General features: G+C 72.3%; 46 protein-coding genes and 2 pseudogenes (2 of these 48 cut by a window edge). 19 read left to right on the top strand and 29 right to left on the bottom strand.

Annotated elements, in window-relative coordinates; translation table 11 throughout:
• The 3 genes from ACIO3O_RS01165 to ACIO3O_RS01155 all read right to left on the bottom strand — a co-directional run.
• A protein-coding gene (locus ACIO3O_RS01165) for an amino acid adenylation domain-containing protein (RefSeq protein WP_401740370.1) crosses the window boundary here: on the bottom strand, window positions 1-4822 show its 5' portion. The gene continues 4910 nt to the left of window position 1, outside the view; only the first 4822 of its 9732 coding nucleotides appear in the window; it begins with the start codon at window positions 4820-4822; its stop codon lies beyond the left edge, outside the window.
• Window positions 4819-9018: an amino acid adenylation domain-containing protein gene (locus ACIO3O_RS01160; RefSeq protein ID WP_401740368.1), complete on the bottom strand. Its 4200-nt coding sequence runs from the start codon at window positions 9016-9018 to the stop codon at window positions 4819-4821. Before ACIO3O_RS01160 ends, ACIO3O_RS01165 begins: the two co-directional genes overlap by 4 nt.
• A gap of 263 nt (window positions 9019-9281) precedes the next feature.
• Entirely contained in the window at window positions 9282-9614 is a 333-nt protein-coding gene (locus ACIO3O_RS01155; RefSeq protein WP_401740366.1) for an FAD-dependent monooxygenase, read from the bottom strand.
• Between the two features lie 214 nt (window positions 9615-9828).
• Here ACIO3O_RS01155 and ACIO3O_RS01150 point away from each other — a divergent pair, with 214 nt between their 5' ends.
• The 3 genes from ACIO3O_RS01150 (at window position 9829) to ACIO3O_RS01140 (ending at window position 11355) form a co-directional block, all read left to right on the top strand.
• Window positions 9829-9966 (top strand): hypothetical protein, encoded by a 138-nt coding sequence (locus tag ACIO3O_RS01150; protein WP_401740363.1) that lies wholly within the window; start codon window positions 9829-9831, stop codon window positions 9964-9966.
• Between the two features lie 45 nt (window positions 9967-10011).
• Window positions 10012-10557: an 8-oxo-dGTP diphosphatase gene (locus tag ACIO3O_RS01145; protein WP_401740361.1), complete on the top strand. Its 546-nt coding sequence runs from the start codon at window positions 10012-10014 to the stop codon at window positions 10555-10557.
• A 102-nt stretch (window positions 10558-10659) separates the two neighbouring features.
• On the top strand, window positions 10660-11355 hold the full coding sequence (locus ACIO3O_RS01140; RefSeq protein WP_401740358.1) for a restriction endonuclease: 696 nt from the start codon (window positions 10660-10662) through the stop codon (window positions 11353-11355).
• A gap of 180 nt (window positions 11356-11535) precedes the next feature.
• Here ACIO3O_RS01140 and ACIO3O_RS01135 read toward each other — a convergent pair whose 3' ends face one another.
• The 3 genes from ACIO3O_RS01135 to ACIO3O_RS01125 all read right to left on the bottom strand — a co-directional run bounded on the left by ACIO3O_RS01135 (window position 11536) and on the right by ACIO3O_RS01125 (window position 14198).
• Entirely contained in the window at window positions 11536-12669 is a 1134-nt protein-coding gene (locus tag ACIO3O_RS01135) for a hypothetical protein (protein ID WP_401740356.1), read from the bottom strand.
• Window positions 12670-12873: 204 nt separating this feature from the next.
• Window positions 12874-13614, bottom strand: coding sequence for a cysteine hydrolase family protein (locus tag ACIO3O_RS01130; RefSeq protein ID WP_401740355.1), 741 nt, complete (start codon window positions 13612-13614; stop codon window positions 12874-12876).
• A complete protein-coding gene (locus ACIO3O_RS01125; RefSeq protein WP_401740353.1) occupies window positions 13614-14198 on the bottom strand; it encodes an isochorismatase family protein in 585 nt (194 codons plus the stop codon). Before ACIO3O_RS01125 ends, ACIO3O_RS01130 begins: the two co-directional genes overlap by 1 nt.
• Window positions 14199-14402: 204 nt before the next feature.
• Here ACIO3O_RS01125 and ACIO3O_RS01120 point away from each other — a divergent pair, with 204 nt between their 5' ends.
• Together ACIO3O_RS01120 and ACIO3O_RS01115 are read left to right on the top strand one after the other, a co-directional pair.
• The gene (locus ACIO3O_RS01120; protein ID WP_401740350.1) at window positions 14403-15404 is read left to right on the top strand and encodes a GlxA family transcriptional regulator; all 1002 of its coding nucleotides are present in this window, start codon (window positions 14403-14405) and stop codon (window positions 15402-15404) included.
• 120 nt (window positions 15405-15524) lie between these two features.
• On the top strand, window positions 15525-16151 hold the full coding sequence (locus tag ACIO3O_RS01115; protein ID WP_401740347.1) for a class I SAM-dependent methyltransferase: 627 nt from the start codon (window positions 15525-15527) through the stop codon (window positions 16149-16151).
• Between the two features lie 82 nt (window positions 16152-16233).
• On the opposite strand, the gene ACIO3O_RS01110 is transcribed toward ACIO3O_RS01115, so the two are convergent.
• Window positions 16234-17145 (bottom strand): MerR family transcriptional regulator, encoded by a 912-nt coding sequence (locus ACIO3O_RS01110; RefSeq protein ID WP_401740345.1) that lies wholly within the window; start codon window positions 17143-17145, stop codon window positions 16234-16236.
• A 361-nt stretch (window positions 17146-17506) separates the two neighbouring features.
• Between ACIO3O_RS01110 and ACIO3O_RS01105 the strand changes: the two genes are divergently transcribed.
• Both ACIO3O_RS01105 and ACIO3O_RS01100 read left to right on the top strand, forming a co-directional pair.
• Entirely contained in the window at window positions 17507-18817 is a 1311-nt protein-coding gene (locus ACIO3O_RS01105; RefSeq protein ID WP_401740343.1) for a phytase, read from the top strand.
• A gap of 459 nt (window positions 18818-19276) precedes the next feature.
• The gene (locus ACIO3O_RS01100; protein ID WP_401740340.1) at window positions 19277-19819 is read left to right on the top strand and encodes a hypothetical protein; all 543 of its coding nucleotides are present in this window, start codon (window positions 19277-19279) and stop codon (window positions 19817-19819) included.
• A gap of 5 nt (window positions 19820-19824) precedes the next feature.
• On the opposite strand, the pseudogene ACIO3O_RS01095 reads toward ACIO3O_RS01100, so the two are convergent.
• Window positions 19825-20070, bottom strand: a pseudogene (locus tag ACIO3O_RS01095) (methyltransferase type 11); the annotation flags it as partial.
• A gap of 39 nt (window positions 20071-20109) precedes the next feature.
• Window positions 20110-20355 (bottom strand): annotated as a pseudogene (locus tag ACIO3O_RS01090) (DUF4267 domain-containing protein); the annotation flags it as partial.
• Between the two features lie 97 nt (window positions 20356-20452).
• Between ACIO3O_RS01090 and ACIO3O_RS01085 the strand changes: the two are divergent.
• The 3 genes from ACIO3O_RS01085 to ACIO3O_RS01075 all read left to right on the top strand — a co-directional run bounded on the left by ACIO3O_RS01085 (window position 20453) and on the right by ACIO3O_RS01075 (window position 23552).
• Window positions 20453-20746, top strand: a complete 294-nt coding sequence (locus tag ACIO3O_RS01085) for a hypothetical protein (protein ID WP_401740338.1) — start codon at window positions 20453-20455, stop codon at window positions 20744-20746.
• A 184-nt stretch (window positions 20747-20930) separates the two neighbouring features.
• Window positions 20931-21917 carry an aldo/keto reductase gene (locus ACIO3O_RS01080; protein ID WP_401740335.1) on the top strand — a complete coding sequence of 329 codons (987 nt, stop codon included), beginning with the start codon at window positions 20931-20933 and terminating at the stop codon, window positions 21915-21917.
• Window positions 21918-22016: 99 nt separating this feature from the next.
• Window positions 22017-23552, top strand: a complete 1536-nt coding sequence (locus tag ACIO3O_RS01075) for a fused MFS/spermidine synthase (RefSeq protein WP_401740333.1) — start codon at window positions 22017-22019, stop codon at window positions 23550-23552.
• Window positions 23553-23603: 51 nt separating this feature from the next.
• Here ACIO3O_RS01075 and ACIO3O_RS01070 read toward each other — a convergent pair whose 3' ends face one another.
• On the bottom strand, window positions 23604-24221 hold the full coding sequence (locus ACIO3O_RS01070) for a M23 family metallopeptidase (RefSeq protein WP_401740331.1): 618 nt from the start codon (window positions 24219-24221) through the stop codon (window positions 23604-23606).
• Window positions 24222-24383: 162 nt separating this feature from the next.
• Between ACIO3O_RS01070 and ACIO3O_RS01065 the strand changes: the two genes are divergently transcribed.
• The 5 genes from ACIO3O_RS01065 to ACIO3O_RS01045 all read left to right on the top strand — a co-directional run bounded on the left by ACIO3O_RS01065 (window position 24384) and on the right by ACIO3O_RS01045 (window position 28818).
• The gene (locus ACIO3O_RS01065) at window positions 24384-24512 is read left to right on the top strand and encodes a hypothetical protein (RefSeq protein ID WP_401740329.1); all 129 of its coding nucleotides are present in this window, start codon (window positions 24384-24386) and stop codon (window positions 24510-24512) included.
• Between the two features lie 192 nt (window positions 24513-24704).
• Window positions 24705-25691 (top strand): D-alanyl-D-alanine carboxypeptidase family protein, encoded by a 987-nt coding sequence (locus ACIO3O_RS01060; RefSeq protein WP_401740327.1) that lies wholly within the window; start codon window positions 24705-24707, stop codon window positions 25689-25691.
• Window positions 25688-26680: an endonuclease/exonuclease/phosphatase family protein gene (locus tag ACIO3O_RS01055; protein ID WP_401740324.1), complete on the top strand. Its 993-nt coding sequence runs from the start codon at window positions 25688-25690 to the stop codon at window positions 26678-26680. Before ACIO3O_RS01060 ends, ACIO3O_RS01055 begins: the two co-directional genes overlap by 4 nt.
• A 106-nt stretch (window positions 26681-26786) precedes the next feature.
• Window positions 26787-27527 carry a two-component system response regulator CseB gene (cseB, locus tag ACIO3O_RS01050; protein WP_401740322.1) on the top strand — a complete coding sequence of 247 codons (741 nt, stop codon included), beginning with the start codon at window positions 26787-26789 and terminating at the stop codon, window positions 27525-27527.
• A gap of 10 nt (window positions 27528-27537) precedes the next feature.
• A complete protein-coding gene (locus ACIO3O_RS01045; protein WP_401740319.1) occupies window positions 27538-28818 on the top strand; it encodes a sensor histidine kinase in 1281 nt (426 codons plus the stop codon).
• A gap of 96 nt (window positions 28819-28914) precedes the next feature.
• Here ACIO3O_RS01045 and ACIO3O_RS01040 read toward each other — a convergent pair whose 3' ends face one another.
• From ACIO3O_RS01040 to ACIO3O_RS01025, 4 genes are read right to left on the bottom strand one after another with little or no spacing between them, the layout of a single operon-like run.
• Entirely contained in the window at window positions 28915-30117 is a 1203-nt protein-coding gene (locus ACIO3O_RS01040; RefSeq protein WP_401740316.1) for an XdhC family protein, read from the bottom strand.
• Window positions 30110-32245 (bottom strand): xanthine dehydrogenase family protein molybdopterin-binding subunit, encoded by a 2136-nt coding sequence (locus ACIO3O_RS01035; protein WP_401740315.1) that lies wholly within the window; start codon window positions 32243-32245, stop codon window positions 30110-30112. The genes ACIO3O_RS01040 and ACIO3O_RS01035 overlap by 8 nt, the downstream gene beginning before the upstream one ends.
• Window positions 32242-33273 (bottom strand): FAD binding domain-containing protein, encoded by a 1032-nt coding sequence (locus tag ACIO3O_RS01030; protein WP_401740314.1) that lies wholly within the window; start codon window positions 33271-33273, stop codon window positions 32242-32244. Before ACIO3O_RS01030 ends, ACIO3O_RS01035 begins: the two co-directional genes overlap by 4 nt.
• Window positions 33270-33914 (bottom strand): (2Fe-2S)-binding protein, encoded by a 645-nt coding sequence (locus tag ACIO3O_RS01025; protein WP_401740312.1) that lies wholly within the window; start codon window positions 33912-33914, stop codon window positions 33270-33272. Before ACIO3O_RS01025 ends, ACIO3O_RS01030 begins: the two co-directional genes overlap by 4 nt.
• Window positions 33915-34232: 318 nt before the next feature.
• On the opposite strand from ACIO3O_RS01025, the gene ACIO3O_RS01020 reads away from it, so the two are divergent.
• On the top strand, window positions 34233-34817 hold the full coding sequence (locus ACIO3O_RS01020) for a TetR/AcrR family transcriptional regulator (RefSeq protein ID WP_401740310.1): 585 nt from the start codon (window positions 34233-34235) through the stop codon (window positions 34815-34817).
• A 223-nt stretch (window positions 34818-35040) separates the two neighbouring features.
• On the opposite strand, the gene ACIO3O_RS01015 is transcribed toward ACIO3O_RS01020, so the two are convergent.
• Window positions 35041-35463, bottom strand: a complete 423-nt coding sequence (locus tag ACIO3O_RS01015; RefSeq protein WP_401740307.1) for a hypothetical protein — start codon at window positions 35461-35463, stop codon at window positions 35041-35043.
• A gap of 291 nt (window positions 35464-35754) precedes the next feature.
• Window positions 35755-35952 carry a hypothetical protein gene (locus tag ACIO3O_RS01010; RefSeq protein ID WP_401740304.1) on the bottom strand — a complete coding sequence of 66 codons (198 nt, stop codon included), beginning with the start codon at window positions 35950-35952 and terminating at the stop codon, window positions 35755-35757.
• A 238-nt stretch (window positions 35953-36190) separates the two neighbouring features.
• On the opposite strand from ACIO3O_RS01010, the gene ACIO3O_RS01005 reads away from it, so the two are divergent.
• Window positions 36191-37639 (top strand): flavin monoamine oxidase family protein, encoded by a 1449-nt coding sequence (locus ACIO3O_RS01005; protein WP_401740301.1) that lies wholly within the window; start codon window positions 36191-36193, stop codon window positions 37637-37639.
• Window positions 37640-37690: 51 nt separating this feature from the next.
• Here ACIO3O_RS01005 and ACIO3O_RS01000 read toward each other — a convergent pair whose 3' ends face one another.
• The gene (locus ACIO3O_RS01000) at window positions 37691-39631 is read right to left on the bottom strand and encodes a chorismate-binding protein (RefSeq protein ID WP_401740300.1); all 1941 of its coding nucleotides are present in this window, start codon (window positions 39629-39631) and stop codon (window positions 37691-37693) included.
• A gap of 206 nt (window positions 39632-39837) precedes the next feature.
• On the opposite strand from ACIO3O_RS01000, the gene ACIO3O_RS00995 reads away from it, so the two are divergent.
• A complete protein-coding gene (locus tag ACIO3O_RS00995) occupies window positions 39838-41070 on the top strand; it encodes an FAD-dependent monooxygenase (RefSeq protein WP_401740298.1) in 1233 nt (410 codons plus the stop codon).
• A gap of 38 nt (window positions 41071-41108) precedes the next feature.
• Here ACIO3O_RS00995 and ACIO3O_RS00990 read toward each other — a convergent pair whose 3' ends face one another.
• The 7 genes from ACIO3O_RS00990 to ACIO3O_RS00960 form a co-directional block, all read right to left on the bottom strand.
• Window positions 41109-41312, bottom strand: coding sequence for a tautomerase family protein (locus tag ACIO3O_RS00990; RefSeq protein WP_401740296.1), 204 nt, complete (start codon window positions 41310-41312; stop codon window positions 41109-41111).
• 67 nt (window positions 41313-41379) lie between these two features.
• Window positions 41380-43683 carry an ATP-binding cassette domain-containing protein gene (locus ACIO3O_RS00985; RefSeq protein WP_401740293.1) on the bottom strand — a complete coding sequence of 768 codons (2304 nt, stop codon included), beginning with the start codon at window positions 43681-43683 and terminating at the stop codon, window positions 41380-41382.
• A gap of 62 nt (window positions 43684-43745) precedes the next feature.
• The gene (locus ACIO3O_RS00980) at window positions 43746-45539 is read right to left on the bottom strand and encodes a gamma-glutamyltransferase family protein (protein ID WP_401740290.1); all 1794 of its coding nucleotides are present in this window, start codon (window positions 45537-45539) and stop codon (window positions 43746-43748) included.
• 80 nt (window positions 45540-45619) lie between these two features.
• Window positions 45620-46483: a PhzF family phenazine biosynthesis protein gene (locus tag ACIO3O_RS00975; RefSeq protein WP_401740287.1), complete on the bottom strand. Its 864-nt coding sequence runs from the start codon at window positions 46481-46483 to the stop codon at window positions 45620-45622.
• Window positions 46480-47457 carry an LLM class flavin-dependent oxidoreductase gene (locus ACIO3O_RS00970; RefSeq protein ID WP_401740284.1) on the bottom strand — a complete coding sequence of 326 codons (978 nt, stop codon included), beginning with the start codon at window positions 47455-47457 and terminating at the stop codon, window positions 46480-46482. Before ACIO3O_RS00970 ends, ACIO3O_RS00975 begins: the two co-directional genes overlap by 4 nt.
• 73 nt (window positions 47458-47530) lie before the next feature.
• Window positions 47531-48487, bottom strand: coding sequence for a hypothetical protein (locus tag ACIO3O_RS00965; RefSeq protein ID WP_401740283.1), 957 nt, complete (start codon window positions 48485-48487; stop codon window positions 47531-47533).
• On the bottom strand, window positions 48484-48993 hold the full coding sequence (locus ACIO3O_RS00960) for a VOC family protein (protein WP_401740280.1): 510 nt from the start codon (window positions 48991-48993) through the stop codon (window positions 48484-48486). The genes ACIO3O_RS00965 and ACIO3O_RS00960 overlap by 4 nt, the downstream gene beginning before the upstream one ends.
• Window positions 48994-49198: 205 nt before the next feature.
• Here ACIO3O_RS00960 and ACIO3O_RS00955 point away from each other — a divergent pair, with 205 nt between their 5' ends.
• The gene (locus ACIO3O_RS00955) at window positions 49199-49909 is read left to right on the top strand and encodes an O-methyltransferase (protein WP_401740278.1); all 711 of its coding nucleotides are present in this window, start codon (window positions 49199-49201) and stop codon (window positions 49907-49909) included.
• An 83-nt stretch (window positions 49910-49992) separates the two neighbouring features.
• On the opposite strand, the gene ACIO3O_RS00950 is transcribed toward ACIO3O_RS00955, so the two are convergent.
• From ACIO3O_RS00950 to ACIO3O_RS00930, 5 genes are all read right to left on the bottom strand, one after another.
• Window positions 49993-51486 carry a 4-hydroxyphenylacetate 3-hydroxylase family protein gene (locus ACIO3O_RS00950; protein WP_401741815.1) on the bottom strand — a complete coding sequence of 498 codons (1494 nt, stop codon included), beginning with the start codon at window positions 51484-51486 and terminating at the stop codon, window positions 49993-49995.
• A gap of 101 nt (window positions 51487-51587) precedes the next feature.
• Window positions 51588-52190, bottom strand: a complete 603-nt coding sequence (locus ACIO3O_RS00945; protein WP_401740275.1) for a flavin reductase family protein — start codon at window positions 52188-52190, stop codon at window positions 51588-51590.
• Window positions 52183-54225: a chorismate-binding protein gene (locus tag ACIO3O_RS00940; protein ID WP_401740273.1), complete on the bottom strand. Its 2043-nt coding sequence runs from the start codon at window positions 54223-54225 to the stop codon at window positions 52183-52185. Before ACIO3O_RS00940 ends, ACIO3O_RS00945 begins: the two co-directional genes overlap by 8 nt.
• On the bottom strand, window positions 54222-55439 hold the full coding sequence (locus ACIO3O_RS00935; RefSeq protein WP_401740270.1) for a 3-deoxy-7-phosphoheptulonate synthase: 1218 nt from the start codon (window positions 55437-55439) through the stop codon (window positions 54222-54224). The genes ACIO3O_RS00940 and ACIO3O_RS00935 overlap by 4 nt, the downstream gene beginning before the upstream one ends.
• Before the next feature lie 83 nt (window positions 55440-55522).
• Window positions 55523-57319: the 3' portion of an amino acid adenylation domain-containing protein gene (locus ACIO3O_RS00930; RefSeq protein WP_401740269.1), read on the bottom strand. It continues 2847 nt past the right edge of the window; 1797 of the gene's 4644 nt are visible here — the last part of the coding sequence; its start codon lies off the right edge, out of view — the gene reads right to left on this strand; its stop codon occupies window positions 55523-55525.

Here is a 57319-nt window from a genome sequence, read left to right as displayed (position 1 = left end):
GCCGTGCCAGCACGCGGAAGCGGTCCACGCGTACGTACGAAGGCAGCAACGGCGCCAAATGGCCGTGCAGGTCCGCGGGGGACGGGACCTCGGACCCGGCCTCCAGGCACGCGACGATCCGCACCCCGTCCTGCGGCCCGGTGTCGTCGTCGCACACCACCACCGCGTTGACGACGTGCGGATGCTGGAGCAGGGCGGCTTCGATCTGGCCCAGTTCCAGACGGAAGCCGCTCCGTTTGATCTGCTGGTCGTCGCGGCCCAGGCAGTGCAGCAGGCCGTCCCGGTCGAAGCGGGCCAGGTCGCCGCTGCGGTAGAAGGTGCCCGCACCGGGCAGTTCGACGAAACGCTCCTCGTTGAGGCCGCTGTCCTGCGGGTAGCAGCGGGTGACCATCGTGCCGCCGATCAGCAGGTGCCCGGGGCGCCCCGGCGGCAGCGGCCTGCCGCTGTCGTCCACCACGCGCAGCCAGGCCCCCGCCACCGGCAGGCCGACGGCCGGGCGCTGTGGCCAGTTCGCCGGGTCGCCCTCCAGGCACAGGGCGCTGACCACGTGGGTCTCGGTCGGCCCGTAGTGGTTGAACAGCCGGGCGCCCGGCATGCCCGCGAACCAGCGTTTGATCGCGTCCGTACACAGCAACTGCTCTCCCGCGGTGACCACTTCACGCAGCCGGGACGGATAGCGGCCGAGCCGCACGCCGTGCTCGGCGAGCACGTGCAGCGCCACGTACGGCAGGAAGAGGCGCTGCGCACCCGAGGACTCCAACTGGTCGAGCAGCGCCGGTGCGTCCTGCCTCCACCGCGGGCGCACCAGATGCAGGCGGCCGCCGCCGCACAGCGTGCTGAAGACCTCCTGGAACGAGACGTCGAAGGACAGCATCGAGAACTGCTGCGTGACGGCGGCCGCGGCGAGGCCCCCGCTCTCCTGCTGCCACTGGATGAGGTTGCACAGGGTGCTGTCCGGCACCCGTACGCCCTTGGGGGTTCCTGTCGACCCCGAGGTGAAGAGCATGTACAGCGGACGCGACGCCGCATGCGGTGTGCGCGCCGTGACCCCGGGCGCGCACCCCGCGCCGCGCTCCCGCGCCAGGACCACCGGACGCCTGGGCAACGACGGCGGTGCGACGCCTGCCAGCGGATCGCCCACGGCGTCCGGCGGCACCAGCACGCACAGCGGGGCGGCCGTGGCCAGGATCTGCTGCAGCAGGGCGGGCGGGTAGGCGGGGTCGAGCGGTACGGCGGTCAGGTTGAGCCGGGCCAGGGCGAGCAGCGCCACCACGTGCTCGACCGAGGGCGCGAGGTGCAGTGCGACACAGCGGGACGCGCCGTCGTCCGGCACCGGCGACGGGTACGCGGCGGCGAGTGTGGCCGCCAACTGCGCTGCCTGGAAATCAAGTTCGGCGTACGTCAGAGTCCGGTCGCCGTCGGGCATGACGAGCGCGATCGCCTCGGGCGTACGGGCGACCTGCCGCGCGAAACCCTCGGCGACGGTGGTGAAAGCCAGGGGCACGGGGTCCGCGCGCCCGGGGTCCGGGAGCCGGTCCCGGTAGGGGGCGACGAGCGCGCCGGGAGTGGGGGCCGGGCCGTCGGGGCGGGGCGCACGGGTGAGGAGGTCCAGGCCCCGGCCGAAGAGGCCGGCGACGGCGGCGACCTCGGTGGCGTCGAAGTGGGCGGCGTCGTACTCCCACAGACAGTCGAGCCCGGAGCGGCCGGAGTCGCCGTCTCCGGGTTCACCGACCGAGGACGTGCCGGGCGCGAGCACGGAGAGCGTCAGGGGGCATTTGGCGGCGGCCGGTTCCACCCAGCGCGGGCGGACGGCGCAGCCCGGAAGCGTCAGCGCCCCGAAGTCCGTGTTCTCCAGCACGAACAGGAAGTCGAACGGTGTCCGGCGCTCCGTTCCGGTGCGGGCGGGCACGGGCAGGTCGGCCAGCGCGTCGGCCAGGGTCACCTCCTGCCGGTCCAGGACGGCCCGCGCCCGTGCGGCGAGCCGCAGCATCTGCGCACGCAGCGGCTCGTCGGCCGCCACCTCCACCGGCAGCAGCACCGTGTTCGCGAACATGCCGACCCCGTCGCCGAACTCCGCCACCGGACGGCCCGCGACCGGGCCCGCCAGGCGCAGCCGGGTGCGACCCGTGACGCCGTACAGGCTCCAGGCGTACACGCTCAGCAGGACCTGGAACCGGGTGAGGCCGAGTTCGCCGCAGAGCCGGTCGAGTGCGGCGCGCCGTCCGGCGTCGAGCGAGGTGTGCAGGAGGCGTCCCGTGGGCCGCTCGGAGTCCTGAACCGGATGCACGGGCTCAAGCGGTCCGTGCAGGGACGCGTCGACGGCCTCGGCCGCGAACTCCGCCTGCAGGGAACGCAGTTCGGACCGCAGCTTCCCGTACGCCTCGCTCGCGCACCACTCCCGCTGCCATACGGCGAAATCGAGCGGAGTGTGTGCCGGGGCAGGGGCGCCCGTTGATTCCGCGGCGGGGGCCGCACCGCTCAACGCCTCGGCGTACAGCACCGAGAGGTCCTGGAACAGGATGTTCAACGACCAGCCGTCCACGGCGATGTGGTGGAGTGCGAGCGCCAACTCGCCGCCGGGGGAGCTGCTTTCCCCGTCCGGCGTCCAGCGCGCCCGCAGCAGGCCGGGGCGGGACAGGTCGAACGGCTCGGTGAACATCCCGGCGGGGTCGGTCGCCGCCCACCAGGGGTCGTACGGCTCGCCCACCGTCTGGCGCAGCCCCGTCGGCGTTGCCGTGAAGGACGTCCGCAGCGCCGGATGCCGGGCCACGAGCGCGCGCAGGGCCCGCCGCAGCGCCGGGAGGTCCGGCTCGCCCGCCACCCGGAAGGCGAGCGGCACCTGGTAGGCGAGGGAGCCGGGGTCCTGCTGCTGGAGGAGCCAGAGCCGCTCCTGCTCGGCGGTGGCGGGCGCGGACCGCGCACCGGCGGCAGCAGTCGGGACGGGGTAGGGGCTCGCGCCACCCCCGGCCCCTGCCCCCGCGTCGATCGCGGCGGCCAGCCCGGCCAGGTCCGTCCGCAGGACGAGGGCCTGGGGCAGCTCCACCGCCCAGCGTCGTCGCACCTCGAAACGCAGCCGCAGCGCCTTCAGGGAGTCGCCGCCCACTGCGGTCCACCGGTCGGACAGGCGCAGGTCGTCGACGCCGGTGACGGCCCCGGCCAGACGCAGCAACTCCGCCTGAACCGGCGTCAGTTCCCGGTGGGCCTCTTCGGGGTGCTCCCGGTCGGCCCGCCAGGGAGGGCCGTCGTGGCGCAGCAGCGCGGCCCGGTCCACCTTGCCGTTGGAATTCAGCGGCAGCGCGTCCACCAGATGCACCCGGTGCGGCCGCATGTACGTGGGCAGGCCCTCCGCCAGGTGCCGGGCGAAGTCCTCGTACGACAGCGGGGCGCCGAGGACGACGTACGCGAGCAGCTCATTGACGCCGTACGCGTCCCGGTCGGTGCACACGTACGCCTGCCGGACGGCGGGATGGGCGGTGACGCACCGCTCCAGTTCGCCCGGTTCGATGCGGAAGCCGCGCACCTTGACCTGCCGGTCGGCCCGTTCGACGTAGGTGAAACGGCCTTCGGCGTCGCGGCGGACCAGGTCGCCGGTGCGGTAGTGGAGGCGCGCCCCGCCGTCGTACCAGGGCAGGGTCACGAAGCGGCGTGCGGTCTCCTCGGGCAGGTTGCGGTACCCGGCGGCCAACGCCGCGCCTGCCAGGTGGAGTTCGGCGACCTCTCCGGGCTCCGCCGCCCGGCTGCCGTCCACCACCGCGAGAGCGTGGGTGCCCGGGAGCGGGCGGCCGATCGGGACGACGTCCGCGGCGAGGTCGCGGGGGATCGGGTGGCACAGCGCGAAGGTGGTGGCCTCGGTCGGACCGTACACGTTGTGCAGCTGGGTCGCGCTGGTGCTGTTGTGCGCGTACCAGCGGCGGATCAGCCCCGCGTTGAGCTGCTCGCCGCCGACGAGCACCTGTCCGATGCCGGAGAAGCAGTGCGGGACCTTGTCGACGACCGCGTTGAACAGTGCGACGGTGACGAACAGGACGTCGATCCGCAGCCGTTCGAGTTCGGCCGCCAGGACCTCGGGGGTCTGCGCGGTCTCGTCACGGACGATCACGCAGCAGCCGCCGGTGAGCAGCGGGACCCACACCTCGAAGCTGAGCGCGTCGAACGCCGGGTTGGACAGGCACGCGTAGCGCGCCCCCTCGACCACCGGCAGGTACCCGGGGCTCGCCAGTCGCAGGACACCGGCGTCGCGCACCTCCACGCCCTTGGGGCGGCCGGTGCTGCCCGAGGTGTAGAAGAGGAAGGAGACCGGGGCGGCGGTGGTGTCGGTCCATCCTGCGGCACCGGAACCGGCAAGCAGCTCGTCGACGGTCAACGACTGTGTCCCGTACGGCAGTTCGCCATCCGCAGCGGCCGACTCCGCGTCGGCGTGCACGACGACGGCACTCGACGCGTCGGCGAGGACGTACCGGCGCCGCTCCGGCGGACTCTGCGCGTCCAGCGGAACGACCACGGCCCCGGCGCGCAGCACACCGAGCATGACGCAGACGAGGTGCCAGGAACGCGGGAGGCACACGGCCACGGCCTGACCGGGGCGCACGCCGTGCGCGTGCAGCACCTGGGCCACGGCTGCGCTCAGGGCGTCGAGTTCCGCGTACGTGAGACGCCGCGCACCGTCGAGGACGGCGAGCTCCGACGGGTGGCGGCGGGCCCCGTCCAGCACGGCTGCGGCCAGGCCGGGAGCAGGGCTTTCCGCCGGAACGCGAGCCGGGGCGCTCTCGGCCACGAGGCGTGCGGGGGTGCTGTCGACGCGCGGACGTGACGTGTCGCTCATGCCTGCGCCACCGTTCCGGCCTGCGCGCCCAGGACACTGCCCGGCACCGCACCGGACCTCGCGAGTTCCGCCTCGATCGTGGCCGCGACCCGAGGCAGCTCGGCGGACTCCAGCATGTCCCAGTGGCCGCAGCCGACCGTCTGCACGGTGTACGAGCCGCCGGCGCGCCGCTGCCAGAACGAGCGGACCCCGTCCAGCTCCTCGGCGGTCGCCCCCTCGGCCGCCTGGATGAGGACCGTGCGCGCCGCCGTCACGGAGGCGCTGTGGTCGACGGTGGTGCGCCGGTTGTGGTTGTAGAGGTGGAAGAACTGCTCGATCTGGGCGTCGTCGATGCCCGGGTACATGCCGTTGAACCTGATGAGTTTGGAGCGGAACTCCGCCAGGTCGACCGGTTCGGCCGCCGCGCGCGCCGCCGGGTCGTCGTCGGCGTCGCTGCCGGGGGTGTCCAGCAGCACCACGCTCAGCCGGTCGCGACCCGCCGCGGCCAGCAGCCGTCCCATCTCGTGCGCGACCAGGCCCCCGTAGGAGAGTCCGGTCAGGACCAGGGGGCCGTCGTCGGCGAGCAGCGGTTCGATCAGTTGCAGGTACGCCGCGGCCATGGCGTCCACCGAGGGCAGGAAGCTCTCGCCGGGGTTCACGCCGGGCGACTGGATGCCGTGGACGCCGAAGGCGTCGGGCAGCGACTTGGCCAGGGACAGGTAGCAGAAGGCCGTGCCGCCCGCCGGGTGCACGCACACGACCTGCCCGTGTCCGGGCTCACCCGGACGGAACGTGAGCAGGTTGCTCGGCGGCGGGCCGCTCGATGTGCGGCGCAGCAGCCCGCCGAGTTCCTCGATGGTCGGGTGCAGCAGGAGGTCGCGGACCGGCAGCGACCGCCCGAACTCCTCGCGAAGGGCATGCGCCAGCTTGATGGCGGAGATGGAGGTACCGCCGATGTCGAAGAAGCTGTCGCGGATGCCTATGTCGGGGTGCAGCAGCAGGCCCCGCCATATCTGATACAACGTCAACTCGATCTGGTCGCGCGGACTTTCCTGGTTCACCTGGGAGGGTCGCGCGACCCGGGCGGCTTCCAGGACGGCGGTGCGGTCGAGCTTGCCGTTGGGGGTCTGCGGCAGGTGGGGCAGCTCGACGAAGAAGGCCGGGATCATATGGCTCGGCAACCGCCGTGCGAGCGCGGCACGCCATTGGGCGGGGGTGCGGGGGACGGTGGGGGCGTCGGACGCTCCTGCCGTTTCGGAGTCGCCGAACGCGCCGGGTGCGGAGTGGGCACCAGGTGCGGTGGGCTCCTCGCATCCGGACCCGTCCCGCGTGACCGTCGCCGCCACCACGTAGGGTTCCCCGCTCGCGTCGAGATCAGTGAGGACGGCCGCCTGCGTCACGCCCGGCTCGTCGAGCAGCGCCGCCTCGATCTCGCCGAGCTCGACCCGGAAGCCGCGCAGCTTGATCTGATGGTCGCCCCGGCCGACGTACAGCAGGTTCCCCTCCGGAAGCCACCGGGCGAGGTCCCCGCTGCGGTACATGCGTTCACCGGGCACGAACGGGTCGGGCACGAAGCGTTCGGCGGTGAGTCCGGGGCTGTTCAGGTAGCCGCGGGCCAGCCCCGCCCCCGCGATGTACAGCTCGCCCGTCACACCGATCGCCACCGGCTCGCGGCGTTCGTCCAGGACGTACGTACGCGTGTTGGCGACCGGACGGCCGATCGGGGCCTGGCGGGCGAGCGGGCGCGGACCGAGGTAGGAGGTGCAGTAGAGGGCCGTCTCCGTGGGCCCGTACCCGTTGAGCACGCGCAGTCCCGGCAGCGCCCGCTCCATGCGGTACAGGCTCTCCTCGGACAACGGCTGGAGCCCGGTGCGTATACAGCGCAGGGCAAGCGTGCCGAGCCTCTCGTCCGGTGCTTCGCAGATCCACTTCACGAAGGCGGGCGGCAGCAGTACGTCCACGATCCGCTGTTCGTCCAGCCAGGCCATCAGTTCGCCCGGATCGTCACGCACGTCCTGCGGAACGAGGTGGAGTTCACCGCCCGTGGTCAACGGAAGCAGGAACTCCTGCACCGAGGCGTCGAAGGAGAAGTACGGCCACATCGCGGAGGGCAGCCCCGGCGTCGTGCCGAACTCGGACGTCCAGTGGTCGAGAAGGTTGAGGATGCCCCGGTGGGTGGCGGCGACCCCCTTGGGCCTGCCGGTGGAGCCGGAGGTGTAGATGACGTAGGCCAGGTCCTCCGGCCGGGCGGCGGGGACCCGGGGGGCCGTGTCACCCGCGTCCCCCGTCCCGCCGCTCCCGGCCGACAGTGCGGACACCGACAGCCAACCCTCGTACGGCACAGGTACGTTGGTCAGCACCACCGTCGCGCCCGAGTCCTCGACCATCCCGGCCAGCCGCTCGGCGGGCAGCGCGGGGTCCAGGGGCAGGTACGCGCCGCCTGCCTTCAGCACGCCGAGTATCCCCACCACCATGTCCACGGACAGTTCCGTGTGCAGCCCGACGACCGTGTCGGTGGTCACGCCCCGCGCGAGCAGGGCGTGCGCCAGCCGATTGACCCGCCGGTCGAGGGCCGCGTAGTCGAGCCGCTCGCCGAGGTGCACCACGGCGGTCTGCTCAGGGCGCTCCCGCACCTGCGCCTCGAAGCGCTCCACGAGGCCGCGCTCGTCGTTCGCCAGAAAGGTGTCGTTGAACTCCAGCAGCACCTGCCGACGCTCCTCCTGGTCCAGGAGCGGAAGCTCGTCCGCAGGCCGCTCGGGGAAGGCGGCCAACTGCGCCAGTACCTGCCGCACGTGGCGTACGCAGAGCTCGGCGGTCGCCCGGTCGAAGAGCGCGGAGGCGAAGTCCAGCTCGCCCTCGACGCAGCCGTCGGCCTCGCGCAGCGACAGTGCCAGGTCGAACACGGCTGTCGGGCAAGCGGTCTGACGTGGCGTCACCCGCAGGCCGGGCAGCGCCCACTCCGCACCCTCGGGCCCGGATCTCTCTTCCTGCCACGCGTACAGGACCTGGAACAGCGGGGTCCGGGCCATGCTCCGGGCCGGTCCGACGAGGTTCACGAGCTGCTCGAACGGCAGCTCGGCGTGCTCCTCGGCGGCCTGTACCACGTCCCGCACCCGCCGCACCAGGGCGGCCGCGGTGGGCCGTCCGGCGAGGTCGACCCGAAGGGGGAGCAGTTGGTCGAAGGGGCCGACCAGCCCTGCCCGTGCGGCATGCTCCTCGGCGGTGCGTCCACGGCCGGGGGTGGGCGCCCCGATGACCAGGTCCTCCTGCCCGGCGTGCTTCCCCAGCACGAGGGCCCAGCCCGCGAGCACCAGGTCGGAGACCGCGCAACCCTCGCGTCGGCTGAATTCAGCCAGTGCGGCGGTGAGTTCGCGGTCCAGCAGGACCGGTACCCGCCCGCCCCGGTGGTCCTGCTCGGCGGGCCGGGGCCGGTCGGTGGGGAGTTCCAGAACCTCGGGCATCGCGGCGAGCGTCTCCCGCCAATGGGCGCGCTGGGCCTCCGCGGCATCGGAGTCCAGCCACTCCTGCTGACGTGCGGCGTGGTCGGCGTAGCACCCGGAGAGCTCGGGCAGGACGAGCGAACGCGCTGCCCCGTCAGAAGCATCCGTCCGACCCGAACCGTGCGCCCCGCCCGAACCGCTCGCCCCGCCCCGGAACGCCCCGTACAAGGCGCTCAGGTCGCGCCGGAGGACCCGCACCGACCACCTGTCGACGGCTATGTGATGCAGTGTCAGCAGGAGTACGTGCCGCTCGGCGCCCAGCACCACCAGGCAGCCGCGCACCGGCAGGTCCACCGCCAGGTCGAGCGGCTCCCGCGCCATCTCGTGTTCCACCGCGCGGAGTTGCTCCGCGACATCGATGTCACGCAGTGCCGACAGGTCCCGCACGGCGAGTGGCCAGCCCGTGCCGAGCGCGGCCACCCGTCGGTGCGGAGCGCCCGCCACGGTGGCGAAGCGGGTACGCAAGACCTCGTGGCGGTCGATCAGGGCGTCCAGGGCCCGTGACAGGGCGCCCCGGTCCAGGGTGCCGGTCAACTCGACAGCGACATGGTGCGCCCGGCCGGTTCTCTGCAACTGGCCGAGCAGCCACAGTCGTTGCTGTGCGGGGGAGGGGGTGTCGGAATGCCGCTCGGCGGCTGTCCCACGTGCCGGTGGCTCGGGGGTGGTGCCACGAGGGGACTCGGGGGTGGAATGGCGGGGCTTCTGGTACGCGGTCAAGGCCAACTCTTCCACTGCGCGGGAGCTGCCGTCGGCCGTACGAACGCGAAGCCAAAACCGCACCGCAGACCGGTCCGGCCTTGCACCGGATGATTGATCAACACTTCCGGCACTGTCAAGAGAACCCCTGGCGACTGCGGCCGGAAACAGGAAAACCGGCCGAACAGTCAGGCCATCGGGCGCACACCACGAGCCCCGGGCACGCCGCGGAGCGGCCAACCTGCCCAGCCGCGCCCCCACCACAGGAAAGTCGCCCGGCCCCATCACCGCCGCGATGCAGCGGTCAGGTTTGACGAGGACGAACCGCTTGACGGCAGCACCCAGCGCGGCCTCCAGCCCCCCACCGGCGTCGGCCACGGCCGGGCGTGGTCCCCGACGACGAGCCCGGCCCGGTGGCGGGCGATCAGCCGGAACCGCATCTCGCTCAGGCGGCGGCGTCCGGGCCCGGTGCGCGGCAAGGCTCGCACGGTGACGTCGCGCAGCAGGGCGCGGCGCCGGTCGGCCCGCCCGCGCCGCACCTCGTCGTTCTTCCAGGCCAGGTTGGTGGCGTCGCGCACCCCGGAGTTGAGACCCTGACCGGCGACCGGCGGCACCATGTGCGCGGCGAGCAGGTTGGCGACCGTCAGGCCGACCGGGCCCCCGCGACGACGAGGACGGTGCGCGGGACGCTCACGGATTCACCACCGCCGTCCAGATCGCCTTGGTGCGGTTCCGCATCGCGTCGACCGCTTCGACGGCGTCCGCCAGCGGATACCGGTGGGTGATGAGGTCGTCGGCCACCAGCCCCCCTTTTGCCAGGAGGGCGAGGACTTGCGAAGGCGGCCCGCCCGTCGAAACAGGAGCCGCTTCCGCAAGTCCCTCGACTTCGGCCTGAGCCCGGACGAGATCCACGCCGAGGCGGACCGCCTCCTCAACGACGGCTCCGCCGCCTACCAGCCCACCCAGTAGCCGCGAACGCCCCTTGTCCGCCAACGGCTTTGGCAGGATGCCGACATGGCGATGCAACACCGGAAACAGATGTGTCGGACCACCCTGTGCACCGCGACACGGACCACTGACGCGGGGCGGTGGGAGGTGTTGCTGGGGGAGAAGCTGTCGGGACGCGGGACCGGCCGGACGGTCGTGATCGGCGGACACCTCGACCCCGGCGAGAACCCCGAGCAGGCCGCCGTACGAGAACTGGAGGAAGAATCGGGGCTCCGCCCGGCCGGCCGGGTCCTGCACGTCGCGAACCTGACCTTCACCTTCCCCGGGCAGCGGTGGGACCACAGCACACCGGTATTCCTCGCCGCCGAGCCCGAGGGGCGGCTGCGGGAGTGCGCGGAGATCAGGCCCTTTTGGTGCCCGGTCGAGGAACTCCCCCTGGATCGCATGTGGGCCGACGTCGCCTACTGGCTCCCGCAGGTCCTGCACGGCATCCGCGTCAAAGCCACCATCACCTACACCTCGAGCGACCGCCTCGTCGTCACCGGCGCACACCTCGCGCACCTCACTGACCTCGACAAACCGCTCTCACTCGGCGCCCCGACGGCACCCTGAAGCAGGGTGCACCGCTCCCGCCCGCCCCGCAGGGCGTCTTGTGCCGACGGGCACGGGTCCCGACACTGCCGTGAGGGGGTTCGGATCGATCCGGGGGCGGGCATGGCGGCTCAACGCAAGCGCCGCCGCAGGCGCTCGAAGCGCCAGCGGCGGCAGTTGATGCAGGGGGGTGCACTGGTCGGCGCGGTCCTCCTGGTCCTTCTGCTGCTGAACCGGGACACCGTGTGGCCCTACCTGGCCGGGGGAGGGGGACTCGTACTCCTCGGGGGCGGGGGATGGTGGCTGTGGCGGGCGCACCGGCGCGAACGGGCGGGAGATGCGGCCTGGCGGGCGGCGGAGGAACACCGGGCACGCGAGCTGTCGATGGCGGCGGTGGACGCCATGTCGTGGCAGGAATTCGAGACCTACGTCGCGCAGTTGTGCGTGCGAGACGGCTGCACCGAGGTGCTGGTCAGCGGCAGGACCGGTGACCTGGGAGCGGACGTCGTCGGCCTCCTCCCCGACGGCAAACGCCTGGTCGTGCAGTGCAAGCACTACGCGCCCGAACGCTCGGTGGGCTCGGGGGACATGCAGAAGTTCGTGGGCACCGCCCGGCCCGAACACCGTGCGGACGTGGCCCTGTACGTCACGACCGGCCGGGCCTTCACCCGCGACGCACAGGGTCTGGCGCTGCGCAACGACATCGTCGCCATCCACCGCGACCTGCTGGGTTCGTGGGTGAAGGGGGCCACCCTGCAGTCCTTGATCCCGCTGAACGGCTCCGGCGGCGGCACCGCCCGCCGCCCCCGCAAACCCTGACCGACGGAGAGAGAACGGACTCCGCCGGTCAGCGGCTGAGCGGTGCCCAGGGGGAGGGGGGCGGCGCTCCTGGCTCATCGGGACGCCCCCCGACCGGCCCCCGGCCCCGGGTCACTCCCGAGAAGCCCCGCCCCGCCCCGTACCGCCGACCTCACGGCCGGCGGCCGCGCCTTCCGGCGATCAGTGGGGGACCGGGCACACCCCCGAGGCCACCGTGTTGTAGCTCGGTGCGGCCTTCAGGGCCGTCGTCGTCTTGCCGAGCTGGTTGAGGATCTCGTCGGACAGCAGGTCCTGCTGGCCCTTGAGCGCGTCGGCGACCTTCGTGTCCTTGGGGAAGACCATCTCGGCGGCGACGTTGTCCTGCACGATCCGCGCGAGGTTGTCGAGCGCGGTGAAGATCGGGTCCGCGGGCGTCTCCAGGCCCGGCAGGTCGATCAGGTGGGTGGCGACCTTGGCCGCGTTCATGCAGTCCTTGAGGATGATGGTGTTCTGGTTGAGGAGGCTCGTGGTCCACTGCGAGAGGACGACGCAGTACAGGTCGGCCCACGCCGCTTCGCCGACCTTGGCGCGCCAGGTCTTCATGATGTCCTGCACGCCCTTGATCTGGGCCTGCGAGGCGTGCTCCATGTTGACGCGGATGTCCGGGTAGACGCTGCCGGAGAACGCCTCGAACGACGCCATGTCGAAGGTCTTGGCCGTGATCGAGGCGTTGATGAACTTCAGGCCCGCGGTGAGGATGTTGCCGCAGGACGTGGCCAGCGCCGGCGGCAGGCCCGCGGAGGCGAGCTGGCGGCGGGCGGTGGTGAGTCGGGTGGCGTACGCCTGCAACGGCGCGATCCACGCGGTCGACTTGTCGTCGTTGAAGGCAACCATGACGAGGTCGTGCGGGTCGATGCGGTTCGCGTTGGGCAGGTTCGGGATCTTGTCCGCCAGGTAGGAGGCGATCACCGAGAAGATGCCGAGCGGGACGTGAGCGATGGACTTCGCCAGCTCGAACGTCTCCGACACGGGGTTGGCGGACTCCTGACCGTCCTTGGTCACGAGGGTGAACTTGCCGCCCTTGGCGTCGTTCTGCACGACGACCACGGGGGAGAGGTGCTTGATCAACTCAGCCTTGAGGGTGGCGTAGTTGGTGCGCATCCCGGCATTGACGGCGAGCATCGACGACCGTGCGGTCTGCTGGCTCACCACCTCGGCGGCGGCGCCGTCGGCCGGGGGCGGGACGTCCGCGAAGCTCGGCGCTGCGGAATAGCCGAGCAAGGCGGCCGTGCCGATACCGGTGGCGCTGCCTATGAACCCTCTGCGGGTAGCCATCTTCGTTTTCTCCATGAGGTCTTGCTGATCTGTTTCTGGTGGCTTTTCGATGGGGGGATGGAATGCATGGGGGGACCTTCAAACCGGGTTGGGGGGATGGGGGGACGTGGGGATGTGGGGGAGGGCGACACGGCGGGGCGCAGACTTCGGCGGGTGGAAAGAGCACAGGCTCTTTCCACCCGCCGAAGTCTGTTGCTTCGCGCGTTACTTGATGTCGCTCTGCTTCGGGACGACGACGCCGAAGCGGTCCTGGATCGTGGCCAGCGCGGCCTCGTGGACCTGCTTGGCGGGGATGCCGTTGGGGTTGCCCTTGACCGGGAGGGGCCGGGTCGCGGAGGCGTCGCCCACCACGGTCGGGTTGTAGCCGTTGTAGACGGCGCCCTCCGTGGTGAACAGGGTGCACATGTGCGTCATGAAGCCGGCGATGATGACGTTCTTGCGGCCGGTCTTCTTGAGTTCCTTGTCGAGCTTGGTGTCGTGGAAGCCGTTGGGGACGGCCTTCTCGACGACGGCCTCGCCCTTGACCGGCTTGAGCGCCGGGATGATCTGTCCGGCCTTCGACTTGAGGTCGTAGCCCTTCTCGACGATGTGGACCACCGGCGTCCTCGCCTTGCGGGCCCGCTCCAGCAGGGCCTTGGTGTTGTTCACCGCCTCGCTCCAGCCGGTGAGCTCCATCGTTCCGCCGGTGTAGACGTTCTGGTAGTCGACCAGGACCAGCGTGGCGTTGGACAGCGTCGCCGGAGTCTCGTCCAGCTTCATGAGCTGACGCAGCGTCGTGGTGTTCTTCGCGACGTTCTCACCGGTGGTCGGCTCGGTGGACGGCGACGCCTTCGTGCTCTGGCGGTCGGTGCTGGTGGCGGCCTGGGTCTCCCCGCCGCACGCGGTCACGGAGACCGCGAGCAGAGCGGTGGCGCCCAGGGCGACGAGGGTACGCAGCGGCTTCATCAGACGATTTCCTTCTGGGAGGCGACGACGACCCCGTACAGGTCGGCGATGGTGGCGAGGGCGCCCTGGTGCACCTGCTCGGCCGGGACGTCGGTGCCCGCGACGGGCAGCGAGCGGGTGGCGGTGGCGTCGGCGGCGACCGTGGGACGGTTGCCGTTCAGGAACGCACCCTGGGCCGTGAACGCGACGCACATGTGGGTCATCCACCCCGCGATGACGACGTCCTGGCCCTCGGTGAGGTGACTGGCCAGGTCGGTGCCGACGAACGCGTTCGGGACCTGCTTGACGACCACCGGCTCCCCGTCGACGGGGGCGACCTTCGGGTGGATCTGGCCGATCTCGACCCGGATGTCGTACGGGGTCCCCTCCCCGCCGTCGTTGATGACGTGCACGACCTTCGTGCCTGCCGCGCGGGCTCGGGCCAGCAGCTGCGCGCCGGCGTCGAGCGACTCCTCCCAGCCGTCGAGCTCCATCACGCCCTGGGTGTAGGTGTTCTGGAAGTCGATCAGGATGAGCGTCGACTCGGCCAGCTTCGCGGGCGCCTGGTCAAAGCCGTTCAGCTCGCGCAGCGTGGTCCTGGACATGGGTGTACCGCCTTTGTGTCGCGTAAGAGAGTCACGGCCCGCGGTCCCGGTCCTGCCGGTCGGGGGCTGTGTCCACCACGCTATGAGCTCGACCCGATGTCAACAATGACGTCTAACATGCAGATACCGACCTACGGTCTGCACCGCACAGCACCAACACCAGAATCACCAGCACCAGTAACCCCAGCATCAGCAGGAGGAAACATGGCGGACACCGCGAGACGACGGCTCATCGTGATCGTGGTCTTCGAGGGCGTGGACCTGCTCGACGTCACCGGACCGCCCGAGGTGTTCGCGCTGGCCCGCCGCGAGACCGCCGAGGCGGCCGGTTACCACGTGGTCCTCGCCGCCGAGACCATGGACCCCGTCACCACCGGCGCCGGTGTCCGCGTCCTGCCCGACCTCACCTTCGACGAGGCCGCAGCCCGCAGCATCGACACGCTCATCGTCCCCGGCGCGGTGGACGTCGACGACGACGGCCGCGTCCACCCCCTCGTCGACCCCGACCTGGTCCGCCGGGTCAAGGAACTCGCCGCCCGGACACACCGGATCACCTCCGTGTGCGTCGGCGCACACCTCCTCGCCGCCGCCGGGCTCCTCGACGGCAAACGGGCCACCACGCACTGGTCGACCGCGCAGCAACTGGCCGCCGACCACCCGGAGGTGGAGGTCGACGCCGACCCGATCTTCATCCGTGAGGGCAACGTGTGGACCGGCGCCGGGATCAGCGCCTGCCTCGACCTCTCCCTCGCCCTGATCGCCGACGACCTCGGCGAGGCCGTCGCGCTGCGGGTCGCCCGCCAACTCGTGATGTACCTCAAACGCCCCAGCGGCCAGAGCCAGTTCAGCGTCCCGCTGGAACAGGTCTCCACCACCCGGCGCATCGAGGACCTGCGCCACCACATCCTGCGCCACATCTCCGAGCCGCTCACCGTCGTGGATCTCGCCCAGTACGCCCACGTCAGCGACCGCCACCTGACCCGCCTGTTCAAGAACGAACTGGGCATGACCCCGCACGCGTACATCGAATCCGTACGCGTCGAGAAGGCCCGCCACGAGCTGGAGTCCTCCGACGCCACCCTCGACCGCATCTCCTCGCTGTGCGGCTTCGGCACCACCGACACTCTCGTACGGGCCTTCCGCCGCCGCCTGAACACGACGCCGACGGAGTACCGCCGCCGGTTCCGGGTCCCGCAAGTGTCCTGACGTGTCAACGGAGCCTCGCAGCCCACCGAGCCCGCGCCTCTGTGATCATGAGGCGGACCACGGCACCCCCCTTTCCCACCCCCGCACCCGGGGCGGGCCCCCGACACAGAACGGACGACCATGCCCGAACAGCAGGACCGCTGGGCCCGACTGACCGCGGGACAGGCCGGAGAGGACTACGCCCGGCGCTTCGCGCAGCTCGCCGAAGCGGGCCACGACGTCCACGGTGAAGCCGCCTTCTGCGCCGCCCTGCTGAAGCCCGCCGCGCGGGTGCTCGACGCGGGCTGCGGCACCGGCCGGATCGCGATCCGACTCGCGGAACTGGGCCACCACTGCACCGGCGTGGACATCGACTCCTCCATGCTCGCCGTCGCCCGACGCAACGCCCCCGCCCAGGACTGGCTCCTCGGCGACCTGGCCCGTCTCGACACCCTCGGCCTGACACCGGAGTTCGACCTGGTCCTGGCCGCCGGGAACGTCATCCCCCTGCTGGCCCCCGGCACCGAACCCACCGTCGTCGGCCACCTGGCCTCCCTGCTGCGCCCCGGCGGCCTGCTGGTCACCGGCATGGGCCTGGACGCGGCCCACCTCCCGCTGCCCGAACCCCCGCTGACCCTGGCCGACTTCGACCACTGGTGCACCGAGGCCGGTCTCACCGTGCGCCACCGCTACGCCACCTGGGACGGCGCCCCTTACGCACCCGGCGGCGGCTACGCCGTCAGCGTCCACTCCCGCCCCACGGCCTGAGCCCGCACCGCGGGACCACGAGCGGAGTACCGCGTCGAGCCGTCGCCGAGCGGCCTCCCGATGACCGTACGGACCCGGGTGATCAGGGCTGCCGCGCGGCCCGCAGGGCGTGCGTCAGCCACTCCAGCTCCTCGGTCGCGTCGGGAGACGCGTACTGCCCGCGCACACGGGCGACGAGCACACGGTAGCGCTCGGCCCCCGCCTCCCGGCCGGCCTCCAGGTTGCGCAGCACGGCCGCCCGGTCGGCGTCGCCGAACAGCGCGGTCAGCACCTCGGCAGCCGCCGCCCCCTCGGGAGCGATCCCGCGTTCGCGGGCCTCGGCGACGGTCCGTACGGCCTGCCTGGCCCACCAGACGGAAGCCCCGGGCGGAGCGTCCCGCCCCGGTACGGGGGTGGTGAGCTCCAGCCACGTGCGCATCCGCGCGCGAAAGCCCGGTTCCCGCAGCATCTCGGCCAGGTCGATCCAGGCGTCGACCTGATCGGGAGCGGGATCGTCGGGCAGCTCGATGCGGAAGCCGCGCAGGCGGTCGCGCACCTGAGCCTCCACGTCGAGACCACCGAACACCTCTTCCTTGAACTCCTCCACGATCCGCCCGCGTTCGGCGGCGGAAAGCCGTGCCAACTGGTTCATCAGTGCTGTCTCCTCGGCGGTCGAACCACGTTTCGCGACGGTGGACAGGACGGCCCGGCTCACCTTGAGGGAGCGGATCTGTGCATCGAGCGCGGCCACGTGCGCGTCGGCGACCTCGGCGACCGAGGCACGTCCGCTCAGGACGCGGCACACGTCATCCAGCCCGAGGCCCAGTTCCCGCAGCGTACGGACCAGTTCGACGCGGGCCACGGACCCGGCGTCGTACAGCCGGTAGCCGCTCGCGGAGCGGGCCACGGGGGGTACCGCTCCCTCGTCCGACCAGAAACGCAGGGTGCGTACCGGAACTCCGGTGCGGTCCGCGAGACGGCCGATGGTGAGCATGTCGGGGCGTTCGTCTTCCATGGACGAGATCCTGGACCTTCCAGCCGCTGGAGACTCAAGTGCCCGGTCCCCGCTCCCAGTTGCCGAGATCCGGGCCGTGTGGACCAGGAGGCAGCGCGACACCGACGTACGACCGCCGGGCCCCTGTCGAACGGCCTGCGGAAATCCACGCCGCCGGGAGGCCGCGCTGCCTCGTTCACCGTGCATACACCGGAGCACAGAGCTACCCGCCGTTCCCCCGTCGCCGTGCCGACACGGAGAGGCGGCACGCTCGGGCGCGTTCGATCTTCCCTTCCCGGGCATCCCCGCCACTTCCGCATCCGGTCCGTCCCCGTATCCAATCAGCCCCGTATCCGATCAGCCCCGACCGAGGAGTCCTCGCGTGACGACCCACCGAACCGCCCGCTGCCTCGCGCTGGCCGTGACCACCGTCCTCACGGCAGCAGCCGTCAGCACGCCGGCCCGGGCCGACGGCCACGCCCACGGCGGTTCCCTGCCCATCGTGACGCCCCGCGCCGAGACGCCGACGCTCCACGACGACGAGGCGGGCGGCAACGCCGACGCGGACGACCCGGCGATCTGGCGCAACGCCGCCGCCCCCGGCCGCAGTCTGGTGATCGCGACCGCCAAGGAGGGCGGCCTGCGCGTCTACGACCTGGACGCCCGCCTCGTCCAGTCGATCGCCGCACCGCCGCCCGCGGGGTCCGACGACGCCCCCGGCCGCTTCAACAACGTCGACCTCGCCGAGGGCGTACGCCTGTCCACCGGGAAGGCCGACCTGGCGGTCACCAGCGACCGGGGCCACGACCGGCTGCGCTTCTACCGCATCGACCGCGACCGCCGGGGCGGCCCCCTCACGGACGTCACCGACCCCGCCGCCGCACCCGTCTTCTCCAAGGACCAGGCCGAGATCAACGACCAGCGCACCGCCTACGGCCTGGCGACCTGGACGGACCGGACGTCCGGAAAGTCCTACGCCCTGGTCAGCCGCCGCGAGCGCACCACCGTCGCCCTCCTGGAGATCCTCCCCACCACGAACGGCAAGGTCGGCTACCGCACCATCCGCACCCTCGACCTCCCCTCCACCTTCCGCCTCCCGAACAACACCTCCTGGTCCCCCTGCGCCGAACCCGGCGAACTGCCCCAGGTCGAGGGCATGGTCGTCGACCCGGCCAACAACACCCTCTACGCCGGGCAGGAAGACGTCGGCATCTGGCGCCTGCGTGCGGACCTCACCGGTACGCCGAAGCTGATCGACAAGGTCCGCGAGTACGGCGTCCCCGGCGTGTACGACGAGGCGACCGAGGAATGCACCCCGGGCGCGGACCCCGGCTACGGCGGCACCCGCGTCGCGGCCGACGTCGAGGGCCTGACGCTCCTCAAGCAGGCCGACGGCGACGGCTACCTCCTCGCCTCCAGCCAGGGCGACAACACCTTCGCCGCCTACGACCGCGAGGTGAAGGACCACAACGAGTACGAGGGCGGCTTCCGGATCGCGGGCCGCAACGGGTCCCCCGACGGCTCGGAGGAGTGCGACGGCGCCGCCGTGCTCAACGCACCCCTCGGCGCGAAGTACCCGAACGGTCTGCTGGTCGTGCAGGACGGCCACGACACCCCCGGCGACGGCGACCGCCCCTCCACGAACTTTAAGTTCATCGACCTCGGCGACGTCCTGGACACCCTCGACGACTAGGCCGCGCAGGTGGTCGCGACACCTGTGCAACTGAGCGACCCGGAGCGGGAGTTCACCGGCCCGTACGCGCAGCTCGGCGCGTACGGGCCGTGCCCGAGGGAGCCCGACCGTGACAGCGGTATCGACGGCGAATCCCTCCTCAGCACAGTCACGATCTTGGCCATTCCCGTCGGCGTCCAGGCATGGGCGGGCCGGCTGGCCCGATGCCCGCGCAGGGCCTGTTCATCGACGATGATCCCGACCCGGTCCGAGCAGCGATCGACCTCGGACACGCGGAGCGCGTGATCCACCGCGCCCGGCCGCCCGCCTCGCCAGGGCGCACCTGTCCTCCAGGGAGTCCCCCACACCGCTTCCATCGCGCCTGGTCAGGGGGCCTAACGCTGTCGGCCGTGCGGAGATCACACACCTCGGAACAGCCGGTAGGGTCATCGAACGCGTTCGATATTTCTGGGAGATTCCGTGTCCAAGTCCATTCTTCGTCGTGCGGCCGTCGCCGGCGTGGCGTTGGCTGCGCTCACCGTGTCCTGCGGTGTCGACTCGCAGGACGGCCGCACTGTGGGCGCTTCCTCCCCGGTCGCTGCCAAGAGCACGCCCGATGGTGCAGCAGAGGGGGCTCCTGCCGCCCCGGCCGAGGCGTCCCGTGAATCCGAGGCCTCTGAGTCGTCGGGCCTTTCCGGTGAGACAACGCCGGGCCCCGAACTCGTACGGGACGCCTTCGCCGGGCTCCAGGCGACTCTCAACGACTCCTGTGGCGACCCGGGCAATTGCTCGTATTTCCTGGGGCGGGTGTACGAAGAGCTGCACGGCCTGGACGAGGCGATGAAGGCGGACCCGAAGGGAGCGGGGCACTTCCCGGAGCCGATCGCCTGGATCAAGAAACTCGACACGAAACTGGGCGGCGACCACGGCTTCGAGAGCCTCAAGAAGAACCAGAAGCTGCTGATCGGCACCCGCGACAGGATCAACACCTGGATGCAAGGGCATCCGGACGACTACCGCTAGGTCGTGAGCAGGCCCGCCAGGTAGTAGCCCGTGCCGCACCCCACGCCCACCACCGTGCCCTGCTCCGATCCGGCCCCGGCCGCCAGGGCCCCGGCTTCGCAGATGGGTGCGTAGGCGCCGGTGGACAGGAATTGGCCCCGGGCCCGGACCGTGGCTGCGTCGTCGCCACTGGTGGCGCGGTTGCCCGTCAGCAGGCGGGCACAGCAGTGGCGGGCGATGTCGAAGGTATGGCCCACCGGGCAACGCAACGCCCTATGGGCTGCGGGTCCTGGGGCGGTGGCGTGCAGCGGTCAGGCGGGCTGCGCGGCGGGCTCCGGGGCGGGGGCCCGGTGGGTCGGGCCGGTCTCGCGGAGGGGCAGTGCGCCGGCGAGCGCGATCAGCGCCGAGGTCAGGCCGTGGATGCCGAACGCGGCGGCGAGGGAGCCGTGGTGGGCGAGAACGTTGATCATGTCGCCGAACGGGGCGACGGCCTCCATCAGCAGGACCCAGCCCAGGGCGCGGCGGTGGCCCGTCAGCAGCAGGATGCCGATGACCAGGCCCGGCGGCCGTCGCGATCGATCCCGGGCTGCCGGGCCTGTCCCTCGAACCGCGCGAGGAGATCGGCCGTACGCTGGTGCGCCACTTCCTCACCCTGTGGGAGGAGAACGGCGAACTCACCGCGCTGATGCGGTCGGCGCCACCGACCCCGCCGCCGCCGACCGCATGCAGAGCGTGCTGCACAAGCAGATGATTCCGCCGGCCCGCCGACTGGGCCACGAGCCGCAGCAGGCGCAGGCGCGTGCGGCGCTGTGCGTCTCGACCCTGCTGGGACTCGCGCTGACGCGCTACGTGCTGCGGTTCCCGGCGAGCATGACGCTCGGCCAGGAGGAGATCGTGGACTGGCTCGACCCCACGGTCCAGCGGTATCTCACCGCACCCACGCCCTGAAGAACGCGTCGAGGCACCCACGGCGAAGCGCGTGCCGAGGCCGCTTGACCTGGAGTGCACTCCAACGCGCAGACTCCCGTCTCGAAGCCCAACACCGGGCTCGGCGAGGGGAGTTCTCATGTCCGTGTCCAGCAGGTCCAGCAGGTCGAGTGTGTCGAGCACGTCGAGTCTGCCCGTTGCCGCCATGCGTCACCGCACCATCGGCTCCGACCCCGTCACCCGGCGCGAGGTCAGCGTCCTCGCGCTGGGGGCGATGCTGTTCGGGACGTACACCGACGAGAGGACGTCGTACGCGATCCTCGACCGGTTCGCCGAGGCGGGCGGCACCTTCCTCGACACCTCCAACACCTACGCGTACTGGCACGACGACAGCCAGGGCGGCCAGAGCGAACGGCTGCTCGGCCGGTGGCTCAAGAGCCGCGGCGTCGCCGACCGCATGGTGATCGCCACCAAGCTCGGCGCCCGCCCGAAGGCCCCCGGCACCGGCTTCCTGGACAATCCGGAGGGCCTGTCCGCGAAGATCGTCCGCGAGTCCGTCGAGCGCAGCCGCGACCAGCTCGGCGTCGAGAAGATCGACCTCCTCTACACCCACATCGAGGACCGTACGGTCGAACTCGCCGAAACCGTCGAGGCGTTGGGTGCGGCGGTACGGGAAGGAGCGGTCGGCCTCCTCGGTACGAGCAACCACGCCACCTGGCGGATCGAACGCGCCCGCACGCTCGCGAAGGCCGCCGGACTGCCGGGTTACGAGGTCCTGCAGTACCAGCACAGCCATCTGCGCCCCCGCTTCGACGTCCCCTCCGAGCTCTTCCCCCACGGCAGCCTCGGGCACGTCGGACCGGAGCTGACGAGCTATCTGCACGCCGAGCCCGGCCTGACCCTGGTGGCGTATTCGCCGCTGCTGGGCGGCGCCTACGTACGCGAGGACAAGCCCGTACCGGACGACTACGACCACCCGGGCACCCCGGCCCGGCTCGCCGTCCTGCGTGCGGTGGCGCAGGAGACCGGGGCGACGGCCAACCAGGTCGTACTGGCCTGGCAGTTGGGCCATGCTCTGCCGCTGATCCCGCTGGTGGGGGCGTCCTCGGTGGCCCAACTGGAGGAGAATCTGGGCGCGTTGGCCCTCGAACTCTCCCCCGAACAGCGGGCCCGCCTGGACGCGGCCCACTGAGAACCCCGGGCGGGCCGGGCCGGCGCACCCGAAGATGGACGCCGACGAGCCTCGGTCGAACCGACATCCCGGCCGGGCCCAAGGAAAGGGACGTTACGCGTGACCAGACCGCCCTCCTCGCCCCCCGCCCAGGACACGCCGCGCGCCCCCGGACTGGGGCCCCGGACGGCTGCCGCGCTCGTGTTCGGCTCCTCCGCAGCGGTCCTGGTGATCGAGATCGCCGCCCTGAGGCTGCTGGCTCCGTACCTCGGCCTCACCCTGGAGACCAGCACGATGGTGATCGGCATCGCCCTCACCGCCATTGCCCTCGGCTCCTGGCTGGGCGGGCTCATCGCCGACCGGGTCGAACCACGGCTGCTCATCGCTCCCGCGCTCGGGGTGTCGGGTGCGGTCGTGGCGCTCACCCCCGCCGGTTTGCGCGCCAGCGCGGAGTGGGTGCCGGTGCTGCTCTTCCTGGTCGCGGCGCTGACCATCCTCGTGCCGGGCGCGCTGCTCGCGGCAGTGACACCGCTCGTGACCAAGCTGCGCCTCACCAGCCTCGCCGAGACGGGAACCGTGGTCGGCCGCCTGTCCGGCGTCGGCACCGCCGGTTCCATCGTCGGCACCGTTCTCACCGGCTTCGTGTTCGTGTCCCGGTGGCCGGTCAGCGGGATCCTGATCGGCCTCGGAACGCTGCTGCTGGTCGGCTCGGCGCTGATCGGATGGCGGACGCGGGGCTGGACGGGCACCCCGGCCCTGGCCCTCGTGACCGTCGCCGGGGGGCTCGCCACCACGGTCGCGCCCGGTGCCTGCGACACGGAGACCCGCTACCACTGCGTACGGGTCGTCGCGGACCCCGACCGCGACGGCGGCCGCACACTCGTCCTGGACGGCGTTCGGCACTCCTACGTGGACCTCGCCGATCCGACCCACCTGGAGTTCACCTACGTGCGCGCCATCGCGTCGGCGGTCGACGCCTTCTTCCCCGAACGCGAGCCCCTCGTCGCCCATCATCTGGGCGGCGGCGGACTCACCCTGCCCCGCTACCTCGCGGCCACGCGGCCCGGGACACGCAACGTGGTCTCCGAGATCGACGGCGGGGTCGTGGCCGTCGACCGCACCCGGTTCGGGAGGCCGGACCCCCGCACCGAGGTCCGGGTCGAGGACGGCAGGCTCGGACTCCGGCGGCTGGACCCGGGGAGCCGTGACCTCGTGGTGGGCGACGCCTTCGGAGGAGTCAGCGTGCCCTGGCACCTCACCACGGCAGAGGCGATGGCCGACGTACGGCGCGTACTGAGTACGAACGGGCTCTACGTCGCCAACCTCATCGATCACGGCGACCTGGCCTTCGCGCGCGCCGAAGTGGCGACCCTCCGCGCGACCTTCCGGCACGTCTCCCTCATCGGGAAGCCCGCCGACATCGGCACCGGGCCGAGCGGTACCCGGGTGGGGGGCAACTTCGTGGTGCTCGCTTCCCACTCCGACCGGCCCCTCGCTCTCCGGGCGACCCAGGAAGCGCTCGACGCCCGGCGGACCGGCTGGAGCATCGCGACGGGCGCCCGGCTCACGTCCTGGATCGGCGATGCCCAACCGCTCACCGACGACTTCGCGCCCGTCGACCAACTCCTCCAGCCCAGCCCGCGGCGCACCCGCTGATCGGTCGCGTGGGGGCGTGGTCCGTGGGCTGTGGGCTGTGGGCTGTGGGCGTCAGGTGACCAGGCGAACGCCTCGGCGGGCGAGGTAGGAGGCGGGGTTGACATCGCTCCCGTACTGGCGCCGTGCCCTGATCTCCAGGTGCAGGTGCGGGCCGCTGGAGCGGCCGGTGCTGCCGCTCCTGCCCAGTCGCTGGCCCACTCTCAGCCGGGCTCCCTGGCGCACCTCGATCCTGGACAGGTGGGCGTAGACGGCGAAGTGGCCGTCCGTCATCCGTACGGTCACGGCTTGGCCGTACGATCCGGACCACTTCGCCAGCACCACGACGCCCGCCCCCACCGCATGCACCGGCGTCCCCGTGGGCACCGCGAGGTCGATGCCGGTGTGGTGGCCGGCCAGCCAGTCGCCCCGGACCCCGTAGCGGGTGCTCACCCGGTACCGGCGGCGCAGTGGCCTGGCCCCGCGCGGCACGGGGCCATGGCGTTCCCCGCGGGCGGCGGCAAGGGCGGGGAGCTCCGTGACGGCCCGGGCGAGGTCGTCCTCGTACACCGGGTCGTGCCCCAGCGGGCAGGTGTCGTCCTGGGTCGAGGGGGCTGCGGCGGAGGCGGGGCCGGGCGGCGGCCACAGCACCGTGCCGAGGGCGAGCAGCGCGGAGCGTCGCGTCACGGACACCGCGGGGGAACGTGTCGGGAATCGCTTCATGACACCGACCTCAAACGCACCGCCCCGAGAACGCACGCCCAGCCGCGCGTCCGGGGGACGGGCACTCGCGGCAGGCCGGTCCGCTTGTCCGCGGCGGGTTCGTCCTGGGGGTGCGGGGGTACGCGGAATGCCATGACGGCAGCGGAGAGTTCCCGGGGGACGGGAAGGCTGACCACGGTCCTTCTGAACCTCTTCCTGTTCCTGGTGCTCATCGTGGCGGCCGTGATCTTCGCGGTCCACAAGCTCAGGGGCCGAAAGTAGGCGGTGTCGGTCGGCCCGGTCGGCCCGGTCAGCCCGGTCGGCCTCGGCAGGCGAGAACCGGCTGATACACAGCTGCAATACAGCCGTGCGGCGCCCGAAGCCCGTTCCTGACCGGCTGGCAGCGGCACTCGCCCAGCCTGTGCACGTACCCGATGGCCGGTGTACATGTGCTGGCTCTGGGAGGCCGCTGCCGTGCCCACACTGATGAAGCGCTCTGTCCGTATCGTCTACGCAAGGCTCCCGAAGCTCCCGCGCCGGCGCCCGGGGGTGGTGTGGGGCCTGGTGGCCGCGCTCCTGGCCGGTGGTACCGGCGGCTGGCTGGGCCTTCCGGAAGGGGGCGGCGGGGGGCGGCTGTCCTCGGTGATCGCCGGGCTCGACCTGCCGTGGCCCGGCGAGGGACAGGCGGCCGTCGCGGCGGAGCGGGTCGGTGACCTGGGTTCGGCGGGCTCGCGGCGGGCGATACCGATCGCGAGCCTCACCAAGGTGATGACCGCCTACGTGATCCTGAAGGACCACCCGCTCAGGGACGGGCAGGACGGGCCTGCGGTCGAGGTCGACGGGCAGGCGGCGGCCGAGGCGCACTCGCTGAGCGAGTCCACCGCACCGGTCGTCGAGGGGCAACGGCTCTCCCAACGCAAGCTTTTGGAGCTGATGTTGCTCCCGTCCGCCAACAACGTGGCCCGTCTGCTGGCCCGTTGGGACGCGGGCAGTCAGACGGCGTTCGTCGCGAAGATGAACACGGCGGCGGCCCGGCTGGGGATGACCGACACGACGTACACCGGGGCGAGCGGCATCGAGACCACCACCGTGTCGACCGCGGCCGATCAGCTGAAGCTGGCCCGCGAGGCCATGAAGGACCCGGCGCTGCGGGCGACGGTCGCACTGCGCAGCACGGTGGTTCCGGGGCGGGCCGAGCCGGTGCGCAACACCAACGAACTGCTCGCACGGCCCGGTGTGGTCGGGCTGAAGACCGGTTCCAGCACTCCGGCGGGCGGCAACCTGGTGTGGGCCGCCGAAGTCCCGGAGGGCGGGAAGCGACGTCTTGTCTACGGAGTGGTGCTGGGCCAGCGCGCCGGAACCTCGCCCGCCGAGGGGCGCCGTGCCGCGCTGGAAAGCAGCGGCCGGCTTCTCGACGCCCTTCAGGAGAAGCTGCCCGCAGCCCTCGGGGGGCAGGCGTGAGTGCCGTCCTCGGCGAGCGTCCCGCCGCGGAGGCGGACGCACCGCCCTCCGAGCCCTCCCGTACGGCTGCCGGCAGGTGGCGGCGGGGGTGGGGCGTCAGTGCCGGCGCCGTGCTCTGCGCCCTGCTCATGGCGTTGCACTCCCTGGTGCCCAATGGGTTCGGGAACCTCGGAAGTCTCTGGCAGACGCTGCTGCCCTGGTCCGGCCTGGGCGTGGTGGCGCTGGCGGTGCTCGCGTGGGTGCGGCGCTCCGCGCTCGCCGCCGCGGCCGTCCTCGTCCCCGCTGTCGTCTGGTGTTCGCTGTTCGTGGGAGTGCTGGGCGACAAGCGTTCCGAGGGCGGGAATCTGACCGTGGTCAGCCACAACGTGAAGGAGGAGAACGAGGACCCGGGGCGGACCGCACGGGCGCTGGCGGCCTCGGGCGCCGATGTGCTGGCGCTGGAGGAGTTGTCGCGGGCGAGCACGGCGGCGTACGAACGTGAACTGGCCCGCGCCTACCCGTACTCCGCCGTGCGCGGAGGCATCGGGATCTGGAGCAGGCTTCCGCTCTCGGCCGTGGCGCCGGTGGAGATCATGCCGTGGACGCGTGCCGTGCGGGCCACGGTCGAGACCCCGCAGGGGCCCGTGGCGCTGTACGCCGCGCATCTCGCCTCGGTGCGGGTGCACCCGACCACGGGGTTCGCGACGGCGCAGCGCAACGAGGCGGCCGCGAAGCTGGCCGATGCGGTACGGGCGGAGCGGCTGCCCCGGGTGGTGGTGGCCGGTGACTTCAACGGGTCGGCCGACGACTCGGCGCTCGGGCCGCTGACCGGGTTCCTGCGGTCGGCACAGGAGGAGGCGGGGGACGGATTCGGGTTCACCTGGCCCGCCTCGTTCCCGGTGGTCCGGATCGATCACATCCTGGTGAAGGGGGTGACGTCGGTCGCGGCGTGGACGTTGCCCGGCACCGGTAGCGATCACCTGCCGGTTGCGGCCTCGTTGCGCCTGTGACGTGCCGGCCTGCTTCCAGGCTTCCAGGCTTCCTGGCTTCCCGGCCTCCGGCCGACAGCTACGATTCGCTCAATAATGAGAATTAAAGTTTGAAAAGGGTGACTTTTTGTCTGCATCGCACCTCCAGGTTCCGGCACCGGTGAGGGTCCTGGTCGTCGAGGACGACGCAGTGATCCGTCGTGCCGTCCAGTTGGCCCTGGAGCGCTACGGGTACGACGTCACGGTCGCGGGCGACGGGCTCGACGGGCTGGAGGCGTTCCGGGCCGGGCGGCACGATCTGCTGATCCTCGATGTGATGCTGCCGGGCCTGGACGGCATCGGGCTGTGCCGCCGCATCCGTGAGGAAAGCCTCGTACCGGTACTGATGATGTCGGCGCGCGGCGACGCCCTCGATGTCGTGTCCGGGCTGGAGGCCGGGGCTGACGACTACGTCGTCAAGCCCGTCGACATCGGGGTCCTGGTCGCGCGGCTCAGAACGCTGCTGCGGCGGGCCACCTTCCGGCCGGAACCGGACCCGGCTCCCGCTCCGGGGACGGACGGCGCTGCCGCGGACCGGGGCAGCCCGCTCGTCTTCGGCGACCTGACCATCGATCTGCTCGGACTGGACGTGTACCGGGACGGCGAGCCGGTCCTGCTGTCCCCCACCGAACTGCGGCTTCTCCTGGCGTTCGCGGAGAACCCGGGCATCGTGCTGGACCGGCGGCGACTGCTGCACGACGTCTGGGACTACGGCTGGGAGGGCGACACCCGCGTCGTCGACGTCTGCGTGGTGCGGCTGCGGAAGAAGATCGGCGCCGATCGCATCGAGACCGTGCGGGGCTTCGGCTACAAGCTCCTGCGGAACTGAGACGGTGACCATGGGATTCCCCAACCTCCGTGCGCTGCGCTGGAAGGTCGCGGCGCTCACCGCGATCGCCTGCTGCGCGGTCGCCACCGTGGTCGGGCTGCTCGTCCACGAGGCGACGGCGGACCACGGACGGCGAGCGGGAGACGAGCGGGCCTCCACCCAACTCCAGGTCGCGGAAAGGGAGTTCCAGCGCACGGGTCAGCGGCCCGAGGCGGCCTCGCTCATGACGGCGAACGAGGTGCCCGAGCCGTTGGCCCGCGCCCTGGCGGAGCGGCAGCAGACTGACTCCTACGCCCTCTGGTACGACGTGAAGGAGCCGAACTGGTACTGGCTGTGGGCCGCCGTGCCCGTCGACGGGGGTCGCGTGCTCGCCGTACGCACGGACATGAGCGCCGAGGTGCGCAGCCTGCAGCTCCTGGACCGCAGCATCGTCAAGGCGGTGCTGGCCGCGCTCGTCGTGGTCGTCCCGCTCGCCGCGCTGGCCACCGAGCCGATGAACCGGCGGCTGCGCCACGGGGCGCGCACCGCGCGCAGGATCGCCGACGGTGATCTCGACGCCCGGATCGGGCGGCCGGGCCGGGCCCGTGACGAGATCACCGAGATGTCCGCCGCGATGGACGCGATGGCCGGCGCACTGCAGCGGCGACTGGACTCGGAGAAGCGGTTCACCGCGGACGTGGCCCACGAGCTGCGTACGCCCTTGATGGGGCTGCTCACCTCGGCCGGGCTCCTCGCCGACGACGACGAGGCGGCGGACCTGGTGCGCGAGCGGGTGGGAACGCTGCGCCGACTGGTCGAGGACCTGTTGGAGATCTCCCGCCTCGAAGCCGGAGCGGAACGGGCGAGGCTCGACGACGTCCCCCTGGGCGAGCTGGTCACCGATGTGCTCCGGCGCGGGAGCTGCGCCGACGGTGCACAGGTGCTGGTCGAGGGCGCGGATGTGGTCCGTACCGACCCACGCCGGGTGGAGCGCATCGTCACCAACCTCGTGTCCAACGCCCACCGGCACGGAGCGGCACCCGTCACGGTCACCGTGACGGCCTCACGGATCGTCGTGCGCGACCACGGCCCCGGATTTCCCGCCGAGCTGCTGGCCGCCGGACCGCAGCGGTTCCGTACCGGGGCCACCGGGCGTGGGCACGGGCTCGGGCTGACCATCGCGCTCGGTCAGGCCGAGGTGCTCGGCGCCCGGCTGGTCTTCGCCAACGCGGACGGCGGCGGCGCGCAGGCAACGCTGGACCTGGACCGGCCCCGGACCTCACCCGGCGTGCCCGTGCACCGTGAGCAGTGAGGACCGGCCCAGAATGCCAGGGGGGAAGCGGGCCGGGACCGCCGAGTGGCGCGTGACGTCACGCACAGAGTCAACGTGTACGTGTACGTGTACGCGTCAGCGTCGGCCGGTCATCCGGTGCGAGTGCATCGGGGCGGGACGCCGTACGCGGGCGCTCGGCTCCGTACTCTTTCCGTCCGGCGCGTCCCCCTCACGGTGCAGCGGCACCGACGAACCCGTCAGGGGCAGACCCGAGCCGCCGTGCCGGGTCGCGACGATCTCCGCCGCGATCGACAGCGCCGTCTCCTGCGGTGTGCGGCCCCCCAGGTCGAGCCCGATCGGTGACCTCAGCCGGGCCAACTCCCTTTCCGTCAGGCCCACTTCGCGCAGCCTGCGCAACCTGTCCGCGTGGGTGCGGCGCGAGCCCATCGCGCCGACGTAGGCGAGCGGCATGCGCAGTGCCTCCGTGAGCAGGGGCACGTCGAACTTGGCGTCGTGCGTGAGCACGCACAGCACCGTGCGCGCGTCGGTCCGCGTCTGCCGCAGATAGCGATGCGGCCAGTCGACCACGACCTCGTCCGCTTCGGGGAACCGTTCCCGGGTGGCGAAGACCGGCCGGGCGTCGCACACCGTCACATGGAAACCGAGGAAGCTTCCCGCGCGCACGAGCGCCTCCGCGAAGTCCACCGCACCGAAGACGATCATGCGGGGCGGCGGCACCCGGCACTCGACGAACAGAGTGACTCCGCCGGGGCAGAGCGCGCCGTCCAGCGCGACGTCGACCGTGCCCGTACGGCCGAGCGCGAGCATGTCCAGGGCCTCGTTCCGCGCGATGCGGTCCCACTGCGGTGAACCGCCGAGAGTTCCCTCGTACGCATCGTCCGCATGCACCAGCAGCGCGCCGCCCAGCAGTTCGTCGGGCCCGCGTACGACGCGCACGAGCGCCGCCGAAGCGCCCTCGGCGAAGGCCGCCAGGGCGGCGGCCAGCACGGGCCGGGCGGGTGCGGCGGCCCCGACCGGCGTGACCAGGACCTCCACCGTGCCGCCGCAGGTCAGGCCGACGGCGAAGGCGTCGTCGTCGCTGTAACCGAACCGCTGGACGACCGGTCTGCCGTCGGCCAGGGCCTGCGTGCACAGCTCGTACACGGCACCCTCCACACATCCGCCGGAGACCGAGCCGAGCGCGGCCCCCGCACCGTCGACGGCCAGCGCCGCGCCGGGGCCGCGGGGCGCGCTGCCGCTCACGCCGACGACGGTGGCCACGGCGACCTCGCGCCCCTCCTCGATCCACCGGCCCAACTGCGCCGCGACGTCACGCACGTTCGGCCCCCCGGCCCGCCGTCAGTACCCGGTCGGGGCGGATCGGCAGGCTGCGGTGGCGTACGCCGGTCGCGTGGTGGACCGCGTTGGCGATCGCCGCGGCGGCGCCCACGATGCCCACCTCTCCGATGCCCTTGAGGGTGGGGACGTCGTCCTCGTCCCGGACCTCCGGCAGCCAGTCCGCCTCGATGTGCGGGACGTCGGCGTGCGCGGCGTAGTGGTAGCCCGCGAGGTCGGCGCCGACGTGCGCACCCGAAGCCATGTCCCGTACCGCCTCCTCGTGCAGGGCCATGGAAATGCCCCAGGTCATCCCGCCGACGAACTGACTGCGCGCGGTCAGGGGATTGACGATCCGGCCCGCGTCGAAGATCCCCAGCATCCGGCGGACCCGCACCTCGCCGGTGGCGGTGTCGACGGCCACCTCGGCGAACTGCGAGCCGAAGGAGTGCCGTTCGCGCTGCGGCAGTGCCGCGAGGGCGTCGGCGGTGTTCGAGCGTGCGGTGATGCCCTGCGGCGGCACGTCGGCGCCGGGAGCGAGCAGGAGGCGCAGTTCCGCGGCGGCCGCGGTGACCGCCAGGGCCCAGGAACTGGTGCCCGCCGAGCCGCCCGCGACCATCGCCGGACCGAAGTCGCTGTCCCCGATGAGCACGCGGACCCGTTCGGGGGAGGTGTCCAGGGCGTCCGCGGCGATCAGCGTGAGCGCGGTCCGTGCTCCCGTTCCGATGTCGGCCGCCGCGATGCGTACGGTGAAACCGCCGTCCGCCTCGGCCGTCACCGCGGCCGTGGACGGCATGGTCCCCGCGTGGAAGGAGGCGGCGGCCGTACCGGTGCCCAGCAGCCACCGTCCGTCGCGCCGCACCCCGGGGCGCGGATCGCGGTCCGTCCAGCCGAACCTGGCCGCGCCGACCTCGAAGCACTCCGTCAGCCGGCGTCCCGCGAAGGGCAACCCGGAAACCGGACCCCGCTCAGGCTCGTTGCGGGCGCGCAGGACGATCGGGTCGATGCCGCACTTCTGCGCCAGTTCGTCGAGCGCGCACTCCAGCGCGAAGGAGCCCGGAGCCTCGCCCGGCGCCCGCATGAAGGTGGGCGTGGGCACGTCCAGCGCCACCACCCGGTGCGCGGTGCGGTGCGCCGGGGCGTCGTAGAGGGTCCGGCCGGGGGTGGCGCTCGGCTCCAGGAACTGTGCCGTCGTGGAGGTCATGTTCAGTGCCTGGTGTTCCAGCGCACGCAGCCGTCCGTCGGCGTCTGCGCCGAGCCGGACCCGCTGGACGGTGGGGCTGCGGTAGCCGACGAGCGTGAACATCTGACGCCGTGTCAGTACGACGCGGACCGGGCGCCCCAGGTGTGCCGCGGCCATCGCGGCCGCCACCTGGTGGGCGCGCAGCCCCTTGGAGCCGAAGCCGCCGCCGATGTGCTCGGAACGCACGCGTACCGAGGCGGGATCGAGTGCGAACAGGTTCGCGAGCTCTCCCTGCACCCAGCCGGTGCCCTGGTTGGAGTCCACCATGTCGAGCCGTCCGCCCTCCCAGCGGGCGGTCGCCGCGTGCGGCTCCATCGAGTGGTGGTGCTCCTCGGGGGTGCTGTACTCGGCGTCGACCACCGCTGCCGAGCGGGCGAGTTCCCTCTCCATGTCGCCCTTCTCGGTCACCGCGGGCGCGTGCGGGACGTCCGCCGCCGTGACCGCGTCGGGGCGGTCCGGGGAGAAGGCCACGTCATGCGGTTCCTCGGCGTAGCGCACCACGAGCGACTCTGCGGCCTCCCGGGCCTGTTCCGAGGTCTCCGCGACGACCAGCGCCACGGGCCAGCCCGCGTGCGGAACCCGGTCGTGCTGGAAGAGTGCGGCCGTCGGATCGGGCGGCACCCCCAGGAACGAGATGTAGTCGGTGTGGAGGGCGGGGGCGTTGCCGTGGTGCAGCACGGTGAGGACACCGGGCATGGCCAGGACCGCACCGCTCTCCACCGCGACGACCCGCCCGCGGGTCACCGTCGACAACACGAGCCAGCCGTGGGCGAGATGGACAAAGGGAATCTCTGCGGCGTAACGGGCGGCCCCGGTGACCTTGTCCCGTCCTTCCACACGCGAGTGGGCGGCGCCGACGGCGCCCCGGGGGAGTGCGGTGCTGGTCATCGACGGGACTCCTCGCCGGACGCGGTGGACTTGGTGGTGGATGTGCTGGATGCGGCGAGGTCGACGAGCACGGCGACGATGAGATTGCGGATGAGGTCCACCTTGTATCCGTTGTGGGGGAGGGGCGTCGCCGCGGAGAGCTCGGCAGTTGCCGCTGCGGCGAAGGCGTCGGCGTTCGCCGGGGCGCCCCGCAACGCCGCCTCCGCCGTGCGGGCCCGCCACGGGCGCGAGGCGACCGCGCCGAGGGCGAGGCGTACGTCCCGTACGACGCCCTCCCGCACGTCGAGGGCGGCGGCGACGGAACCGATCGCGAAGGCGTACGAGGCACGCTCGCGGACCTTGCGGTAGCGGGACGCGGCGGCCACCGGGGCGGGCGGCAGCACGACACCGGTGATCAGGGCCCCGGGCGGCAGCGCGGTCTCCAGGTGCGGGGTGTCGCCCACCGGCAGGTAGAAGTCCTCCAGTGCCAGCTCGCCCGGTCCGTCGGCCGACTCGTACGTGACGGCCGCGTCGAAGGCGGCCAGCGCGACGGCCAGGTCGGAGGGGTGTACGGCGACGCAGTGGCTGGAGGCTCCGAGGATCGCGGCGTTGTGGTGCTCGCCGGTCCGGGCGGGGCAGCCGGTGCCGGGGGAGCGCTTGTTGCAGGGCTGGGTGACGTCGGCGAAGTAACCGCAGCGGGTGCGCTGGAGGAGGTTTCCGCCGACCGTGGCCATGTTGCGCAGCTGGCCGGAGGCTCCGGCCAGTACGGCCTGCGTCAGCGCGGGGTAGTGCAGCCGGACGTCGGGATGGGCGGCGAGGTCGCTGTTGGTGACGGTGGCGCCGATGCGCAGGCCGCCGTCGGGGGCCGACTCGACGCGGTCCAGGGGGAGTTCCCGCAGATCCACGAGCCGGGAGGGCCGTTCCACGCCCGTCTTCATCAGGTCGACGAGGTTCGTACCGCCGCCGAGGAACCGGGCGTCGGGGTCGGCGTCGAGCAGCGCGAGGGCGTTGGGCACGTCGTACGCCCGCTGGTAGCTGAACTCCTTCACGCGCCGGCCTCCTTGAGGGTGTCGTGGTCCCGGCGGCCGGTTTCAGCGGCCCGTGCGACTGCCTGGACGATGGAGGTGTACGCGCCGCAGCGGCACAGGTTGCCGCTCATCCGCTCGCGGATCTCCTCGCCGGAGAGGGGCGGTGGCGTGGCCTGCGGACGTACGTCCTGTGTCGCCGCGCTGGGCCAGCCCGCCGCGTACTCCTCGATGACGGCGACGGCGGAGCAGATCTGGCCGGGTGTGCAGTAGCCGCACTGGAGGCCGTCCAGGTCGAGGAAGGCCTGCTGCACCGGGTGCAACTGCCCACCCTCTGACAGGCTTTCGACGGTCCGGATCTCGCGTCCCTCGGAGGCGACGGCCAGTTGCAGACAGGAGACGGCGCGCCTGCCGTCGATGAGTACGGTGCAGGCACCGCACTGGCCCTGGTCGCAGCCCTTCTTGGTGCCGGTGAGGCCGAGGCGTTCGCGCAGGGCGTCGAGCAGGGTGGACCGGTGGTCGACGGCGAGGGAGTGCTTCTCGCCGTTGATGTTCAGCACCACGACGCTGGACGTGGACGTGGACGTGGACGTGGACGTGGACGTGGACGTGGACGTGGACGTGGACGTGGATGTGGGGGAGTGGGAGGAAGTGGACGAGGCCATGGGCAGTCCTCTTTCGCGTTTCGCATGTCCGGGTGCGCGTGTCGGCAGATATCGGTGCCGCTGTCGGTGCCGCGCGGACGCCGAGGGCGTCAGGGTGTCCGGAGAGAATGGGGTGAGGGGGCCGGGGGCGAGGTGCGGCGGCGTGGGGCCGGTCGCAGGTGCAGGCCGAGTGCCGGGCACGCGCTTCCGCGGCTAGAGTGCACTCAACCGGACAGGTGTCCGTTACGGGAAAACGTACCGGACACCTGTCCGCTCAACAAGCAAGGGAACAAGCCACGCCGCACAACCGGGTGTTCGACGAAGCGGAAGGGAGGGCGAGTGAAGCAAGAACGAGACGTGCCGGTGCGATCGGACGCGCAGCGCAATCGCGAGCGCATTCTGGAGGTGGCGCTCGCAGAATTGAGCTGTGACGCGGATACGCCTCTGAACGCCATTGCCAGGAAGGCGGGTGTCGGGCAGGGCACCTTCTACCGGAACTTCCCGCACCGGGAAGCACTCGTCCTGGAGGTTTTCCGCCACGAGATGCGCCAAGTCGCCGACTCCGCGTCGGAGTTGCTCGCGACACGCCGGCCGGAGGTGGCGCTGCGTGAATGGATGGACCGACTCGCGCAGTTCGCCATGGCCAAGGCGGGCCTCGCGGAGGCGATGCGCCGGGCGACCAGTGCGCCGGGCGCCCCGGCGAAACCGGGCCACGCCCCCGTCACCGAAGCGGCGGAACTCCTGCTGCGTGCCAACGAGAACGCGGGTACGATCCGCCCCGGCGTCACCCCGGACGACCTCATCCTCGCGGTCGGCGGCCTCTGGCAGCTCGACCCGCGGAGCGACTGGCAACCCCGTGCCGCCTGGCTCTTCGACCTCGTCATGGACGGCCTGCGCGCGGGCTCGGCCTCCCACGGGGCCTGACGGGCCTCCGCGGGCGCCGAGCGGGCGCTGTCGTCGGCAGGCCCTGTTGGTCCTTCCGGGCCTGCGGCCTGGGGCTTTTCGAAGGGGTGCCGCACCCGGGGACGGGCGTCGGACCCTAGTAAGGGCCCGTGCACGTCAACGCTCCCCTTCCACCGGGGGAGGCCAACCGTCGACCATGGTGGTCGCGCAGCGGATCAGTGGGCCCTGGCCGCCCCGAGGCCGGTCACTTGACGTGCACCGTCACCACGTTGGAGGCGTGCAGACGCACTGGGTGCTGATCGTGCCTGCTGGTCAATCCGTACAGCACGGCCCGGAAGCGCAGATCGCCGCGGCGGGCGGACGTCCCCGTGGCGGTGACGCGTACGTCGCCCCGGGCAATGGGGCTGCATGTCTCCTGGTGCCACCCCTGACCGAAGCCGTTCTCCTCCAGGCACAGTTGGTGCAGGAAGCCGGAGCTGTCGTCGCCGCCGTGCGCCGTGACCGTGATGGTCTTGCCGACGTGAGCGGTGTCCGGCGCGGTGATCTCCACCGTGCCCTTGGCGAACGCGGGTCCTGCGGCCAGAGTCACTGACGCCAGACCCAGCGCGCCGATCAACGCCATCCGGCGCCCGTGCGTCCCGCGTCCGGTCTTCTTCGTCCTGGTCATGGACGTTCCTTTCACGGATCTCTCCCGGTGAGGCGAGATCCGGCCCCTGCGTGCAGGCACCCAGCGTGCCCAGCCGGTTACTCAGACGGACGCGCGGCCCCGCTCGTTGCGGCACGTCCACTCCGTTACAGATCCATGACCACCTCCCCTGGGCCTACCCGGACCGCCCTCTCGGGGTCACTGGGGGCCAATGGGGGCGTCGCATCGGCGGCGTCCGCAACCGTCCGCTCGCCGTCGTCCGCGCGGGTCGCCCGCGCGGAGCCGTACCGGAAGGGACCGCCGCTCTCCGGCTCAGCGCGGTTTGACGCCGGTGGCCAGCCAGGTTTCGCGTACCGCGGCCGGGGTGGCGTTGATCTGTGCCGCAGCCTGCGCGCAGATCCTCCCGACGGTCTCGTCGGGTACGCCCTGGGCCTTGATCGCGTCGATCATCGCGTCCCAGGTCACCGGGTCGAGCTCGCACATCGTTTCGGGCTTGGCGCCGTCGTTCACAGATCCTCCAGGGTCGACGTCTGCTCGCTCAGACTCACGCACGTCACCCCCGGCGGCAACTGGGCCGACGTGGCGCGGCGCGCTGCTCCCGCGAAGGGCAGGGCGGTCGGCACATGGGCCCGGCGGCTGGTGGTAGACGAGGGGCGAGCGCCACGGGTACGGGTGTTCGGCCACAGAGCCGCTGAACCACCCGGGCGCGGAGCCACCGAACCACCGAACCACGGAAACGGAGCACCCCATGCGGGAAGCCACTCAGACCGAAGTACGCCGTGCCTTCGACAGCGGACTGCCGGGGCTGCGGCCCCCGCGGTCCGTCATCGTCGTCGGCGCCGGACTCGCCGGACTGGCCGTCGCCCACGAACTCGCCGCCCGGGACTGCGAGGTGACGGTCCTGGAGGCGTCCAACCGGCCCGGCGGGCGCGCGTACACGTTAAGGGAGCCGTTCGCCGACGGACTGCACGCCGAGGCCGGCGCGATGACGCTCACTCCGCACTGCCACTACGCCATGCACTACCTGCGCGAACTCGGCGTCGAGACGGACACCGCCGACCTCTTCGGCACCACGTTCTCCTACTTCGCCCGTGGCGGCTTCTTCACCCCCGAGCCCGACGCCGTCGCCGGGGCCGGGCTGGACCTGCACCCGCACGAGAAGGACCTCGGTGTCGGCGGCATGATCGAGCGGTACGTCTCCGCCGTCGCCGACAGCCTCCAGCCCGACCTGAGCACCCCCGACTGGGCGGTCACCGAGCGACTCGCCCCCTACGACCACCTCTCCGTGCACGAGGTCCTCACCGAACGGGGTGCCTCCCAGGCGGCCATCGACCTCATGGAGCCGCTCTTCCTGGAGATGCGCGGCGGCGACCTGAAGACGGCGTCGGCACTGTCCTGGCTGCGCCACGAGGCGAGCCCGCACTCGCTGGGCAACGCCGATCCCCGCTGGGCCAAGGTCAAGGGCGGCACCGACCGCTTCCCGCAGGCCTTCGCCGAGCGGCTCAAGAGCCGCATCCACTACCGCCGTCCGGTGGTGCGCGTCGAACAGGACGCGGAGCGGGCCCGGGTCACCTTCCTCGCCCACGGCCGTATGCACACCCTGGAGGCCGAACGCGTCGTCGTCACCGTCCCGTTCAGCACGATCCGGCACATCGACTTCACCGACGCGGGCCTCTCCGACGCCAAGCACGACGTGATGCGCCGGGTGAAGTACTCCTCGATCGTCCGCGTCTACCTCCAGATGCGCCGCCAGTTCTGGCCGCAGCAAAACGCCAGCTTCTCCACCGACCTGCCCATACGGTGGATACGCGACGCCACCCCGCAGCTCCCGGGCCCCCGCAAGATCCTGGAGTGCCTGATGACGGGGTGGCGGGCCCGGGCGGTGTCGGCCATGACCGAGGAGGAACGCCTCGACTTCGTCCTGACGGAGGTCGAGCGGATGCTGCCGGGCACCCGCGACCACTTCGAGACCGGTACGTCCGTCTGCTGGGACCAACGGCCCTACGCCGAGGGCGCGTACATCCTGCCCGAGCGCGGGCACAGCGCCCTGATGCCAGTGATCCGCAGGCCCGAGGGGCGGGTCCATTTCGCCGGTGACCACGCGGGGTTCGAGCCCAACGGAGGCTCGATGACCTTCGCCCTGGAGTCCGCGGCCCGCACCCTCGTGGAACTCGGCGCGGCAGCCGACGCGTCCTGAGCCCGCGCAGACGGGGGCCGCGGAGGCAGTTGCAGACCGGGGGCCGGGGAGTCAGCCGAGCAGTCGGCGCAGCACCCCGGCCCCGTCGCTGGTCAGCACCGACTCCGGGCGGAACTGCACGCCCCGTACGGCCCGTTCGTGCAGAGCGATCAGCTCGTGCCCGTCCGGGCCGCGGACGATCATGCAGGCGTTGCGGAAGGCGGCGGTGACCGGCCGTCCGAAGAACTCCACCTCCCGCGCCAGCCCGGTGCCGCCGGACCTGGGCACCACCCGGGCGTCCGGCAGGGCGGCCAGCGCCAGCAGCTGGAAACCGAGGCCCACCCCGGCCACCGGCGGCCCGCCGGACGGCCGGTCCCGGACCAGGAGAGCGGCTGTCCGGCGCAGCGCCGTCATCCGCACGCAGTCCCGGTCATCGGGGCGGCCGGGGCCGGACGCCAGCAGTACGGGCCCCGGGTGCCGGACCAGGGTGCCGGCCGCGTCGGGGTCGTCGTGGCGGATCACCTCGGCTCGGCCGTACACGGCGGTCACCAGGTGCAGCAGGGCGGCCAGTTCGGCGCGGGCGTCGCCGCCCGGGTCGAGCACCAGCACGGCCGGGCCGCCCGCAGGCGGTGCGGCGGCGCCCTCCGTCCAGAAGGGCGACAGCTCCGTGTGCCGCCGGGCCAGCGCCTCCCGTACGGCACTGTCGAGGGCAGCGTCAGGGGCTGGTGGGGCGGGGGCGGTCGGTGTGCGCGCCTGCCCGGCGGTCGGCGGTCGGGCCGTAAGGGCGCTCAGCACAGCCTGCGCCTTGGTCCGGGTCTCGGCGGCCTCGGCCTCCGGTGACGACCGGCCGCCCACGGTCGCCCCCACCGACAGGCGGGCCTCGCCCCGGTGATCCACGACCAGGGTCCGGATCACCGCCGCCGAGTCCAGCTCCTCCGCGCCCGCGTTGTCGCGGCCGATCAGGGCGAGGAGACCGCCGTAGTAGCCGCGTCCGGTCGTCTCGTACCCGTGGATGGCCTCGCACGCCTCCGCGAACGGGCTGCCCACCACCGTCGACGCGAACAGGGCCCGCGCCAGGGTCTCGCGCGCTCCGGTCGTCACGGGGCCGCTGATCCGGCACTGCGTGTGCAGCAGATGTGCCATCCCGCGCAGGTACGGACCCTCCACCCGCACTCCGGGTCCGGCCAGTTGACAGAGCGCTGCCAGTTCCGCGTCCACCGTGGTCGCCAGCTCCTCCGCCTCCTTGCGGTCGGCGAGGAAGGCCAGGAGGTCTTCGGCGCGGGCCCCTTCCGGCGGGCGCCGGTAGGTGCCGCACAGCGGATTCATCACCACCCGGCCGCCCTCGACCCCCACATGCCCCTGCGGGGTCGCGCCCACCAGGGTGACCGGCTCGGGTCCGCCGGTGTGCACGACGAAGGTCCAGTACGCGCCCGACTCGGCCCGCAGCAGCCGCCGGAACAACTCCACGGCCACGGCGGGGGTGAATCCCGGCAGTCGCGCGGACCAGTCCCGGCGCAGCAGGACGTTCAGCCCGCCCCGGGCGGCATCCGACTCGACGAACTCCCGCACCAGGTCCTCGTACTGGGCATCGCTCGTCACGAACCCCGCGTCCCGCCACTCCACCGGCGGTCCCCCGACGGGGTCTTGGCCGGTCGACGCGTCCTCGGGCAGAAGGCCGGTGAACGCGTCCTCGGGCAGGAGGCCGGTGAACGCGTCCTCGGGCAGGACGTGGTGCTCGCGCACCCGCAGCACCCGTACCGGCGTGCCGTCGTCGTGGCACGGCAGGCCGTGTTCCGCCAGGTGCCGGAAGGGCAGCAGGGCCAGCAGCCCCGGACCCGGCGCACCGTCCGTCGCAGCCGCCTCGGCCAGCGAGCCGACGGTTTCCATCTCCCCGAACAGCACCTCGACCGGGGCCCGTTCGCGCAGTCCGGGACGCTGCCTGCGCAGCAGCGCGAAGGGCGGCACGTCAGGGCCGTACAGCCGCTCCCGTATGTCCGCGTCCGTCGTCGGCATCACCGACCACGCTCCCTTCCGGTCGGCCACGCGGCGGCGGTCCGATCGAGTCCGGGCGGCCGCGCTGCGGCGGACCGCCTGAGGCAATGGGTCTTCGGGCGGCTCATGATGTCGGCCCGACGGGCAACAAGTAGCCCGTCGGAGGGGCCAGTTGACGCCCCCCGCGCGCACCCCCCCGCCGCCCGACCGAGTACCCGAGAGGTGTCATGCGAATCGCGATCAGCGGAGCCGGACCCGGCGGCCTCTACACGGCCGCGCTCGTCAAACGGCTGCGGCCGCGCAGCGAGATCGACGTCTGGGAGGTGAACGCCCCCGACCAGACCTTCGGCTTCGGCGTCGTCTTCTCGGAGGGCGCGCTCGGCGGCATCGAGGCGGCCGACCCCGCGCTGTTCGCCGCACTCGACGCCGAGTGCGCGCACTGGTCGCGGATCGACGTCCACCACCGGGGCCGCACCTCGCGCAACGGCGGCTACCGCTTCTCCGCGATCGGCCGCCGCGCCCTGCTGGCCATGCTGCGCGAGCGGTGCGCCGACCTCGGCGTCACCGTCCGCCACCACACCCGCGCCCCCGAGGCGGACGAACTCGCCCGGACGTACGACCTGGTGGTGGCGGCCGACGGCGTCAACTCCGCGACCCGCGAGGCCCGTCGGGCCCAGTTCGGCACCGAGACCACCCGACGCGGCTCCCGCTACCTGTGGCTCGGCACCGAACGGCCCTTCACCGCCCTGACCTTCGCCGTCGCCGAGACGGAGCACGGCACGCTGCACGCCCACGCCTACCCCTACGCCCCCGGCCTCAGCACCTTCATCGCCGAGGTCGACGACCGGGTGTGGGAGGCCGTGGGGTTCACCGAGGGCGACACGACCGTGCCGGACGCCTCCGGGCGGAGTGACACGGACCGGCTCGCCGACCTCTTCGCCGACGTCCTGGACGGACACGCCCTGCGCGGCAACCGGTCGCGCTGGGGCCGCTTCGTGTCCGTCCGCAACCGGCACTGGAGTCACGAGCGGATCGCGCTCCTCGGCGACAGCGCGCACACCACCCACTTCTCCGTCGGCTCGGGCACCCGGCTCGCCATGGAGGACGGCCTGGCGCTCGCCCTGGCGCTGGACGACCACGGGTCGGTTCCCGAGGCGCTCGCCGCCTACCAGGCCGAGCGCCGGCCGGAGGTCGAGGCCATGCAGCGCACCGCGCGCACCAGCCAGGAGTGGTTCGAGGAACTGGAGAGTTACGCGGACCTCGAACCGGAGGCGTTCAACGCCCACTTGATCACCCGCAGTGGCCGCCTCACCCGCGACGACCTGGCCGCCTGGTCCCCCGAGCGCGTCGAGCGGGTCCGGGAGCGCTTCGCGCGCGCGGACCGCAGCGCGGGCGGGAGCACCGACCACAGGCCGGACGGGAGCACCGACCGCAGCGCGCGCGGGAGCGCCGTCCGCTGAGCCGGCTCTCCCGCCCGCCCCGGCGGCTGCGGGAGGTGTCACGAGGGGGCGGAGCGCCGCCGGTCGGCCATGGACCGGCCACCCACGAACCAGTGGTCCGGCGGCGTCTGCTCCACGACCACCCGGACGGCTTCCGCCGGTGTGCCGAGCGTCTCGTGCGTGGCGGCCGTGAGCGCCGCGCCGAGCGCGGCCACCTCCTGCGGGGACCGGCCCGCCAGCAGGGTGACGTGGATGAGCGGCATCTCTGACTCCTTCCGTTGTCCGTCGCGGTTCTGGAACGACGTGCCGACGCAGCCCCGGTATGGCGCCTCAGGACGACGCGTTCCCGCGGGCGGTCCGCAGGTCGGCCGCGAGGCTGCGGCCCGTGTGCGAGTCCTTGGCGGCGGCCAGTTTGGCGGGCGTGCCCTCGAACACCACCCGGCCGCCCTGGCTGCCCGCCTCCGGGCCGAGGTCCACCACCCAGTCGGCGTGCTTGACGACGTCCAGGTCGTGCTCGATCACCAGCACCGTGTTGCCGCCGTCCACGAGCCGGTCGAACAGGCCAAGCAGGCGGCGCGTGTCGCTCATGTGCAGCCCCGTGGTCGGCTCGTCGAAGATGTAGACGGTGCCGGTCTCCTTCAGCCGGTGCGCCAGCTTGAGCCGCTGCCGCTCGCCGCCGGAGAGCGTGGACAGCGGCTGGCCCAGGGTGAGGTAGCCGAGTCCGACCTCGGTGAGGAGGGCCAGCTTGCGCCGTACGGGCGCGTCGTCGAAGAACTCGACCGCCTCCTCGGCGGTCATGGCCAGGACGTCGACGACCGTCCGGCCGCGCAGGGTGTGCCGCAGGGCCTCGTCGTTGAACCGGTGCCCTTCGCAGCGCTCGCACACCGTGGTCACCGGGTCCATGAAGGCGAGGTCGGTCTCGATGACGCCCTTGCCGCCGCACTCCGGACAGGCGCCCTCGGAGTTGAAGCTGAACAGTCCGGGCTTCTCGCCCGAGGCCCGCGCGAACCGCTGGCGCAGGCTGTCCATGATGTCGGTGTACGTCGCCGGGTTGGACCGCGAGGAGATGCCCACCGACGACTGGTCGATCACCACGGACTCGGGGTGCTGCGCGACGAACGCCTGCGACACGAGAGTGCTCTTGCCGGAACCGGCCACACCGGTCACCGCGGTGAGCACCCCGGTGGGGAAGGCGACGGTGACGTCGTGCAGATTGTGCAGACTGGCCGCCCGGACGGTCAGCTCGCCGGTGCGGGAGCGGACGGTGTCCTTGAGCCCGGTCACGCTCCGGAGCTGTTTCCCGGTGACCGTGGCGGAGCGGCGCAGCCCCGCCGGGGTGCCCTCGAACGTGACCTCGCCGCCGTCGCGTCCGGCCCCCGGGCCCATGTCGACGACGTGGTCGGCGATCGCGATGACGTCCCGGTCGTGCTCCACGACCAGCACGGTGTTCCCCTTGTCGCGCAGGGCGAGCAGGATGTCGTTCAGCCTTTGTACGTCCCGCGGGTGCAGGCCGACGCTGGGCTCGTCGAAGATGTACGTCAGCCCGGTCAGGCTGCTGCCCAGGTGGCGCACCGTCTTCAGCCGCTGGGCCTCGCCGCCGGACAGCGTCCTGGTCTGCCGTCCCAGGCTCAGATAGCCGAGCCCGACCGACCGGACGCGCTCCAGCGCCGCCCGCGCGGCCGTCACGGCCGGTTTGACCGAGGGTGCGTCGATCCGGGCGAGCCGCTCGATCAGGTCGGTGATCTCCATGGCCGAGAAGTCCGCGATGTTGTCGCCGTCGATGCGGGAGGCGAGGGCGGCCGCGTTCAGCCGTCCGCCGTGGCAGACGTCGCAGGGGCCCTGGGTCACCACCCGCTCGATCTCCGTACGCTCCTTGGCCTTCGCGTTGTCGAGGCCGGGGGTGATGTACCGGCGGGTGAACCGCTCGACGATGCCCTCGTACTCGTTCTTGTAGACGCCGTTGCGACCCGCCCGGTCGACCGTGAACCCCTTGCCGTGCAGCAGCAGTTCGCGTTCCTTCGCGGAGAAGTCGCGCACCGGCTTGTCGGGGTCGAAGAGCCCGGACTCGCCGTACAGCTGCCACTGGAAGGTGCCGACCGCGAACGACGGGAAGCGGATGGCGCCTTCGTTGAGGCTCTTGTCCTCGTCGAGCAGCCTGTCCAGTTCCAGGCGGACCGTGGTGCCGAGGCCCTGGCACTCCTGGCACATGCCGCGCGGGTCGTTGGGCGAGTACATGTGCGAGGGGCCCGCACTGGGCGTGCCCGCGCGAGAGAACAGCACCCGCAGCGCGGGCAGGATCTCGGTCATCGTGCCGACCGTGGAACGGGCGTTGCCGCCGACCGGCCGCTGGTCGACGACGATCGCCGTGGAGAGGTTCTCCATCACCCCCGCGTTCGGCCGTTCGTACTTCGGCATCCGGTTGCGCACGAAGGCCGGCAGGGTCTCGTTGAGCTGGCGCTGCGACTCGATCGCCAGCGTGTCGAAGACCACCGAGGACTTCCCCGACCCGGAGACCCCGGTGAAGACCGTCAGCTTGCCCTTGGGGATGCGCAGGTCGACGCCCTTGAGATTGTTCTGCCGGGCCTCGCCCAGCACGATGAAGTCCTCGTCGTGGTTCTTCCGGTGAGCCGCCATGTCAGCACCTTCCGCATCGGACGGGTGGTTTCCCTCGGGAAACCATTCCATGTCCTCCTCTGCTACCCCGTGACCGCGTAGGCCTGCGCGCCGCGCGGACTTGCCGCGCCGAGCACCAGCCCGTCGCCGGTGAGGCCGGTGGCGCACACCTTGCTGAGCGAGTAGTCGGCCACCAGGTCCACCTGGTGCCCGCGCCGCCGCAGCGCCTCGACCTCCGCCGCGGGCCAGCCGCCCTCCAGGACCACGGTCCCCGGGCGGAACCGGCGCGGGGCGAAGGACGTGGGCACGTGGTCGGTGTGGAAGGTGCGTGCCTCGATGGCCTCCTGCGGGCCCATCCCGTGCTCCGTGTGGTGCAGGAAGAAGCTCAGCGTCCATTGGTCCTGCTGGTCGCCGCCGGGCGTCCCGAACGCCAGGTGCGGCCGGCCGTCCCGCAGGACCAGGGTCGGGCTGAGCGTGGTCCGCGGGCGCTTGCCGGGTGCCACCGTGTTCGGGTGGCCGGGGGTGAGGGTCGCCATCTGCCCCCGGGTGCCCAGCGGGAAGCCCAGACCCGGCACCACCGGGGAACTCTTCAGCCAGCCGCCGCTGGGCGTCGCCACCACCATGTTGCCCGCCGCGTCGGTGACGCTGACGCAGCACGTGTCGCCGGTCGCCGCGGTCAGCTTCATGATCGCCGGGATGCCCTGCTCCAGCTCGCCCAGCCAGGCCGGGTCCGCGGGCGCGATGCTCTCGTCGTGCAGCGGCGGCAGCAGCGGCTCGCACCCGCCGGGCCGCCCCGGCCGCAGTTCGTGCGAGGCCTCCCCACTGAGCAGCGCCCGCCGCGCGGCGGTGTACGCCGGGTCCAGCAGGGCCTCGACGGGCACGTCCGCGTGGTCCGGGTCGCCGTACCAGGCCTCGCGGTCGGCGAAGGCGAGCTTGGCGGCCTCGACCACCGCGTGGACGTACTCCGCGCTCTGCGGCCCCGTCGCGGCGAGATCCGTCTCCGCCAGCAGGGCGAGCTGCTGGAGGAAGACCGGGCCCTGCGACCAGGGCCCCGCCTTGTGCACGGTGAAGTCGCGGTGATCGAGGGTCAGGGGACGCTCCACGTGCGGGCGCCACGCCGCGAGGTCCGCGCCGGTGAGCAGGCCGCTGTTGCGGCGGCCGGTGGAGTCCATCTCCTCGGCCTTGGCGAGATAGGTGTCGATCGCCTCCGCGACGAAGCCGCTGTAGAACGCCTCCGTCGCCGCGTCGATCTGCCCCTCGCGGTCCCGTCCGGACGCCTTCGCCTCGGCGAGCAGCCGCCGGTAGGTGCGCGCCAGCACCGGGTTGGTGACGCGCTCCCCGGCGCGCGGGGCGACCCCGCCCCGCAGGTAGGTGCGGCCCGACTCCGTCCAGGTGTCGCGGAACAGCTCCGCGAGCGCCCCGATCATGGCGGCGCACTTGGGCAGCACCGGATAGCCGTGCTCCGCGTAGCCGATCGCCGGTTCCAGGACGTCCTCCAGCGGCAGCGTGCCGTACTCCTTCAGCAGCCGGAGCCAGGCGCCCACGGCGCCGGGGACGACGGCGGGCAGCAGCCCGGAACCCGGAACGACGGCCAGACCGCGTCCGGTGAAGGCCTCCACGGTCGCCGCCGCGGGCATCGGCCCCTGCCCGCAGACGACGTCGACCGAACCGCTGCCGGCCCGGTGGGCGAGGATCGGCACGTCGCCGCCCGGCCCGTTGAGATGCGGCTCGACCACCTGGATGACGAAGGCGGCGGCGGTCGCGGCGTCGAAGGCGTTGCCGCCACGGTTCAGCATGGACATGCCCGCCGTGGAGGCCAGCCAGTGGGTGGAGGCCACGGCACCGCGGGTGCCGTGCAGTTCGGGTCGGAAGAGCACCGGGGAGATCCCTTTCTGGTCGTACGGTTTCTGGTCGTACGGTTCTGGGCGTGCGGGCGTACCGCGTGGGGCCCGGCTCCTCAGGGCCGTCCGGGGGGTGTCATCCGGCCGGACGCGGTGGCGGCGACGTGGCCGTGCACCGTGGCGGCGTGGGCCCGGCCCTCGACGAGGTCGACGGTGCACGAGAGTGTGGCGGGGCGGCCCAGGTTCTCGCCCTGGCGGACCCGGTAGCTGTGGCGGCCTTCGGTACCGGGCAGCGCCTTCTCCCGGGCGAGCCAGACACCCAGTCCCAGTGCGGCGGAGGCGCAGGCGGGGTCCTCGGGCATGCCGTAGCCGGGGGCGAACACCCGGACGCGGGCCGTGTGGTTCGCGGCGTCCCAGGTGACGAGCACCGCGTCCGCGCAGTCCGCCCAGGCCGGGTCCCGCAGGTCGGCCGAGGCGCGCTCCAGGGCCTGTGCGTCCACCGGCAGGACGTGGAACGCCGGTCCGAAACCGGCCAGTTGCGCGGCGCCCGTCAGGTCGGCGTCCGTCAGACCGCACGCCGCCAGCAACGGGCCGGGGTCCCACTGCGGCAGCGCGAGCGGCTCGCCCGCGACGCGGACCGTGGAGCCGTCGGCCCCCGCGATCACGGTGAGCTGCCGCCCGCCGCACTCCTGCACCGCCTCCCCGGCCGCCAGCCGCCCGGCGCGCACCAGCGTGCTCGCGGTGCCCACCGCACTGTGCCCGCCGAACGGCGACTCGCCCGCCGGAGTCATCACCCGCACCCCGTACGTCGACCCCGGCAGGCTGGGCGGCACCACGAAGGCCGTCTCGCTCAGGGCGGTCTCCCGGGCGACGGCGAGCATGTCCGCCGTCGAGAGCCCTGCGGCGTCCGGGACCACGCCGAGAGCGCAGCCGCCGTACGGGGTGTCCGTGAACATGTCGACGATCTCGTACGCGATCAACGTCCCTCTCCTTCGTCGTGGCGGTCCTCGCCGTCGCGGGGGTCCCCGCCCGGCGGGTCCTTCACGGGTACGGTGCGTGCCGCCGTCTCCCGCCCGGGGCGGAGCACTTCCTCCGCCACGGCCTCCAGCACCCGCAGGTCCCCCTGGTACGGGAAGGACGCGCGCGGCCAGTGCACCACCAGGTCGGTGATGCCCAGTTCACCGAAGCGGCCCACCGCGTCCCGGTAGGACTCGACGGAGTCGAGCACCCCGCCGACCAGGGCGCCGGTCAGCAGCAGCCGGTTCAGCGTGGCCGGGTCCCGGCCGGTCGCCTCGCACGCCGCGTCCAGCCGGTCCAGTTGCCGGGCGATGTCCGCCACCGTCTTCTCGTAGGGCAGGGCGTCGAAGCGGCCCGGGGGACCGGCGGTGACCCAGGTGTCCGCCCGCCGGGCCGCGAGCCGCATGCCGCGCGGGCCGGTCGCGGCGACGGCGAACGGCACCCGGGGCCGCGTCAGGCACCCGGGGTTCACCGGCACGTCCTCGAAGGCGTAGTGCTCACCCGCGTACGAACTGCTCCTCTCGGTCAGCAGCCGGTCCAGCGCCTCGACGAACTCGGCGAAACGGTCGGCGCGTTGACGCGGGGTCCGCTCGGTGGGGTCCACCACCCTGTCGTCCAGGCCGCCCGCCCCCGCGCCCAGCCCGCAGACGAAACGGCCCTGGGCGATGTCCTCCAGCGACATCACCTCCTTGGCCAGCGTCACCGGGTGGCGGTAGGTGGGCGTGGCGACCATCGTGCCCAGCGTGATCCGCGAGGTGACGGCCGCCGCGGCGGCCAGGGTGGGCACGCTCGCGAACCAGGGCTCGTCCCGCAGCCACCGCCACATCAACTGGTCGTAGGTCCAGGCGTGGTCGAAGCCCAGGCGCTCGGCCAGCACCCACTGTTCGCGCGCCCGCGACCAGCGCTGCTCGGGCAGGATCACCACTCCGTGCCGCACGCGTACCTCCTTGGTTCCCTCGTCGTGTCCTGCGTGTACCGCGTGTCCTGGTGCCGTGTCCGACGCCGTCCGGTCAGGGCGCGCTGTGGTGCAGCACCCTCGGCCTGAGCTGCGCGGCGGCGGCGTCGATCCGGCCCAGGACGGTCGCGAAGCCCTCCTCGTAGCCCTGCCGCACGTCGTCGCCGCGCAGCTCCTCGGGGAAGGCGGCGTCCTCCTGCGGAGTGAGGCCGGGATAGAGCCCGTTGGTCGCCGCGTCCTGCGTGATCGCGCGCAGCCGGGACCGCAACTGGTCGACCAGCTCGGTCGCGTCGACCGGTGCCCGCAGGGTCAGGAAGTAGTGGTCGTAGAGGAGCGCCTGGGTCTCGGGGCGGGTCGGCGTGATCTCCGTGGCCGACTCCTGGAGCAGCGACCGGCCGCCCGGCACCAGCTTGGCCGCCACCCCCGCGTGCACGCTGTGGTACCTGCGCACCGCCTTCTTCAGCCGTTCGGCCTCCGGCGTTCCCTCCCACTCGGTCTTCTTCCCCCGCAGCAGTGAGCGGACGGGCACGAAGTCGGGTGCCCAGGTGCCGCTGAAGCTGCGGTGCTGGAGGTACATGCTGGGCCGGATGACGCTGCCGTAGACGTCTGCGGGGCAGGAGCTGGTGTACAGCAGCATCGCGGTGTAGGCGTCGGTGAGGTCCGTCATCGCGCACAGGGAGGGCGCGGGATCGGAGCTGGACCGGGCCTGGTGCAGGGCGTGCGCGGTCAACTGCCAGATGGCGAAGGTCGCCTGGTGGCCGGTGATCCAGCGGAACCAGAACAGCTGGTGGGAGATCTCCTCGGCGGCGAGGGCCGGTCCGGTCCGCGGGCCCGGTCCGCCGAGGTCCACCCGGGCGGGGTCGGCGGGCCGCACCGCGGATATCGCGGTCTCGGTCCCGGGCGTCGGCGGCTCGGGCAGCGTCAGCGGCTCCAGGCCGTACGGGAAGTCCCCGAAGTCCCAGCCGTCGGGCACCGGCAGTTCGGTGACGGTGCGTTGGACACGCGTGCTCATCGGTCTCCTCCTGGCGGTGTGTACGTGAACTCGAACTCCAGGCCGTTGACGTCCAGGACGTAGCAGCTCTGGACGCCGTCCGCGTCGACGACGATCTCGGTGGGCAACTCGTCACCGGCGAAGGTGAAGCGGCCGGACTCGTACAGCCGGAGCCAGCGCTCGCGCCAGGACCGCAGCTCCTCGGGGGAGCCGGTGGCCAGGCAGATGTGCTGGAACTGGCGGGTGTTGGCGCCGGGGACGGTGTCGTCGTGCCCGGTGCGTTCGAAGAGGTGGAAGCGCAGACCGGCCACCATCACCTCGGTCAGCCGGGTGATGCCGGGCAGGCGGCTCAGCGTCAGGTCGCAGAAGGTGTCCAGCGTCCAGTTGGTCCGGCAGCCGAAGAACTCCTCGTACCAGGCGGCGCAGTTGTCGAGGTCGGCCGTCTGCACGCCCACATGGTGCAGTTCCGGTACGAGTACGAGATCGACGTCCGTCGGTCGGTCTTTCGTGGTCCCGGTTCGCGGCAAGGTTCTGCGCTCCTCTCATTGCGGTCAGGCCAGAAGGGATGGAGGTGCTTTTCTCTTCTCAGTTGCGTTCTCGGTTACGCAGGCGATTTCCCGGAAATCCCGTCGACTAACCGACGGAAATAAGTGGAAGATGTGAATCCGCAGATTTTCCAAAATCTTTTCCGGCCGGGTACCGGATTTCCTCCCCACAGGGAACACTGGAGTCATGACACAGAATCAGTGGAGTGCGGTGGACGGCTACTTCGACGCGGTTCTCGGTGCCGAGGACCCCGCGCTGGCCGCCGCCGCCCAGGCACACATCGGATTCGATCTTCCCGATATCGGGGTCTCCCGCTCGCAGGGAAAGCTGCTGCATCTGCTGGCCCTCGTCCAGCGTGCCGAGCGCATTCTGGAGATAGGCACCTTCGGCGGGTACAGCTCCATCTGGCTCGCCCGCGCGCTGCCGCCCGGCGGACGGCTGGTCACCATCGAGTGGGAGCGCTCGTTCGCCGAGACCGCCGCCGGCCACCTGGAGCGGGCCGGCGTCGCCGACCGTGTCGAGCAGAAGGTGGGCCGGGCGCAGGACATCCTGCCCGAGCTCGCGAAGAGCGCGGAGCAGCCCTTCGACCTGGTCTTCATCGACGCCAACAAGCCCGACACCCCGGAGTACTTCGACTGGGCGCTCGAACTCTCCCGGCCCGGCGGTGTGATCGTCGTCGACAACGTCGTGCTCGGCGGCGCGGTCGCCGACGCCGACAACCCGGACGGCGGCGTCCGCGGGATGCGGCGCTTCCACGAGAAGGTGGCCGCCGAGCCCCGGGTGAGCGCCACCACGATCCAGACGGTGGGCGCCAAGGGCTACGACGGCTTCACCCTGGCCGTGATCCTGCCCGACACCGACACCGACACCCGGTCCCCGGCGCCCGACCTGCCCTGACGTCCGGCGGGAGGCCGGCCCCGCGGGGGCGGCGGCGCGGTCTCCCGCCGCCCGTCGCCCCCGTCGGCGTGCCGCCCCGGCGCTCATGTCTGGTCGGGCCCGATCAGGTCCGGCGCGGTCCAGCCGTCCAGGTCGTACTCCGCCATGCACTCCTCGGCGAAGCCCCGGTAGTCGTCGACCAGGCCGGACGCCGTCTGCGCCATCAGGAGCTCGATGCGCACGTTCTCGTGGTTGCCCGAGTAGTTGCGCTCGTACAGCTCGTGGCGGCCCGCGAACTCCGTGCCCACCGAGTCCCAGATCAGCTTCATCAGCTTGACCCGCTCCACCGAGTCGTATCCGTTCGACCCCCGCATGTACCGGTCCAGATGCGGGCGCAGTTCCGGGTTCTTGAAGTCCTTGGCGTGTGAATTCAAGTAGATGAGGCCGCTGCTGAGGTCCTGGAGAATGATCTCGCGGACGCGCGGATATCCGATCGTCATGAACCACCGGTACGCCATTCCGTAATCCAGGTTCGGCAGCAGACCGCCGTCGTGCCAGCCGTTCGGATTGTGCGCCATCGCGTCACTGAGACCCCAGAACATGTTCCGCCAGGCGAGCACTTCGCCCACCCGGGTCTGAATGCCCCGGAAATCCTTTGTCCCGGTCACGTCGAGCCCCTTGAGCAGCAGACCGGCCAGGAAGTCGAGTTTCACCGCGAGCCGGGTCACCCCGTGGAAGGTGAGCCGGTGGGTGAACCCGGACGTGTTCAGGAAGGTGCCGGCCTTGGCGGTGTCGCCGTAGATGAAGACGTTCTCCCAGGGGATCTTCACCTTGTCGAGGATGAAGACGGTGTCGTTCTCGTCGAGGCGGCTCGACAGCGGGTAGTCGAACGGGCTGCCCATCCGGCTCGCGGCCAGCTCGTACGACTGGCGGCAGATCAGCTTCACCCCCGGCGCGTCCATCGGCAGCGTCGCGACGAGCGCGAACTCCTTCTTCTTCACCGGCAGTCCGTAGTGCGCGACGAAGTTGAAGTGGGTCAGCGCCGACCCGGTGGCGACCACCTTCGCGCCGCTGACCACGAGGCCGTCGTCGCACTCCTTCTCGACGTGCACGAACACGTCGTCGACCTCGTCCGGCGCCCGGTTGCGGTCCACGGGCGGGTTGATCACCGCGTGGTTCCAGAACAGCACCCGCTCCTGCGCCTCCGCGTACCAGCGCCGCGCGTTGTCCGCGAACTCCCCGTAGTAGTCCGGGTTCGCGCCCAGCGTGACGAGGAAGCTCGCCTTGTAGTCCGGGCTGCGGCCCATCCAGCCGTACGTCATCCGGGCCCAGCGGGCGATCGCGTCCCGGTCGCCGACCATGTCCTCCACACTGCGCGGGACCCGGAAGAACTTGTGGGTGTAGCCGTCGCTGCCGGTGTCCGTGGGCGTGGTCAGCGTGTCGTGGTGCTCCGGGTCGTGCAGCGCGTCGTACAGCCGCGCGGTCATCCGGGCGGTGTTGCGGAACGCCGGATGCTTGGTGACGTCGTCGACCCGCTCCCCGTACGCCCATATCTCCCGGCCGTCGCGGAGGCTCTCCAGGTACTCGTCGCCGGTCATCGGGCGTGTCGTGCGGCGCGGTCCGGTGTCCCCGGCGCTGCCCCCGGTGGTGCCGGGGGTGTCCGTCGTGCCCGTGCTGTGCGTCGTGTCCGTCATGTGCGTCAGTCCCCTGTCCTGTCCGCCCTGTTGGGCTCGTCGTGTACCGGGAGGTGCGCCACCGGGTCCATGCCGTCCAGGCACAGCGACCAGGCGACGAGCGAGTCGTCCGGCACCAGTTCCGGGAAGGCCCCGCCGTGGAACAACAGCGGTCGCCCCGGGCGGCTTTCGAACTTCTCCACGCTCCCGATGTGCAGCGTGTGGTCGCCGCCGTCGTGCAACTGCCAGGGCCGGCAGACCAGATGGGCCACCGTGCCCGCCAGCCGCGGGTGCGGACCCTGCTCGTCCACCCACGGCACCGGCTCCGCCATGGGCCGTCCGGCGAAGTGCATCGCCAGGTCGCGCTGCGAGGCGTCGAGGATGTTGACGACGTAGTCGCCGTCCTCCCGCAGCAGCGCGTCCGCCCGGCTGCGCCGGTCCAGTGCCACCAGGGCCAGCGGCGGGTCCAGCGACACCGAGGTGAAGGCGTTGACCGTCGTGCCGTGCACGAGGTCGCCGCGGCGACAGGTGATCACCGTGACCCCGGTCGCGAACTGGCCCATGCAACTGCGCAGGGCACGTGGGTCGACGGGGCGCGGCGCGGTGTCCACGCCCCCTCGCTCAGGCATGCTCATGGGTCCCCCTGGACTCCCGGGGGCCGGTGCCGTGTACACCGGCCACGTGGCTGTCGTGGCTGTCGTGGACGTCGTGGCTGTCGTGCACGTCGTGGACGTCCGGCCGGTGTGCCGTCGCCGGTGCCAGAGCGCCGGTCAGCAGGTCGGCCAGGATGCCGGGGCCGTCCTGGGTCAGGAACGACTCCGCGTGGAACTGGATCGTGGACAGGGCGGGCCCGCGCAGCGCGATCACCTCGTCGCCGAAACGCTGCACCTGGACCGGGCCGCCGCCGAACGGCGGGCGCAGCCAGTCCCCGTCGGCCCGCGCGACGTAGCTGTTGTAGAAACCGGCCATGCGCTGCCTGCCCCACAGCGGGACCCGCAGCCGCCTGCCCTGCGCCGGGTCGGGCAGTCGGGTCACCCGCAGCCCCAGCAGGGTGCACACCGCCTGGTGCCCCAGGCAGACCGCCGCCAGCGGCAGACCGGCCGCGAGCCGTTCGGCGGCCGTGGCCCGCAGCGCGCGCACGCGGGGGTTCGCCCCGTCCCGCGGGTCGCCGGGACCCGGACCGAGCAGGACCACGCCCGGCGCTCCGGCGACGCCCGCACGCGCCGCCCGGGACCAGGGCACCAGGCGCACCACGCAGCCCAGCGCCCGCAGTTGGTGGGCGAGCATCGAGGTGAAGCCGTCCTCGGCGTCGACGACGGTGACCAGGGTGCCCGCGACGGACCGGGCGGCGGGCGCGTCCGCGGTCCCGTGCAGCCAGAACGCCGCCAGCCCGTCGTTGCGGGCGGCCAGCGCGCCTTGCACCGGCCCGGCCTCGGCCAGTTCGGTGGCGGGCGCGGGCACGGGGGTCTTCGCCGACCGCCGCCCCGACAGGGCGTCCAGCAGGCCCGACAGCTTGGCGGTGGTCTCCGCCGTCTCGTTCGCCGGCACCGACTCCCGGACGACACTGGCGCCCGCCGTCAGCCGCACGGAGCCGTCCGCCCCGAGGTCCGCGGTGCGCAGGAGCAGCGCCGCGTCCATCCGACGCCGCCCGCCGGTGCGGCCCAGCAGGGCGACGACGCCGCTGTAGTAGCCCCGGCCGTGCGGCTCGTACCGTTCGACCACCCGGCAGGCGTTCTCCACCGGGCTGCCCGTCACCGTCGGCGCCGGCATGGTGGTGCGCAGGATCTCGGTGAGCGGGCGGTCCGAGCGGCCGGAGAGGTAGTACTCGGTGTGCGCGAGGCGGGACATCCACTTAAGGGAGGGGCCGCTGACCCGTACGCCGTCGTCGCACAGGGCCGTCATCATCTTGAGTTCCTCGTCGACGACCATGTAGAGCTCGTCGGTCTCCTTGGGGTCGCTCAAAAAGCGCAGCAGCCCCGGCAGGTCCGCGCCGGTGCGCGGGTAGCGGTAGGTCCCGCTGATCGGGTTCATCTCCACCCGCTCGCCCCGCACCCGTACCTGTTGCTCGGGGGTGGAGCCGATGAAGTACCGGTCGCCGGTGAAGACCAGGAACGTCCAGTACGCGCCGGTCTCCGCCGTCATCAGCCCGCGCAGCACCGCGAGGGCGGCGGTGCGGTCGAAGGCGCGGATCCTTCCGTGCAGACTGCGGGCCAGGACGAAGTTGGAACCCTCGCCGCGGTGGATCTCCCGGTGGACGATGCCGTCGACCGCCGCCGCGTAGCCGTCGTCGTCGATGTCGAAGCGGGTCTCCTCCACCTGCGGCGCCCGGTCCGGAAGGCAGGCCAGTAACTGTTCGAGAGGGACGTGCCGGTGCTCGCGCACCTCCATGGCGAGCAGCGGTTCGCCGTCGTCGGGGTGGGCGAACCCGCGTTCCCGGATCTGCCGGTACGGAGCCAGCACCAGGGTCTCCGTGTCGTCGGGGCCGCCGTCCGGGTCCGGTGCGAGGGCGTCCAGGTCGCTCGCGCGCCGTACCGGGCCGCTGAGGATCTCCACCGGTGCTGCCGGGTCGGAGCCGGGGCGGTGCAGTACCGCGAAGGGTTGGCCCTGCGGTGGCAGCAGTACGTCGAGGGACTGCGCCGGAGCGGGGGTGAGGGAGGTGGTCATGCCACGGCCCCCACCGGAAGCCGCCAGTGTGCGGCGGCGGCGACGGCCTGGACGAGGCTCAGCCGGGGGTCGCACAGGCTGCGGTAGCCCGGGCCGCGCTGAGGGCTGCGGCCCGCGCCCTCGCACTCGGATATGTCGTCGGGGGAGGCTTCCAGATGGAGGCCCGCGCAGTGCGCCCCGTTGTCGGCCAAGACGTCCACGCACTGCCGGATCTCGGACATGATCGCGTCGAGGCGGCGCGTCTTGAGCCCGTCGGGCGTCTTCACGGTGTTGCCGTGCATCGGGTCGCACATCCACAGCACCGGGTGCCCGGCGTGGCGTACCGCCCGTACCAGCGGGGCCAGTTCGGCGACCCGGCCCGCCCCGAACCGGGCGATCAGGGTCAGCCGGCCCGGGGTGCGGTGCGGGTCGAGCACCGCGCACAGGTCCAGCACCTCGTCGACCGTGGCCTCGGGCCCGATCTTGCACGCCACCGGGTTGTCCAGTTCGGCCATCAGCCGTACGTGCGCGGAGTCGGTCTGCCGGGTGCGCTCGCCGATCCAGGGCCAGTGCGTCGACGCCAGATAGCTGCCGTTGTCGGCGTGCCGCCGCACCTGGGGGAGTTCGTAGTCGAGGAGGAGGGCCTCGTGGCTGGTCCACACCCGGTCCTCGGGTGCCGCGCCCTCGCCGCGGCCGAGCCGGTCGAGGGCGTCGACGGCGCTTCGGGCGGCCTCCAGCCCGGTGACGACGCGGGACGGGTCGGGGGTGCGGTCCTCCTCGCGGGCGTCCGGCGCGTTGACGACCGGGCCGCGGAACACCGGGAGCCGCCCGCCGGGCACGCTCTCCCAGTCGTCGGAGCGGGGCTTGGCGAACTGCCCGGCGATCCGCCCGACGCGTACCACGGGCAGTCCGGAGCCGGTGCGCATGACGTCGCCGAGGACGTCGAGCATCTCCACCTTGCGGGCGACGTCGTGGGGTTCGCACTCGGTGGTCAGCTCCACGCAGTCACCGGCCTGGAGGAGGCAGAGATCGCCCTCGGCGGCCCGCGCGAGGAGCTCGTGCAGTTCGCGGACGCCGGTGTACGACACGAGGGGGGCCTCGCGGGCCAGCCGGTCGTGGACCGGGGGCAGGAGGGAACGGTCGGGCCACCGCGGCTGCTGACGGGCGGGGAGTCCGGCCACCATCGAGGCGATCAACGGGTCGTGTCCGGTCCCCGGAAAGGGATGTCGAGGCATGGCTGTCGGCCTTCGTTCGGAGGCGGCCCGTGGGGTGGGCGCCTGCGGTTGTCTGCGTGGGGGGAGCCGCCGGCCGGCCCGGTCTACGCGCTCGGGCGCCCGCCGGGGGGTCGGCGGTCCAGTTCACCGGCCGCTTCGAACCAGCGGATCATGCGGGTCAGGGAGCGGCGGTCGATGTCGGGCCAGTGCAGTCCGAGCCGGTCCAGGAGTCGGGTCGTGCGGTCGTTGGCGTAGGTGTTGTCACCGAGTTCCAGCGCCCCCTCCCGGAACAGCGGCACGGCCGCGGCGAGGGCGTTGCCCCCGGGGCGTCGGGCCGAGTCCTCCAGGCGGGTCAGCCACTCCTCGGCCGGGATCGTGTCGAGGCGGTGGCCGCAGTCGCGGACGGCGGCGTGCACGGGCGTGAAGTCGGAGCCCCGCGGGTGGAACAGGTGGTGGGTGGCACCGTCGGCGGACGCCTCGCGGGACAGGGCGTGCACGGCCCGGGCGACGAAGTCCACCGGCAGCAGGTCGGTGGTCAGCTCCTCGGCGGGCGGGGCCGAACCGAGTTCGATGAAGCTCTTGATCTGCCGCCACAGGAAGTCGTCGGCCTGGCAGGCGCCGGTGACGCTGTCCCCGGAGATCCGGCCGATGCGGTAGACGGTCACCGGCATCCCGCGGTCCCGGGCCAGCCGGGCGATGCCCTCGGCGACCCACTTGCTCTGCGTATAACCGATACCGAGTCCCTCACACGTGTCGGGCACCGCCTCCTCGCCGATCGGCCCGCCCTCGCGGCCGGGGGCGAACACGGCGACGGTCGACATGTGGTGCACGTGCTTGAGCCGTCCGGTGGCGGCGAACTCCAGCACGGAGCGCAGCCCGTCGACGTTGGTCGGCTTCACCGAGGCGTACGGCAGTACGAAGTTGATGTGCGCCGCCGCGTGGTGGACCGCCTCGACCGAACCGGCCAGCTCGGCGTGGTCCGCTTCGGACAGTCCCATCCGGTCCCGGCCGAGGTCGCCGGGGACGGCGCGCACCCGCTCCCAGTCGATCCCGTCGGCGATGCCGTACCGGTCGGCCGTGGTGTGCAGCCGGGCCAGCGCGGCCTGTGCGTCGTCGGCGCGCACCAGGCAGGTGACGGTGTGCCCGGGGACGGCCGCCAGTTCGCGCAGCAGCCAGCTGCCGAGGAAACCGGTGGCTCCGGTCAGCAGGAAGCGGGTCGCGTCGCCCGGCGGGACCGGTTCGCGCCCGTCGGGCCGGACGGTGTCCGCCAGGGTCACGTCGGCGCGCAGGTCGGCCGCGGGCTCCGTGAACGCGTCGGTGCCGCCCCCCTGCCGCTCTTCGATCCGCGCGGCCATGCCGGCCACCGTGGGGTTGTCGAACAGGGCCCGCAGCGGAATGTCCACCTCGAACAACTTCCGCAGCCGGTAGACGAGTTCGGTGGCGATGATGCTGTTGCCGCCCAGCGCGAAGAAGTCGCCGTCGCGGCCGGGGGAGCCGCCGCCCAGGATGTCCGCCCAGGCTTCGGCGATCGTACGTTCCGTCGCGGTCCGCGGCGGCGTGTCCGCCCCGGAGTCCTCCTCCCGGCGTGCGTCGCGCACCTCCCCGGCCAGCCGCCCGGCCAGCGCGGCCCGGTCGATCTTCCCGCTCGGCGTGGTCGGCAGCCGGTCCAGCCGGACGAGGTGCGCGGGCACCAGGTACTCCGGCAGCCGCTCGGCCAGCGCGGTCCGCAGTCGTACGCCGTCGTCGGCGCCCCCGCCCGTGACGGCGGCCACCAGCCGCCGGTCGCCCGGGCCGAACTCCACCGCCACCACCGCCGAGTCGCGCACCCCGTCGAGGGCGTCGAGGGCGGCCTCCACCTCGCTGGGCTCCACGCGGTAGCCGCGGATCTTGATCTGGTCGTC

Source organism: Streptomyces sp. NPDC087440 (genome assembly GCF_044744005.1).
Lineage (GTDB): Bacteria > Actinomycetota > Actinomycetes > Streptomycetales > Streptomycetaceae > Streptomyces.
Note: the sequence above shows the minus strand (reverse complement) of the source record. Positions and strands in the feature narration are given on the sequence as shown.

Excerpts from the sequence above, each read along its gene's own strand:
- ACIO3O_RS00945 (WP_401740275.1), bottom strand. The coding sequence starts at position 52,190 with ATGCCTGAGCGAGGGGGCGTGGACACCGCGCCGCGCCCCGTCGACCCA.
- ACIO3O_RS01015 (WP_401740307.1), bottom strand. The coding sequence starts at position 35,463 with ATGACCAGGACGAAGAAGACCGGACGCGGGACGCACGGGCGCCGGATG.
- ACIO3O_RS01155 (WP_401740366.1), bottom strand. The coding sequence starts at position 9,614 with ATGGTGCCGCCGGTCGCCGGTCAGGGTCTCAACTCCGGGGTGCGCGAC.
- ACIO3O_RS01045 (WP_401740319.1), top strand. The coding sequence starts at position 27,538 with ATGGGATTCCCCAACCTCCGTGCGCTGCGCTGGAAGGTCGCGGCGCTC.
- ACIO3O_RS00990 (WP_401740296.1), bottom strand. The coding sequence starts at position 41,312 with ATGCCGCTCATCCACGTCACCCTGCTGGCGGGCCGGTCCCCGCAGGAG.
- ACIO3O_RS01065 (WP_401740329.1), top strand. The coding sequence starts at position 24,384 with ATGACGGCAGCGGAGAGTTCCCGGGGGACGGGAAGGCTGACCACGGTC.
- ACIO3O_RS00985 (WP_401740293.1), bottom strand. The coding sequence starts at position 43,683 with ATGGCGGCTCACCGGAAGAACCACGACGAGGACTTCATCGTGCTGGGC.
- ACIO3O_RS01140 (WP_401740358.1), top strand. The coding sequence starts at position 10,660 with ATGGCGGCTCAACGCAAGCGCCGCCGCAGGCGCTCGAAGCGCCAGCGG.
- ACIO3O_RS00995 (WP_401740298.1), top strand. The coding sequence starts at position 39,838 with ATGCGAATCGCGATCAGCGGAGCCGGACCCGGCGGCCTCTACACGGCC.
- ACIO3O_RS01145 (WP_401740361.1), top strand. The coding sequence starts at position 10,012 with ATGGCGATGCAACACCGGAAACAGATGTGTCGGACCACCCTGTGCACC.
- ACIO3O_RS01130 (WP_401740355.1), bottom strand. The coding sequence starts at position 13,614 with ATGAAGCCGCTGCGTACCCTCGTCGCCCTGGGCGCCACCGCTCTGCTC.
- ACIO3O_RS01135 (WP_401740356.1), bottom strand. The coding sequence starts at position 12,669 with ATGGCTACCCGCAGAGGGTTCATAGGCAGCGCCACCGGTATCGGCACG.
- ACIO3O_RS01125 (WP_401740353.1), bottom strand. The coding sequence starts at position 14,198 with ATGTCCAGGACCACGCTGCGCGAGCTGAACGGCTTTGACCAGGCGCCC.
- ACIO3O_RS01110 (WP_401740345.1), bottom strand. The coding sequence starts at position 17,145 with ATGGAAGACGAACGCCCCGACATGCTCACCATCGGCCGTCTCGCGGAC.
- ACIO3O_RS00955 (WP_401740278.1), top strand. The coding sequence starts at position 49,199 with ATGACACAGAATCAGTGGAGTGCGGTGGACGGCTACTTCGACGCGGTT.
- ACIO3O_RS01025 (WP_401740312.1), bottom strand. The coding sequence starts at position 33,914 with ATGGCCTCGTCCACTTCCTCCCACTCCCCCACATCCACGTCCACGTCC.
- ACIO3O_RS00950 (WP_401741815.1), bottom strand. The coding sequence starts at position 51,486 with ATGACCGGCGACGAGTACCTGGAGAGCCTCCGCGACGGCCGGGAGATA.
- ACIO3O_RS01005 (WP_401740301.1), top strand. The coding sequence starts at position 36,191 with ATGCGGGAAGCCACTCAGACCGAAGTACGCCGTGCCTTCGACAGCGGA.
- ACIO3O_RS01000 (WP_401740300.1), bottom strand. The coding sequence starts at position 39,631 with ATGCCGACGACGGACGCGGACATACGGGAGCGGCTGTACGGCCCTGAC.
- ACIO3O_RS01035 (WP_401740315.1), bottom strand. The coding sequence starts at position 32,245 with ATGACCAGCACCGCACTCCCCCGGGGCGCCGTCGGCGCCGCCCACTCG.
- ACIO3O_RS01080 (WP_401740335.1), top strand. The coding sequence starts at position 20,931 with ATGCGTCACCGCACCATCGGCTCCGACCCCGTCACCCGGCGCGAGGTC.
- ACIO3O_RS00965 (WP_401740283.1), bottom strand. The coding sequence starts at position 48,487 with ATGAGCACGCGTGTCCAACGCACCGTCACCGAACTGCCGGTGCCCGAC.
- ACIO3O_RS01120 (WP_401740350.1), top strand. The coding sequence starts at position 14,403 with ATGGCGGACACCGCGAGACGACGGCTCATCGTGATCGTGGTCTTCGAG.
- ACIO3O_RS01115 (WP_401740347.1), top strand. The coding sequence starts at position 15,525 with ATGCCCGAACAGCAGGACCGCTGGGCCCGACTGACCGCGGGACAGGCC.
- ACIO3O_RS00935 (WP_401740270.1), bottom strand. The coding sequence starts at position 55,439 with ATGCCTCGACATCCCTTTCCGGGGACCGGACACGACCCGTTGATCGCC.
- ACIO3O_RS00940 (WP_401740273.1), bottom strand. The coding sequence starts at position 54,225 with ATGACCACCTCCCTCACCCCCGCTCCGGCGCAGTCCCTCGACGTACTG.